Source organism: Mesorhizobium sp. NPDC059025 (assembly GCF_042739655.1).
In the GTDB taxonomy this organism is placed as follows: domain Bacteria; phylum Pseudomonadota; class Alphaproteobacteria; order Rhizobiales; family Rhizobiaceae; genus Mesorhizobium.
Window position 1 is genome coordinate 509,820 of the sequence record NZ_JBHYIM010000003.1, and the last position, 56,081, is coordinate 565,900.

Sequence of the window (56,081 nt, forward strand, 5' to 3'; positions counted from 1 at the left end):
TTCCGATCGGTGCCGCTGCTCATCCAGCTTGTGCTGGGCAATGCCTTGCAGTCCATCGCGAAGCTGGGCTGGCCACCCTTCACCACGTCCTGCGTGGTGCTGTCGCTTTACACCGCAGCCTACTGCACCGAGATCGTTCGCGGCGGTATCGACGCAGTGCCGGTCAACACACGCCGCGCGGCGCGTTCGCTCGGCATGACCTGGTGGCAGGACATGCGCTACATCGTGGCGCCGCTCGCCACGCGTGTATCGTTGCCGTCGTGGATCGGGCTGACGCTTGGCGTGATGAAGGATTCCGCGCTCGTGCTCTGGCTCGGCCTCATCGAACTGCTGCGGGCCTCGCAGATTCTTGTAACCCGCCTGCAGGAGCCGCTGTTCATCCTGCTCCTGTGCGGCGCTATCTATTTCGTCATCAGCCTGCCCATTGCCCGGTTTGGCAGGTATCTCGAAGAACGCTGGTCACCCAATGATTGAGATCGAAAACGTCCACAAATCCTTCGGCACGCTGGAGGTCCTGAAAGGCATCGACCTGACAGTCCGGAAAGGCGAGGTCGTCACCGTCATCGGCGGCTCCGGTTCGGGCAAGTCGACCCTGCTCACCTGCATCAACGGGCTCGAAACGATTGCATCAGGCAGGGTGATCATCGACGGTACCGATGTCCACGCCAAGAGCACGGACCTCAACAAGCTCCGGCAAAAGGTGGGCATCGTCTTCCAGCAATGGAATGCGTTCCCGCATCTGACCGTGCTGGAAAACGTCATGCTGGCGCCGCGCAAGGTGCTTGGCCTGTCGAAGGAGCGGGCCGAGGAAATCGCGGTGAAGCAATTGACCCATGTCGGTCTCGCCGAGAAGCTTTCGGTCTATCCAAGCCGCATGTCGGGCGGCCAGCAGCAGCGCATGGCGATTGCGCGTGCGCTCGCCATGTCTCCCACATACATGTTGTTCGACGAAGTGACGTCGGCACTCGACCCGATGCTGGTGGGCGAAGTACTGGATACGCTCAGGATGCTCGCTTCCGAAGGCATGACGATGATCTGCGTGACCCATGAGATGAAGTTTGCCCGCGAGGTCTCCGATCGCGTCGCTTTCTTCCATCAGGGGATCATGGCCGAAATTGCGCCGCCGGAGCAGCTGTTCGACGCGCCGCAGCATGCCGAGACGAAGAAGTTCCTCGCGGCAACGCATTGAAAGTAAAATGGAAAAGCAGGTCGACGTCATCGTCATAGGGGCAGGGATCGTCGGGCTCTCGGCGGCAATCGCCGCACAGGGGCGTGGACTGAGTGTCACCGTGCTGGACCGCGAGGGCCCAGCCGCCGGTGCCTCCGCCGGCAACGCAGGCGCTTTTGCCTTCACGGACATCCTGCCGCTCGCCTCGCCTGGTATCCTGAAGAAAGCGCCGAAATGGCTGCTTGATCCACTCGGGCCTTTGTCGGTGCCGCCGGCCTACGCCGTGCAGATCGCGCCCTGGATGTTCCGCTTCTGGCGTGCCTGTTCGCCCAGGCGCGTGGCTCACTCGACCGCCGCCCAGACGGCGCTGATGGATCTGTCGAGGGCCGAGCTGGAACCCTTCCTAACGCAGACAGATACGTTGCCCATGCTGCGCAAGGAAGGCAATCTCCAAGTCTACGAGGGTGAGGCAGAGTTCAAAGCTTCGCTGCCCGGCTGGGCGGCACGGGAAGAACACGGCATCGAGTTCCTGCACCTCAGCAAGACTGAGATCGAGGAGATCCAGCCTGGATTGGCGTCGCGCTTCACCCACGGCACCTTCACGCCTGGCTGGTATTCCATCGCCGATCCCCGACTGTACACGCTTGCGCTGGCCGAATCTTTCCGCAACACGGGTGGCATCATAGAACGCGCCGAAGTCAGCGCATTGCGTCCGACCGAGCGCGGGGTCGAGGTTGTGACCGCGGATGGAGGCGTACGGCGTGCCCGCAAGGTCGTGCTTTCAGCCGGCGCATTTTCCCACCGCATCGCGGCCACCATCGGCGAAACCATTCCGCTGGAGACCGAGCGTGGCTACAACACCACCTTGCCACAGGATGCCTTCGACCTTCGCACCCAGGTAACGTTTGGCGGTCACGGCTTCGTCGTCACCCGCTTGTCCACCGGCATTCGCGTCGGCGGTGCGGTGGAACTCGGCGGACTGAAGCTGCCGCCGAATTTCCGCCGCTCCGAGGCCATGCTGAAGAAGGCACAGGCGTTCCTGCCCGGCCTGAACTCGCAGGGTGGGGTACAGTGGATGGGCTTTCGCCCCTCCTTGCCGGACAGCCTGCCAGCGATCGGCGCTGCGCGGGCGACACCGCATATCGTTCACGCCTTCGGTCACGGCCATCTTGGCTTGACGCAGTCGGCGGGCACGGCGCGTATCGTTGCCGATCTCTTGACCGGGCAACGGCCCGCCATCGACATTACATCGTTCTCGCCGCAACGCTTTTGACCAAGGTCCCGCCCATGGCAACCCACACATTCTCCTGTATCGACGGACACACCTGCGGAAACCCGGTTCGCCTCGTTTCCGGCGGCGGACCGCGCCTCGAAGGCGCGAACATGTTGGAAAAGCGTGCGCATTTCCTGCGCGAATTCGACTGGATCCGCACCGGGCTGATGTTTGAGCCGCGCGGGCATGACATGATGTCCGGCTCGATCCTCTATCCTCCAACGCGGCCCGATTGCGACGTTGCCGTGCTGTTCATCGAGACCTCCGGCTGCCTGCCTATGTGCGGCCACGGCACCATCGGCACCATTACGATGGGCATCGAAAACGGCCTGATCATGCCGCGCGAGCCCGGCAAGCTTTCCATCGATGCGCCTGCCGGCAAGGTCGACATCACCTATCGCCAGGAAGGGCGTTTCGTCGAGGAAGTGCGGCTCACCAATGTCCCCGGCTTCCTCTATGCCGAGGGTCTGACAGCGGAAGTCGAAGGGCTGGGCGAGATCGTTGTCGACGTTGCCTATGGCGGCAATTTCTATGCCATCGTCGAGCCGCAGAAGAATTTCCGCGACATGGCCGACCATACGGCAGGCGAACTTGTCGGCTGGTCGCCGAAGCTGCGCGCCGCGCTCAATGCGAAGTACGAGTTCGTGCATCCGCTGCATCCCGAGATCAAAGGCCTCAGCCACATCCAGTGGACCGGCAAGCCGACGCAGGAAGGCGCGCATGCCCGCAACGCCGTCTTCTATGGCGAGAAGGCGATCGACCGCTCGCCCTGCGGCACCGGCACCTCGGCCCGCATGGCGCAGCTTGCGGCCAAGGGCAAGCTGAGGGTCGGTGACGAGTTCGTGCATGAATCGATCATCGGTTCGCTCTTCAACGGCCGAGTGGAGGCGGCAACGAAGGTTGCGGATCGCGACGCGATCATCCCTTCGATCGCGGGCTGGGCACGCATGACCGGCATCAACACCATTTTCATCGACGACCGGGATCCTTTCGCGCACGGGTTCGTCGTCAAGTGAACGAGATCTCTCTCGCCCGATCGATCCTTGGCGGTACGGCACAAGGTCCCGTCATCGCGACACAGGAAGCCTTGAGCTTTTGGGGAGGGGTCGATCCAGCTACCGCGCGTGTGATCGACGTGCACCATTCTATGCATGGGATTTGCCTGACTGGTGCCATCCTGATGATGCCATCGAGCCGCGGTTCCTGCACCGGTTCCGGCGTACTGCTGGACCTGGTGCTGAATGGACGCGCGCCGGCGGCACTCATCTTTTCGGAAGCCGAGGATGTGCTGACCCTTGGGGCGCTGATCGCATCGGAGCTGTTCGGCAAGCCGCTCCCCGTGCTGAGACTGGCGCCGCAGGCCTTTGCCGCGCTGGCCAGTGCGAAGACCGCGCGGATAAGCGATACAGCGATCGAAGCCGAGGGCCTGAGCCTATCGGTCAGTCCGCCAGCCAGCAGCGCGCTTGACCTCACGGAAGCCGATCGCGCCATGATAGAGGGGCGGGACGGCATCGCGGTGCAACAGGCCATGCGCATCATCGGCGCCATGGCCGTGCAGCAGGGCGCGCGAAGCCTGGTGGACGTGACGCAGGCGCATATCGATGGTTGCATTTATGCAAGCCCCGCCAATCTGACCTTCGCCGAAAAAATGGCGGAGCTCGGCGCTCGGGTTCGGGTCCCGACGACGATGAATGCCATCTCGGTGGATCGCGCCAACTGGCAGGCACAAGGGGTCGCGCACGATTTCGGCGATCCCGCCGCGCGTCTCGCCGATGCCTATGTGCGCATGGGCTGCAGGCCGACATTCACCTGTTCGCCTTATCTGCTCGACAGCGCGCCGAAGGGCGGCGAAACCGTCGCCTGGGCAGAGTCCAACGCGGTGATCTTCGCCAATTCCGTGCTCGGTGCCCGCACAGCCAAGCATCCCGATTTCCTCGACCTGTGCATTGCCCTGACTGGTCGTGCCCCGCTTTCAGGTGTCTATCTCGATCAACACCGCAAGGCGCGGCGTATCATCGACGTGGAGGTCCCGGGTGGCGCCGATGATGCGTTCTGGCCGCTGGTCGGCTATCTTGCCGGCCATGCCGCGCCGGATCGGATCCCGCTGCTGCGCGGGCTTGGCGCGGCTCGACCGTCGCGCGACGATCTCAAGGCCCTGTGCGCGGCGTTCGGAACCACTTCAGCGGCCCCCATGCTGCATGTCGAAGGGGTGACGCCTGAAGCCGACGGTGCTGGTGCAGCCGACGCCGACCAGGCCGTCATCACGCGTGCAGACCTGGCCGCAGCATGGAAAAACCTCAATGCGGGACCGGAAGAGGTCGAACTCGTCGCCATCGGCAGCCCGCACGCCTCGCTGGAGGAATGCCGCGCGCTTGCAGCCGTGCTCGACGGACGCAAACGCCATCCGGATGCGGCGGTCATCGTTACCGCGGGCAATGCGGTCATAGCCGATGCCCGCACTGAGGGCACGCTGGCGCGGCTTGAACAATGCGGCGTGCAGGTGGTTCCAGACCTGTGCTGGTGCTCGATCTCGGAGCCGGTGTTCCCCACGCATACACGCGCCGTGATGACCAATTCCGGCAAGTACGCCCACTATGGCCCCGGCCTGTCCGGCCGTGCAGTACGTCTCGGCAGCCTTGCCGACTGCGTGACCGCAGCACTTACCGGGCGTGTGCCGGTGCGCTTGCCCGCCTGGCTTTCCTGAGGAGTTCCCGATGCGCAGTACAAAAACCATCCACGTGATTTCGGCGCATGCCGAAGGCGAGGTGGGCGACGTGATCGTCGGTGGCGTCACACCGCCGCCGGGCGACACGATCTGGGAGCAGAGCCGCTGGATCGCCCGCGACAACACCTTGCGCAATTTCGTCCTGAACGAGCCGCGCGGCGGCGTTTTCCGGCACGTCAATCTGCTGGTGCCGCCAAAACATCCGGAGGCGGATGCCGCCTTCATCATCATGGAGCCGGAAGACACGCCGCCCATGTCGGGTTCGAATTCGATCTGCGTTTCGACGGTGCTGCTGGACAGCGGCATTCTGCCGATGCGGGAGCCGGTGACGGAGATCACACTGGAGGCGCCTGGTGGGCTGGTGCGTGTGCGGGCGGAATGCCGCGACGGCAAGGCCGAGCGCATCTTCGTGCGCAACCTGCCGAGTTTTGCCGATCGCCTGGATGCAAAACTGGAAGTCGAAGGGCTCGGGACGCTCACGGTCGACACCGCTTATGGCGGGGACTCATTCGTCATCGTGGATGCGGCGGCGATGGGCTTTGCCCTAAAGCCGGACGAAACGCTTGATATCGCGCAGCTCGGCGTGCGCATCACCAACGCGGCCAACGCCGCTCTCGGTTTCAACCATCCGGAAAATCCGGACTGGAAACACTTCTCATTCTGCCTGTTCGCCGGCGCCGTCGAGCGCACTGCTGAAGGTTTGCGCGCCGGTGCCGCCGTGGCGATCCAGCCCGGCAAGGTTGACCGTTCACCGACAGGAACTGCCTTGTCGGCGCGCATGGCCGTGTTGCATGCGCGCGGACAGATGGGGCTGGAAGATCGTTTGACCGCCGTTTCCGTGATTGGCTCGACTTTCACGGGCCGTATCGTCGGCACCACGACCGTGGGTGGGCGTCCGGCGGTGCTGCCTGAAATCTCGGGCCGTGCCTGGATCACCGGCACGCACCAGCACATGCTCGATCCGGACGATCCGTGGCCTGAAGGCTACAGGCTCGCCGACACCTGGCCGAAGAAGAGGTAGCGGGTTCGGCATGACCGATCGGCAGCAACATGTCGAGACAAGAGCCGGGCGGTCCTTCGAGGTCGGCCGGCCACCGTCCGTGGCAGCCATCTACCTGGAGTTCTTGCCGTCGGTTCTGTCGTCGCGATCTTCTGGAAAGAACGGCTGCGTGCGGACCCAGAGCTCCAGTGTTGTCTCGTCGCCCAGGGTCGCCGACCGGTGCGGGAGGTGCGATTGAAAATGCACCGAGTCTCCCTTGTTCAGGATATGGCGCTCGCCGTCCACCTCGAGCAGGATGCTTCCTTCCAGCACATACACGAAATCCTCGCCTTCGTTGTGCATGAACTCGGACATGTGCCCCGGCGGGCGGCGTACCAGGGAAGGGTGCAGTTTGGCGCCGGGGAACCTGCTTCCCAGAAGTTCGTAGGTGCGCCTGACATCGCCGATGCTGAAGGCTTCGCGCTGACCCTGACGGGAGACGGCGCCGGATTGGCGCGAAGCGGGCACGAAGGTGTCGATGCTCGTGCCAAGCGCTTCGGCGATGTTGCAGAGCGACGACAGCGACGGCGTCGACATGCCGCGTTCGATCTGGGACAGGAAGCCGATCGACAACCCGACACGCTCCGACACCTGTTGCAGCGTCATGTCGATGGCGCGGCGGCGATTGCGGATTTTCTTGCCTAGGGAGGATTGCGTGGCCTGGTCGTCCAACTCGGTCTGCCTGGCCTTTGGTTGCGAAGACATATTCAAATTCACCGTGCCCTTGGATCGCCGATGGCGACTATGCGGCACGCCTTCCGTGGAGTCGATCTGAGGCTCGGCGCATACACGACCATTTCAGCCTCGCATACATGCTTTCATACTACAAAAATTTCACAATAGCTTAAATTTCTTTTGCTGGCGTTTAATTTTTGTGCCAGACATCGGGCGGGAATTGATAGCTGGTGCTCAATGGGAGGAGCGTATGCGCATTCGTAGAAGGTCGATGCCGCTTTGGGCTGTGATGGCGTTGGCAGGCGCCCTTTCAGCAGGGCAGGCGCAGGAGCCGCAAAAAGGCGGCACGCTGCACATTCTGGCCACCGGAGAGCCGGATCACATGGACCCGGCACTCGCCGGCATGGTTCCGACCAACAATCTCATGCGTGCCATTTCGCGCCAGTTGATCAGCTATGAGGCGTCCACGGATCAGAACCTCGCGATCAAGCCGGCAGGCGACCTGGCCACGGACGTGCCGCAGCCGACCGACAATGGTCTCACCTACACCTTCAAGCTGCGTCAGGGCGCCAAGTGGAACGCGCCGTCAGGTGCTCGCCAGATCACCTCGGCGGATGTCGAGCGCGGCTTCAAGCGCTTGTGCAACCCGCATCTGCAGGCGGCGACACTCACTTACTTCACTGCGCTTATCTCGGGCCTCACCGAATTCTGTGATGGTTTCGCCAAGGTCGAGCCTACGGCAGAGGCCATGAAGAAATACATCGAGGAAAACGACGTCACCGGTATCGAAACGCCGGACGAGCAAACGGTCGTCTTCAAACTCAAGGAACGGGCAGGCGATTTCATCTACATGCTGTCGCTGCCGATGCCGGCTCCTGTGCCGCTCGAGACGCTCGACCATATTCCTGACAGCCCGGACTACCGCACCCATTTTATCGGCAGCGGTCCCTATACGATCGGCGACTATACGCCTGATACCAGCCTCAAATTGATCCGCAATCCCGCCTGGAATGCCGAAAGCGATCCGCTTCGAAAGGCCTATGTCGACGAGATCGAGATCACCATGGGCCTGCAGCCCGATGCCATCATGCAGCAGTTGCAGTCGGGCGACGCCGACCTTGCCTATGATATCAATGTTCCGACTGCGATCCTGGCCACATTTGTTGCCAACAACGACGAAAAGCTGACTGCCATGTCGGCCGGCAACACCAACTTCCTGTTCATCAATACGGTGTCGAGCAACAACAATGGCGCCTTGAAGAACCTGAAGGTCCGGCAGGCGCTGGCTTATGCCGTCGATAAGGCCGCGATCGCCCAGCAGTGGGGTGGATCGACGGTTGCTGAACCGGTCGGTGGTATTTTCGGCCTCGGCGTGCTCGGCCATCACAAGTTCGAGCTCTACCCGTCCCCGGACTCCAAAGGCGATCCCGAGAAGGCAAAGGCACTGCTCGCCGAAGCCGGTTTCCCGGACGGCATCACGCTGAAGATGCCCTATCGCAACAAGGACATGGAGGCGACCACCGCGGCCACGATCCAGGCCAGCATGGCGCGCGCCGGTATCAAGCTGGAGCTCAGCCCCGTCACTGCGGCCGACTACTACTCCAAGTTCATGACCAACCCCGTCACCACCAAGGATGGTACATGGGATATTGCGCCCGTGGGCTGGACACCGGATTGGGTCGGAGGTGCCGCGCGTTCGGTGTTCCAGCCGCAGTTCACGTTCAACGGCACGCACCAGACCTATAATTATACCGACTACAACAACCCCAAAGCCAACGAGATTGCCGCTCGGGCAATCAACGCCACGACACCGGAAGAGACTGGCAAACTGTGGGCGGAGGTTGATGAGCTGGTGATGGCAGACGTGCCGGTCATTCCGCTGATCGCCAACAAGAACCCTCGCTACCGCAGCGAGGCGGTGAAGAACTACCTGCCTTACGCACTCGGCGTGGAAGGCGACTGGACCAACATCTGGCTCGAACGCTGAGCCGTTGAAAGGACAGCCGGCGCCTGCTGTGGCGCCGGCATTACCCAGCGCGCTGAAAGGTGGAATGTGGCACTTCTGGAAGCCAGGGGATTGACGGTCGACATCCCGACCGAGGATGGCATCGTTCATGCCGTCCGCAACGTTTCGTTTTCGGTCAAACAAGGTTCTCTTTTCGGCATTGCCGGTGAGTCCGGCTCCGGCAAGAGCGTGCTGACCCAGGCAATCGTCGGTCTGTTGCGCAATGCCGACATTACGGGAGAGGCCCTGTTCGAGGGGCGCAATCTGATCGGACTTCCACAGGAGGAAGTGCGCCGCCTGCGCGGCGGACGCATTGGCATGATCTTCCAGGATCCGCTTTCCAGCCTGCATCCCTATTACACGATCGGCGCCCAGATCGCCGAAGCCCTGCATGTGCATGAAAAGATCGCGCGTCGTGAGGCACGGGGGCGGGTCATCGACATCCTGGGCAAGGTTGGCATTCCCTCTCCGGGGGACCGCCTTGAGGACTATCCGCATCAGTTCTCCGGCGGCATGCGCCAGCGCGTCATGATCGCCATGGCGCTGATCCTGAAACCTTCGCTGGTGATCGCGGATGAGCCGACGACCGCGCTTGACGTGACCGTTCAGGCCCAGATCGTTGCGCTGCTCGATGCCATGCGCAAGGAACTGGGCACGACGGTGATCCTGATCACGCATGACCTTGGCCTGCTGTCGAGCGTCGCGGACGATGTCATGGTCATGTATGCCGGGCATCGCATGGAATATGGCAAGGGTAGCGCCGTATTCCGCTCTCCCGCGCATCCCTACACTGCCGGTCTGCTCAGATCGTCGCCCGCGAACTATTCACCGGGCGCGGAGTTGGTCCCGATCAAGGGGCGGCCGCCCAGCCTGCTCGCCATGCCCGCCGGCTGCGTTTTTGCGCCGCGCTGCAGCGATGTTCTGGAGAAATGTTCCTCGCAACGGCCGCCGCTGCGTATCTTCAGCGACGGCATAGAGGCTTTGTGCTGGCAAGAGCAGGGGATGTCTCGTGCACCTGCGGTCGAACAGTCGGCCGTCGCCGCCCGCAGCCGCGACAGAGCCGCGGAGCCAGTTGTCGTGGCCAGTGACGTGCATCTGACCTATCAGGTCGGCAGCTTTTTCGGTAAGCGCCGGACATTGGATGTGCTCAAAGGCATAGATCTCACCGTTGCCAAAGGTGAGACGGTCGGGTTGGTCGGGGAGAGCGGTTGCGGCAAATCGACCTTCGCGCGGGTCGTTGCCGGACTGACAAGGGCGACCGGTGGTTCGGTGAAGCTGCTGGGGCAGGATATCGGCGCCCTGGACCCGGCCCGCTGGCGCGAGATGCGCAAGCACGTGCAGCTTGTCTTTCAGGACCCTTTCGGTTCACTCAATCCGCGCCGCCGCGTCGGTGCCATCATCGGCGATCCGTTTCGCCTGCATGGCGTTGCCCAGGGCGAAGAGCGCAAGCAGAAGGTTCGGCACCTGATGGAGGTGGTCGGCCTCAATCCCGAACACTACAACCGGTTCCCGTCGGAATTCTCCGGCGGCCAAAGGCAGCGTATCGGCATCGCCAGGGCGTTGGCACTCAATCCCTCGCTGATCATCTGCGACGAGCCGGTCTCGGCCCTCGATGTATCCGTGCAGGCGCAGGTCCTTAACCTTCTGCGCCGGCTGCAGAGCGAGCTCGATCTGACCTATCTGTTCATTTCGCACGACCTGTCGGTGGTACGCCATGTTTGCGACCGCATCGCCGTCATGCAGGGCGGACGCATCGTGGAGTTGGCCGACGCCGAGACGCTGTTTTCCGATCCCCGGCATCCCTACACGCAGAAGCTGCTTGCAGCTTCGCATGTTCCGCCGGCGCTCACAGGCACGCTGGATCGCAGCCTTCTCGAAACACGGGCGATTGCATGACGAGCGAGATGGCATCCACGATTGCGGCGCCGGAAAACGAGATCGTTCAGCGCGGCTCGCTCGAGTTGACTCTTCGACGATTGCGGCGCGACGGCGCGAGCATGATCGCCCTGGCGGTTATCATTGCTGTGGTTCTGCTGGCGGTTCTGGCCCCCGCGATCGCCACCTTGACCGGCCATTCTCCAATCGAACAATTCCGCGACATCGGCCTGACACCAATGGGCATTCCAGTTGGGCCTGGTGCCGACTTTTGGCTCGGCAGCGACCAACTCGGCCGCGACGTGCTGGTGCGGCTTGCCTATGGTGCGCGCGTTTCGCTGCTTGTCGGTGTTCTGGCCTCACTGGCTGCATCGACAGTCGCCGTTATCGTCGGCGTTAGTGCGGGCTACTTCGGCGGCTGGGTCGACACGTGCCTGAGCCGGCTGACCGACCTCGTCATGAGCGTGCCCTTTCTGTTGTGTGCCCTGGCGCTGGTGTCGGCTTTCGGACCAAGCCTGTTGCTGAGTGTCGTCGTCATCGTCTTTTTCAGCTGGGCACCGATGGCACGTGTCATCCGCAGTCAGGTAATTTCACTGAGCCGTCAGGATTTCGTCCAGGCAAGCCGGTCGCTCGGCGCCGGCCCGCTCTCCATCATGACCGTCGATATCCTGCCCAATCTGTCGGTGCCGATCATCGTCTACACGACCATGCAGATCCCAAACTCGATCGTCTTCGAGGCGACTCTGTCTTTCCTGGGCATGGGTATCGTGCCGCCGACGGCGAGTTGGGGTGGCATGCTGGCGGACGCATCCTCCAATTCGCTTTACCTGATCGCCTGGTGGATGGTGTTCGTGCCGGGCACGGCGCTGCTTCTGACCACGCTGGCGTTCAACATTCTGGGGGACGGCTTGCGCGATGCGCTTGATCCGAAAAGTGTCCGCAGCGTGCGCCGGTTTTCGGGAAAGAGCCGGGGAGGACAGAAACGATGATCCGGTTTCTGGCTCGTCGCCTGCTGTTCGGCGCAGGCGTTCTGGTAGCGCTCAGCGCTTTCGTTTTCTTCCTGTTTTTTGTCGCGCCCGGTGATCCAGCACGCATGATCGCCGGCGACAAGGCAACGGAGGCGCAGATTCAGCTGGTGCGCAAGAATCTTGGTCTCGATCGGCCGATCATCGAGCAGTATGGCCGCTTCGTCGCCAAGGCTGCGACCGGCGACCTCGGCTTTTCCTATCGAAACCAGCAACCGGTGGCGCAGATCATCCTGCGCCGTATCCCGGCGACGCTGTCGCTGGTGGCCGGTGCTGTCCTGCTCTGGCTGGCTATCGGTATTCCAATCGGCATCAGCTCGGCCCGCAATGTCGGCAGCCTGCGTGACCGCTTTGGTCAGGCCTTCATCCTTGTGGGTCTGAGCTTCCCGACCTTCGTGCTGGGCATGATGTCTCTATACTTCCTCTATTTCTTGCCCAAGCAATCCGGTTTCACGCTCTTTCCTGCTGGCGGCTACAAGGCTCTGACATCAAATGCGGCAATCTGGGCGTGGCATCTGGTTCTGCCGTGGACGACGCTCGCGCTGACCATGGCGGCCATCTATGCGCGACTGACGCGCGGCCAGATGCTGGAAGTCATGGGCGAGGACTATATCCGTACAGCCCGTGCCAAGGGTGTCAGCGAGCGCGCGGTGGTCTGGCGGCACGGCATGCGCGCGGCACTGACCCCGCTGGCGACCCAGCTCGGCGCCGACATCGCGCTTCTGCTTGGTGGCGCCATCGTCATCGAACAGGTCTATGGCCTGCAGGGGGTGGGCGCCCTTGCGGTACAGGCGGTCAACAATCAGGACCGCCCCATCATCATCGGCGTGGTGTTGCTGGGTGGCGTCTTCATTGTCGTGGCCAACATCATCGTCGACCTGCTCTACGTTCTTCTTGATCCACGTGTCCGCTGAGATTTAGCCATGTCTGCCATCGAATACACCATTCCCGGAATGCTCGTGTGCGATCACCGACTGTCGGTTCCGCTCGATTGGTCGAGGCCTGAGGGGGCGACCATCGAAGTGTTTGCCCGGGAAATCGTCGACCCGGTTCGCCGTTCGGAAAACCTGCCTGTGCTGTGTTTCCTGCAGGGTGGTCCCGGAGGTAAGTCGCCGCGCCCGACGCGCGGCTCGCCGTCGTGGCTGGCCGAAGCACTGAAGACACATCGCATCGTGCTGCCGGATCAGCGCGGCACGGGGCGTTCGACACCCGTGGAAGCTGCCACCATGACTGGCTTCGACGATGGCGAAGCGGCCGCCGACTACCTCGCCTGTTTCCGTGCCGACTCGATCGTCGCCGACTGCGAGCACATCCGGAAGACGCTTTTCGGTAACAGACGCTGGGAGACGCTCGGGCAGAGTTTCGGCGGTTTCATCACCATGACCTATCTCAGCCAGGCTCCCGAAGGGCTGTCGGCCTGCTACGTCGCCGGTGGGCTCCCAGGCCTCGACCCGTCGGCCGATGCCGTCTACCGCCGGACCTACCCGCGCGTCGCCGCCAAGAACGCTGCGTATTTCCGGCGCTATCCGGGCGATGTTGCGCAACTGGCTGCGATCGCCGACTTCATTTCGGGCAACGATGTTCGCTTGCCGGACGGCGACCGTCTCAGTGTCAGGCGGCTGCAGAGCATAGGCCTCGATCTCGGCATGGGGCCTGGATATGAGAACATCCACTGGCTGCTCGATGAGGCCTTTGCAGGTTCGGACAGGAAAAGGCTGACGGACGTCTTCCTGTCCAGCGTCATGAACCTGACCGCGTTTCGGGGCAATCCGCTTTTCGCCGCGCTGCATGAGGCGGCCTACATCCAGGGCAAGGGATCGACCAACTGGTCGGCCGAGCGGCTGCGTGCGGACTTCCCGGAATTTGCCGAAGACAGGCGTCCGCTGCTTTTCACCGGCGAGATGATCTATCCCTGGATGTTCGACGACATCGCCGGACTGCGACCTTTCAAGGCCGGTGCAGACGTGCTTGCGCAACGCCGGCAGCACAGCGCGCTCTACAACACGGTGCGGCTTGCGGACAATGACGTCCCGGTTTCGGCGGTCATCTACCATGACGACATGTTCGTCGATGCCGAGCTTTCTCTGCAGACTGCGGCTCGTGTCGGCAATCTGGATTTCTGGATCACCAACGAGTTCGAACACGATGGCATCCGGCAGGGCGGGGCGGTGTTCCGCCGTCTGATCGAATTGGTGCGCGACAAGGGCGGCCCGCTCGCCACCGCATAGGAATTGAAGACCGCATGACCATGAAGAAGATGACCGGTCTTGCGCGCTTGCGCGCCTGGATGACCAATGCCGGGTTGGACGGCCTGATCGTGCCGCGCGCGGACGCCCATCAAAGCGAGGTCACGGCGGCACATGACGATTGTCTTGCCCACATCTCCGGTTTCACCGGGTCGGCGGGGCTGGCTCTTGTCCTGAGTGATCAGGCGCTGATCTTTGTCGACGGGCGCTATCAGATTCAGGCGCGCCAGGAGGTGGATCCGGCCGACTTCGAAATCCACCATCTGCGCGACAATCCGGTCGACCAGTGGTTGAAGGCGCAGGCCAGACCAGGCTGGCGTATCGGCATTGACGCCATGAAAGTCGCGTTGGCGCTGTATGATCGGCTGGAAACGGCGCTCGCCGGAAGATCCGCGTTGCTCGTGCCGCTTGAACGAGATCCATTCGAAGCCGTTTGGGACGATCGGCCATTGCCACCGCTCGGAAGCATCCGCGCCGTGCCAACCGAATCCACGGGCGAAAGTTCGACCGAGAAACGCCGGCGCATTGCCGGGAAGCTGCGTGAAATGGGCGCCGACTGGCTGATCGAAACGCAGCCGGACAACATCGCCTGGTTGCTCAATGTGCGCGGTTCGGATGTCGAAATGAACCCGGTGCCGCATTCCTTCCTTGCCCTTGGCGCGGACGGGACGACCGAATGGTTTGTCGATGCACGCAAGCTGGGCAACGACCATAAGGCGTTCGAGATCACCGGAGTGGGACTGACGCGACCCGAGGATTTTCTTGAGCGGGTTGCCAGGCTGTCGACCGGCAAAGTCGTCGCCATCGATGCGGATTTCACCCCCCATGCCGTACGCGCACGCGCTGGCGATGGCAAAATCCTTACCCGCATGAGCCCGATCACACCTGCGAAGGCGGACAAGACCGCGGCTGAACTCGAAGGCTATCGCGCCTGTCACATCGAGGACGCTGTCGCCGCGACCGATTTCCTGGCCTGGTTGACGGCACACGCACCGGAGCGACTGGGAGCGGCCGACCCGCTGACAGAGCTGGAAGCCGAGACAAAGCTGCTGGCATTCCGCGGCGAACGCCCCGGTTTTCTCGAGCCGAGCTTCCGCACCATCTCCGCCGCAGGCGCAAACGCCGCCATGTGCCACTACAAAGCTCAGCCGGCCACCAACGCCGTCATCGACGACAGGGCGCCTTATCTGATCGATTCGGGCGGGCAGTATCGGACCGGCACGACGGACCTGACCCGCACGGTGATGCTGGGTTCGGCAAGCGCGGAGATGCGCATCGCCTATACGGCGGTGCTGAAGGGCTTTCTGTCGCTCCTGTCGGCACGTTTTCCAACTGGCACGCAAGGTCACCAGCTCGATGCCTTCGCACGCCGCGCCCTATGGGACGTCGGCCTCGACTATGATCACGGCACGGGTCACGGTGTCGGTCACAATCTCCTCGTGCACGAGTACCCGCACCGGTTCGACAAGAAACCGAACCTGCATGGCCTGACGCCTGGCAACATCATGACGATCGAACCAGGCTATTACAAAGAGGGCGCTTTCGGCATGCGCATCGAGAACCAGGTCGAAGTGATCGCCGATGGCGCAGGCTTCTGTCGCTTTTCCTCGCTCACCCTTGTGCCGATCGATCTGGTGATGGCGAATCTAGACGAATTGAGCATTGTGGAAATCCACCAGATCGACGCTTATCACGCGCATGTCAGGTCGGTTCTGGAGCCGCTGGTGCGAGCGCAGACACTGCCATTCCTGATCGAACAGACATGCCCGATCGTCGAGCGGTCGCAATCGCCTCATCTCGTGCGCTCTGACACGGGCGCAGCTGTCATTGCCTTACGATAGGAGCCAGCCGATATGTCTTTCTCCGTCCGCCCCACCTCGATTTCCGACGCCGAACGGCATGAGCGTCTGCGGAAATTGCGGGAGCAAATGGATATAAACCGCGTATCGGCTGTCCTGCTGGGAGCCGGCGAAAGCCTTCGCTATTTCACCGGTCTTGTCTGGCACCAGAGCGAGAGATTGCTTGGTGCGCTGGTGACGCCGACTGCTCTCATCTACATCGTTCCAGCCTTCGAGCGCAGCCGGGTCGAAACACTGCCGCACCTGGCAGGAGATATCGCGACGTGGGACGAAGAGGAAAGCCCGGCCGCACTGGTCGCCTCGCTCGCCGGGCTCAAGGGTCAGATCGCGCTCGACGATGCTTTGCCGCTCTTCATCTATTATGCCTTGGCAAGAAGCCTGGGCGTCGACCGCCTTGTCGATGGAGCGCATCTGATACGCAAGCTGCGGCTTTACAAATCGGCGTCGGAAATCGGGTTGATCCAATATGCCATGGAGTTGACGCTTGAGGTGCACAAGCGGGCTCATGCAATCATGAAGCCCGGAATCCGTGCCTCGGAGGTCGCCCGCTACATCGACGAACAACATAAGGCACTGGGCGCCTCCGGCGGTTCCACCTTCTGCATTGTTTCGTTCGGCCCCGCCACTTCGCTTCCCCACGGTGCCGATGGTGACCAGATCCTGGAGAAGGGCCAGGCGATCCTCGTCGATACAGGGGCACGCATCGATGGTTATCATTCCGACCTGACACGCAGCTACATGATCGACGAACCGGACACCCTGTATTCGCGTATGTGGCAAGCCGAACGCGAAGCACAACAGGCGGTGTTCGAGGCCGCTCAGCCTGGTGCGCCCTGCCACCGTCTTGATGACGCGGCGCGGGCAGTTCTGTTGCGCCACGGCCTCGGCCCGGATTACCGGCTGCCCGGCCTTCCCCACAGAGCCGGGCACGGTCTGGGGCTCGAAATCCATGAGGAGCCCTACATCGTTCGCGGCAACGAAACACCGCTTCGTTCAGGGATGTGTTTTTCCAACGAGCCGATGATCGTCGTGCCCGAGCGCTTCGGAATTCGGCTGGAGGACCACATCCACATGACCGAGGACGGGCCGCAATGGTTTACGAGGCCTGCGAAAGGTCCGACCGAGCCGTTTGGGTGAGGAATTCTTCAAAGCCGTTGGGTGTGGGGCGGGCCGGCCATACAGTCGGCGAATCACGCTGTCATGCGCCCAAGCGGAGCCTGAGCGCATATCCAGCTGTTTTCGTCATATATCCTCTTAATCAGCAGTCGCCGTTGAAAAAGCAGTCGTCACGGCGCTCGCGGTAGCGGCGGTCATAGTAGGGATCGTAGCGACGTGGTTCGACAACCGGTGGTCCAAACGGGTCATCGGAATAACGACGCACCACCCGACGACCAGGTGAACCTTCGCCGAACACTGCGCGGCAGCCGCCATCAACCCAGATGGTGCCTGAACCGCGATCATACCCCCAGGTGCGGTTGCGGATGCAAGGGCTATCCGATTTCTGCCGCACGATGACGGCGGAACGGAAATCGGCCTGGCATTCATTGTACTGATCACCGTCGGACGAACACGTCACCGTGCGTCCGGCATTGGCCGGCAAGGTGGAAATCCCCATGAGGGCAGCAAAACCAATCAGGGAAGCGGCAGCTATCTTGATCACAGCGCGATCTCTTTTTCCGTATGTGTTCATTCTATAAAATGTCCTGGGCCGTACAAGGTGGCGCAGGGTAATGACGCGGCGATTATCCCAATCGGATTCTGGCATTTTTCGATCGGCGGAATTCACGAATGCACCGCCAAATGTAACGGATTGCGAGATGCCACTTTATCAACGCAGTATTGCCGCTACATTGCGGGCACATTTCAATCCAATGGTTTCGAGGTAATGCTCGCCCGCCTGTTTGTGATTTTCGGTGGCCTTTTCGTGCTGGCGCTGCTTGCGGCGCTGGTGGTGCCGCCATTCGTCGACTGGACGGGCTATCGGGCCGATTTCGAGCGCGAGGCGAGCACCATTCTCGGCCGCAAGGTGACGGTGAAAGGTAGCGCCACCGCGCGACTTCTGCCGTTTCCGTCCGTAACGTTTACCGATGTTTCGGTGGCTGGCGGTGCAGGTGGTGAACCTGCGATGACCGTCGAGACTTTCTCGATGGATGCCGAACTCGCGCCGTTCCTGCGTGGCGAAGTGCTGATTTTCGACATGCGTCTGGTGAGGCCGAAGGCGATCATCAGTGTTGCAGCGGACGGCAAGGTAGACTGGACGGCCAGGCCGTCTTCGCCCTTCGATCCGGCCCAAGTGGCAATCGAGAAACTGACGGTGACCGACGGAGCGGTGGAACTGCGCCAGGAGGCAAGCGGGCGCCTCACCATGTTGTCGAACATCAACGCCACGGTGTCGGCGAAATCTCTGGCCGGCCCCTGGCGCGCCGAAGGTGCGTTGAAGGCTGACGGTATTGCGACGCGTCTCTCGCTGACAACCGGAAAAGCCGACGGCGCTGGCAAGATCGCACTTCGGATCAAGGCCGAGCCGGATGGCTATCCGCTGTCGGTAGAAGCCGACGGCAACGCTGGCGTCGAGAACGGGCAGGCGCTTTATTCCGGCCAGTTCAAGCTTTTGGGCGACAATGGTGCTCAGGCACGCCCGGCGAAGACTGATGGTGGACCCACAGGCGCCAAGGCGCCACCCACCTATCGGCTGAACGGCAAGTTCCAGCTCGATCATCGTAAGCTCGCGATCGACGAATTCCGCCTCGAGACCGGCCCCCTGGACAATCCCTATACTGCCGACGGCAAGGCGTCGGTCGACCTTGGTGCGGATCCACGCTTCGCCATCGAGGCCAGCGGTGCCCAGGTGCAGTTCGAGGAAACGCCTGGCAAGGAAGGGACGGCGGCATTGCCGCAACGCATTGCGGCACTTGAGCGGGTGCTCCTGGCGCTGCCGAAGCCGGCAATGCCGGGCTCCGTCGAAGTGAAGCTGCCGGCAATGGTCGCGGGCGACACGACCATCCGTGATGTCGTTGTATCCGCCGAGCCAGCTACCGGCGGTTGGGCGGTGAAATCGCTGGCGGCGACCCTGCCCGGTCGCACCACGCTGGAAGCCAACGGACGGCTCGATGTCGATGGCGAAGTGCGTTTCACCGGTTCGTTGTTGCTTGCCGTCGCGCAGCCTTCCGGTTTCGCGGCGTGGCTGTCGCAGGATGTCGATGAAGCGATCCGGCGGCTGCCGACCGCAGGTTTCAGTGCAAGAGTCGATCTGACCGATGTCCGGCAGAAATTCGACGACCTCGAACTCGTACTCGGGAAGGCAAGTTTTCACGGCAGTCTCGATGCCTCCCAGCCTGCCGAAGGCAAACCGACCGTGGTGACGAGATTGGAAGGGGGCGCGCTCGACGTCGAAGGGTTGACCGCCTTTGCTGCACTTTTCATGTCGGACAAGGGAATAAACCGTTTCGCAGACGCCGATCTCGATGCCGCGATCAAAGCTGGGCCAGTCGATGCCTGGGGTTTTTCGGCCGAGACGCTTGATACGGCCATGCGACTGCGGACCGGCATGCTGGAAATCGACAAGCTGTCGATCGGCGGGCTGGCGGGGGCGTCGATCAGCGCGACAGGCCGTATGAAGGATTTTCCGAAAGGACCGACCGGCAGTCTGGATGCTTCGCTGCTGGCACCCGACCTTGCGCCATTGATCGATGCCGCGGCCAAACGCTTTCCCGACAGCCGGCTGCTGACAGCACTTTCCGCACGCGGAAAAGCCTATCCTGGTCTGTACCGCGATACACGCCTCGACGTGGTGACGAGCACTGCTGACAATGGTGACGGCACCACGGGGCTGGCGTTGTCGGGCAAGGGAACGACCGGCGGTTCGGCGCTGTCGGTTTCGCTGTCGGCGCATGGTCAGCCAGGTGAGATGGCAAAAGCGCCATTCTCGCTGACTTTCGATGCCAAGAACCCGGATGCCGCCGCACTTCTCGCCTTGTATGGTCTGCCCGCGCTGCCGCTCGGGATGGTCGGTGAGGCGACAACCGACATCACCGCCAGAGGCACGCTCGTCGAAGGTGTCGCGACCGCCTTCAATCTCTGGGGTCCCGATCTGCGTGCACGCTTCGACGGTACGGTGACCGATACGCCACAAGGACTGGCAGCCAAGGGCAAGGTGGCACTCGATACGGCCGATATCGAACCCTGGCTGATGACGACGGGCGTCGCGCTGCCCGGCATGGGGTTCGGCGCTTCCGTGGCGCTTGCCGCCGAAGCCGACTATCGCAACAGCCGGCTCGCTATTTCCGGTCTCAAGGGAAGTGCAGCCGGCACTGCTTTGTCCGGTGATGTCGCTGCCGAATTCGATGCCGCCAAGCCGCATCTGAGTGGACAGCTGGCATTGGACACACTCGACCTCCATCCACTGGCGGCAATGTTGTTTGGCAATGATGCGCTGTCTGGCGACGGTACGAATTGGCCGAAGACGCCGTTTGCTGCCAAGCCGATGTTGACGATGACCGCCGATCTGGACCTGGCTGTGGTCAAACTGCTGGCCGGTCCACTGATAACGGCGGACGACGCGATGCTGTCGCTGAAACTCGTCGATGAGGGGCTGGGCATCTCGAAGCTGAAGGCGAAGGTGTTCGGTGGCGAAATCACCGGTCTGTTCGATCTGAAGAACAATGATGGCACCGGGTTGCTCAGCGGTCAGGCGACGCTGGCCGGCACGGACCTCTCCAGGCTTCTGCCCGCATCCGGCCTGTCAGGTGCGGGTACTTTTATCGCGAGCGCGACCACCAGCGGCAAGTCCATCGATGCAATGGTGTCTTCGCTTGCCGGCTCGGGTACGGCTTCGCTGAGAGGTGTAACGGTTGCCAATCTCAATGCCGATGCGCTGCCCGCACTGCTGGCGAAAGCCGATGGCGTCGGTCGGGACATCGATGCACCGCGCACGGCCGCTTTCGCCCCCGGCATCGCCGGGCAGGGCTCCTTTGTCGCACGGGACGCCGACATAGCCTTTACACTGGCTGCCGGCGTGCTGCGTGCGCCGCCGATGAATTTCGAGACGCCGACGTCTTCCCTGTCGGCGGAGGTTTCCGCTGACCTGGCGGCAGGCACGGTCGCGGCACGGGGCACGGTCACCTACAAGGCCGGCGACGAGGCTCTGATCGGTTCGGATCCGGCGTTGAACTACAGCGTAGACGGCCCGATCGAGGCTCCGGTTCGCAGCTTCGACAGCGCGCCGCTGGCGCAGTTCCTCACTCAGCGGGCGCTGGAGAAAGAGCAGCAACGGGTCGAAGCCATGCAGGCGGTGTTGCTGGAAAAGCAACGGCTGCGGCGCGAGGCCCGCTACTATGCCGATCTGCAGGAACAGCGGGATCGTGCGGAAGAAGAAAAACGCCGTATTGAGGAAGAGAAACGGAAGTCGGAGGAAGAGGCGCGGCTGAAGGCGGAAAACGAGGCCAAGGCTGCCGCGGAAGCAAGGGCCAAAGTCGAAGCCGAAGAGAAGGCAAGGACCGAAAAGGCTGCTGCGGAAGCTGCCGAGGCAGAGCGGCGCAAGGCCGAAGCAGCGATTCGTGCGGCACAAGAGGAAAAAGCAAAGCTGGATGCTGAACGCCAGGCAACGCCGCCGACGCCTGCTGTCCCGAGCGCACCGGCGGGCAAACTCCAGCCGTTTTCAATCCAGGATTTCCTCAAAACGCTGCAATAGGTTGTTGGGCAGTCTGACCTTGAGGGTTTGACGTAGATGCTTGAAGGGATCCGGCATGAACGAGAGCGCCGCGACGGTGCGATTGGCCGGCAAGGATGACGTCGCTGCCTTCAGGCACATACGGCTGGAGGCGCTTCGGCTGGAGCCGGCAGCCTTCGCCAGCCGGGTCGAGGACTGGGAGGTGCTGCCGGACGAAGAGTGGCTGCGGCGGCTAATGAGCGGCACTGTCTTCATCGCATTTCGCGATGGTGAACCGGTCGGCCTGATGGGACTGCTGCGCGAGCAATCGGCTAAAACGCGCCATCGCGCCACGATCGTCATGGTCTACGCGCGGATGGGCGAGCGCGGTACCGGGACGGCCAAGGCTTTGCTGGACGCGTTGGCGAGGCATGCGCAGGATGCCGGTATCCTGCAACTGGAACTGACGGTCAGTGTCGAGAACCCGGCAGCGCAACGCTTCTATGCACGCGAAGGCTTTATCGAAATCGGCCGCCTGCCTGCCGGATTGATCCATGAGGGCCGTGAGATCGATGAACTTATGATGGCCAAACGCATCGGCTGATGATGATGTGTTGCCTCTGCTGACCGCTCTACGGAGCGCTTTCGCCCGAACCACGCTTCAGCCAATCCAGCACGTAAAGCCGTAGCGCCGAGGACAGGTTGGCCTCGCGCGGGCGCTGTTCATCGATCTCGGCCACGAGTGCCGCGAGGGTGAGCCCGCGGTTTTCGGCGATTGCGGCAAGCTCGTCGGAGAAGGGCTTCTCCAGTGAGTAGGACGTGCGGTGGCCACGTATGGTGACGGAGCGTTTTTCGACCAGACTCACGCGCGCTCAGTTCTTGTCTGGCGCCGGGAAGTCGGTGGTCGTCTCGCGGCGATGCCCGTCAATGAGACGCTCGGCGTTTTCCGCCTGCAATTTGTCGCGCTGCTTTTCACTCTTGCTGCGGCCGTGCAAGGCACGGTTCTGTTCTGCAACAGCGGCGCGCTGTTCGCGCACCTTGCCCTTCCTGAACTGGCGGAGATTGACGATCTCGGCCATGGCGATCGGACTACTTCTTGCGGAAAGCGTCGAGCGAGACGACTTCGGCGCCCTTGCCGGAGGCAGGCTCGTCGGCTGCTGGCTTCTCGGGCTCGGCAGCAGCTTTCTTCTTCGATTCGGATTTCTTTTCGGGAGCAAGTGCGACCGGCTCAACCGCCGGCTTTTCTTCGACCTCTTCGGCCGTCTCGGTCCGGACATCGAATTCGAGTTCGAAATTTACCGACGGATCGTAGAAGCCGCGCACGGCAGAGAATGGGATTTCCAGCTTTTCCGGAATGTCGGAGAAGGACAGGCCAACTTCGAAGCCGGCTTCGGTAACCTTCAGATCCCAGTACTGGAACTGGATGACGATGGTCATCTGCTCGGGATACCGTTCGCGCAGGCGCGATGAAATGCGCACGCCCGGCGCGCCGGTCAGGAAGGTGATGAAGAAGTGGTGGTTGCCCGGAAGGCCGGTGCGTGCGACCTCGGCCAGCACCTTGCGCATGACGCCGCGCAAAGCCTCCTGGGCCAGGATGTCGTAGCGAATGTGGTCGTCGGCCATATGCCTGGGCGGTTCCGTTGAATCGTCCGCATAGCTGTAATCAAGCTTGGCGGGCTCGTAAACCGCATATAGACGGCACCGGCACGGTGGCCAACACCAAAGCCGTCTTTGGCTGACGCTTTCGCGACGTCGTGTCGTCAGGCCAGCGCGGCCTCGCGCTGGCGTGAAGCCGCCTGGCGAGCGCCATAGGCGCGCAGGAACGCTCTTACGCCATGCGTAGCCGACTGCAGAACTTCTTCCTGGCTTGGTTGAATGCCCATCATGAATTCGATCTGCAACTCGGCATTGATCAGACCGACGAAATGACGGGCGGTCACGTCCGGATCGTCGATAGCGAGATGACCAGCGAAAGCGAGACGCGCAAAACGCGCGGCAAGCGCAGGCAAGGTTGTACCAGGACCATTCTCGCGCCACTCGGCAAACAGTTCAGGATAACGCTCGCCTTCGGTCTGGATCAGCTTACGCAGGAATTTGCCGTCGCGGCTGCAGATGCAATTGCGGTTCATGCGCACGGCATAGCCGATCAGATCCGCCTCGAGATCCTTGGGCTGATCGGGGAAGGTGGCCAGGGTGGCGAAAATGCCGGCATTGCAGCGCTCGGTGAGTTCGTGCACCACCGCGATGAACAACTTCTCCTTGTCCCCGTGGTGATTGTAGACGGTCTGGCGCGAGACTCCCGCTTCCGCAGCAATCAGGTCGATGTTGGCGCCAGCGAAACCTTCGCGGCAGAAAACCGACATGGCAGCATCCACGATCGCAACCCTTTTGGCTTCGTGGCCGCGCGGCGGGAAATTGTCAGCAGCAATCGTCTGGCTCATAAAAATCTATATAGCTATGATTGACAATTTAGACAAGGGTGTCTAATTTTCTGGACTATAAGGTTTGGAGATGCCGCATTTTCCATGTCGGCATCTCAGGGGATGGAACGTCCTTGGGTTCGGCGCCGCATCGCTGCCGCAACCGGATTTGAAAGAGCTAAATCATGAACGCGCATTTTCTCCGCACCGCGGTGCTGCTCGGCCTTATGTCCGCCGTCGGTGCCTTTGCCGTCGACATGTATCTGCCGGCGCTGCCTTCGATTGGTGCCGATCTCAATGCCGGCACATCGGCCGTGCAGATGAGCCTTTTGATCTTCTTCCTGTCGATGGGTTTCGGCCAGATCGTGGTTGGCCCATTGTCGGACATGTTCGGCCGCAAGCCGCCGCTTTATGTCGGGCTTGCGTTGTTCATCATCGGCGGAGTCGGCTCGGCGATGGCGCCAAACATCGAATGGCTGATCGCGTTCCGCTTCCTGCAAGGACTGGGCGCCAGCGCTGGCATGGCAATTCCACGTGCTGTCGTGCGCGACATGCACACCGGCAACGAGGCGGCTAAGCTGATGTCGCTGCTGATGCTGGTGTTTTCGGTGTCGCCCATCCTGGCGCCGCTTTCCGGCAGCCTGATCATCGAGACCCTTGGCTGGCGCGCGGTGTTCTGGGTTCTGACCGGCGCTGCCGTGATCGCCATCGTGCTTCTGGCCACGGCGCAGAAGGAAACGCGTCCGGTCGAGGACCGGGTCGGTTCCTCCTTTGGCTCGGCGCTGAAAGGCTACTGGTTCCTGCTCAATGACCGCAATTTCCTCGGGCTGACGGCAATCGGCGGCTTCGGGATCGCCTCTTTCTTCGTCTACCTGGCGAGTTCGTCCTTCATCCTGATCGACCACTATGGCCTTTCGCCTTCGCTCTACAGCGTGTTCTTCTCGATCAATGCCGTTGCCTTCATCGGCATGTCGCAGATGACAGGGCTGCTGGCCGATCGTTTCGGACTGAAGCGTGTCGTGAAGGTAGCTGTCGTCGGCTATGCCACAGCCATGGTGGTGCTGCTTGCGGTGATGGCCTCCGGTGTCGATCGCCTTGACGTGATGGCAAGCCTGCTCTTCGTCGGGTACGGGTTCCTTGGCCTCGTCATACCGACCACCTCGGTGCTGGCCATGGAAGAGCATGGTACCATTGCGGGTACGGCCTCGGCGCTGATGGGCACTCTGCATTTCGCCATCGGCGCAGTGGCAATGGGAATTGCAGGGTTGTTCTTCGACGGAACGCCGTTGCCAATGGTGGCGGGCATCACGCTGGCCGCCGTCATTGCCTTTGCGCTGACGCAGGTCACGCTCGGCCGCAACCGCCAGCCCGTCGAGGCGCCGGCGGAATAAGAGTCTCTCCCAAGGCTACCGAAAGGCCGGGCTTTTTGCCCGGCCTTTCTTGCATCTATGTTGGCTGGATCAGAGGGTGATTTAGCTTGATCAGGTAAGAATCTGAATTCAATAAGAAAATAAGCGAGTTTCAGGAGCTGGCAGGAAGCGGGACGCCGCCCGTGCAACGCGGATGGACAGTTCTCAGGCGGTTCTCTATCGTCGCCATATATTCGATAGAGCTAATGGACTGGTGGCGGGGCGCCTCGAGGAAGTTGCTCCATGAACGAGACGACACCCGCCGCCTACATTCTCGGCCATTCGGCATCGGAAATCCGCCGCCTCGTGCTGCAGGCCGAGATCCTCAAGCCGATCACTGCACGTCTGCTGCGTGAAGCCGGAATCGTGCCAGGCATGCGGGTTCTCGATGTGGGTTGCGGCGCCGGCGACGTCGCGATGCTCGCATGCGAGATGGTCGGGCCTGCCGGCTTGGTGGTCGGTATAGACCGGAGCGCCGATGCCATTGCGGTGGCGCAGCAGCGGGCAGCAGGGTACCCGCAAGCTGTTTTCGAGGCCGAAGCGGTCGAGGATTTTGTCGACGAGGCCGGTTTCGACCTGGTCATCGGCCGCTATGTCCTTGTCCATCAGACAGATCCGGTGGCGCTTGTCCGCCGCGTGACCGAACTTGTCCGCCCTGGTGGTATCGTCGCATTCCACGAAGTCAGCCACCGGCATCCGTTCGCGTCGTTGCCTGCCGTGCCTTTGTGGGAACAGGTCGGCGATTGGCTGTTCACACTGTTCCATATGGCGGCGCCGCACCATGATGCCGCCGACAAGCTCTTCGGCATCTACACGGAGGCCGGCTTGCCTGCCCCCTCTCTCTTCAGTGAGACGCCGGTGGCGGGCGGACCGGATGCACCACACCACGCCTGGATAGCGGAAACCATTCGATCCCTTTTGCCCAAGCTGGTTCAATTAGGCCTCGCCACCGAGGCGATTGTCGATATCGATACGCTGGAGGCGAGGCTGCGGGAAGCGACGGTGGCGGTACAGGGTCAGATCATTGCGCATGCCCAGGTCTGTGCCTGGGCGCGTCGCGCAGGCTAGCCCAGCTGCCTGCGGGAACCTTTTTGCTGTCATGCTATCCTCTTGTTTACCCGTGTCTTGTAGATATCGACCGGCATTTGACGCGGGTCACAGGCGCGGGCGAATATCTTGAAATTCATTCCTTCGGCACTGCTGCTCCTGTTTGCAGCCAGCTTCTTCAGCGTATGGCTGCTCGACCGCCGCCGTCGGCATCTCTTGCTTTTTTCGCTGGCGTTTCTCGCGGTCAGCGCCGGCACGGTGGTGCAGTTCGCGCTGTGGCCGTCGGACATCGGCCTGAACAACCTGGCCTGCGCGGTCCTATACACCGCTGGCCCGCTGCTCCTGGCGGAAGGTGTGCTCGTGCGCTCGGGCGATCGCATGCCCGTTGGCGAACATGCCGCCTGGATGGTGTCGGCCGTTGGCCTGCTCGGCTATTTCTACTATGTCGAGGACAACCTGCAGATACGCGCCTGCCTGCTCAATCTCTGCATGGCGGGCATCGTGCTGAGCGCGGCCTGGAAGCTGCGGCGTCTGGTGCGCGGCAGCACCATCGACAAGGCGCTGTTGTGGATGCTGTCGGGGCTTTCGCTGACTTTCGTGTTGCGCACGCTGCTCACCGGTGGATCGGTGCCCATCAATGATGTCGCCGCCTTCTTCGACTCGCCGTTCTGGTTGTGGGCACAGTTCGCCATGTCGGTGTTGGGTGTGGCAATGGGACTTGGCCTACTGGTGGTGGTATGCGCCGATGTGGTGCTGGGCCTGAAGGCCGAGCGGGACAGTGATCTTTTGACCAGCCTGCTCAACCGTCGCGGCCTTGAAGCGCGGGCTGTACAGGTTCTGTCCGGCGCAGCCAACAGCGTCGTCAGTGTGGTTGCCTGCGACATCGACCGCTTCAAATCGATCAATGATCGCTTCGGTCACGCCGCCGGCGACATTGTCCTTTCAGCCGTTGCCGGAATGATCAGGCGTTGCGTGAGGGCGCAGGATCTGGTTGCGCGCATCGGCGGCGAGGAGTTCGTCATCCTGCTCAGAAACTGCGCGCTCGACGACGCTTACGTGCTGACCGAACAATTGAGGCATGAGATAGCGGGAAGTGAACTAGCAAACTTGCCAGCTGGCTTCAAGGTGACCTGCAGCTTCGGCATTGTTGAATGCCAGCAGGGCGAGCCGCTCTGGGATGCGATCGCTCGCGCCGACAAGATGCTCTATGCCGCCAAGCACGCGGGGCGTGATCGGACGGTCACCGACAGACAGGAACTGTCGGCCGCAGCCTAGTGGCGGTGGCGTCGGATAACGCAATCAGCTTTCCCTAGGATCGGATGCATAGAGCCTCACCAGGCGCTCGACTGCTCGGACTGCAATGGTTTCGGCGTCTTCCGCGGGCTCGTAGGCATTGTGCAGCGCCAGAATCTGGCGATCGCCGATCAGCAGGCCGTAGAGCGTCCGGTAGGCGTCGAGGAGATCGGGGGTGCGGATGACGCCTTTTCGGTCGAGTGCTTCGATCGCCGCCATGATTTTCGGCGCGGAGCGTTCCTTGCCGGCAGTTATCAGTATCCTGGACAGATCGCCGCTGGCGTCGCTGAGCGCTGCCCGGTTGATGGCAAGCGATGCCTGCGAGGTCAGCAGTTTCAGCAATTGGGTGGAGATCAGCTTTAGCCGATCGAGCGGCGAGGCTTCGACATCACTTTCCTGCAGGGTAGTGTTCAGCTGCGAAGCCTGTCGTTCGACGAGAGCGGCCAGGATGGCGTCACGGTTTTCGAACAGCACGTAAAGCGTGTCCTTCGAACATCTGGCGACGCGGGCGAGGGCCGTGGTGGTGACCGCCTCAAGTCCTCCCGTGGCGAGGAGTTCCAGCGCGGCATCCAGGATGTCGTCGCGTCTATTGGCGGGCATTTTAGCAGGCAATTGCAGGTCTCCGTAGCTTGCATGTTTGAGTACCATGCGGTACTGAATGCTACAAGTACTGATTGGTACTCAAGCTGAACGGGGAAATCATGAGCACGATGCGGGAAAATCGAACGCTTACGGCTGTGGCGCTGGGACTGTCAGGCGTCGCGCTGCTGCTTGCCGGCGCAATTGCCGGGTTTTTCTATGCCTATACGAGTTCCGTCATGCGCGGCCTGGATGCGGTGGCGCCGGCGCATGCCGTGGTCGCCATGCAGGGCATCAATGCGACGGTTCGCAATGCGGTGTTTGCCCCGGCCTTTTTCGGCACACCGATTGCCGCCACGCTGGCCGCGGTCGCGCTGCTCGGGGCAGGGTGGCGAGCGGCGGCGCTTGCCATGCTGGCTGCTGCCGCAAGTTATCTGTTTGGCGCCTTCCTGCCGACCTTCGCCGTCAACGTGCCGATGAATGAAGCGCTGGCGATCGCGGCCGTGCCGGACGATGCGGCCGAGGCCGCGAAGCTCTGGCGTACCTATTCTGTCGATTGGACCTGGTGGAACACCTTGCGCACAGGTTTCAGCCTGCTGTGTCTGGCGCTGGTCGGGCTCGCCCTTTTCCTAGCGGGTCGTTCTGCGAATCGAGCTCTTCGAAGATGAACGCAAGGCGCTCTTCGACCGATGTCCGCGGTAATGTGATGAGTTCGTAACCATAGCGCGGATAGGTGTCGACCAGAGCTTCGAAGGTGCGCTCAGCCTCATCGAGGTCCTGGCTGCGTTCGGCATCCTGCGTAAAGATCTCGGGCCATGGCGGTGCGATGAAAACACGGCGGTTGTAGCGGAAATGTCCGGCCGCCTTTTCCATATGTGCCGGTACCGGCAGGCCGCTCAGGCTGAGATAGGCGAGCGTGTCCGGTACGCCGCGGTCGAAGAACACCGGCCCCGACAGGCGGGCGGCGGTGTGGTGGGAGCGTAGCTCCCAGGCCAGCATCAGTTCGGCGAACAGGGTCCTGTCGTTCCAGGGCAACGCTGATCCTCCGACCGTCATCTGGTCCTGGATGATGTTGCGGCCTGCCTCAGGCGCCGTGGCGTAGCCTTTTGCCGCCAGCGCCTCGATGAGCGTGGTCTTGCCAGAGCCCGGGCCGCCTGTCAGCACGAAGAATTGGTCGGTATGGTTCTGCAAGGCTGTCTCCATGGATGCCTTCGACGAGCCCGGTCGGGCTGTCGTCCTGGTTTCGGGAATTTGGGAAGGGCGCGTCGCGTGGATCCGGGATACCGGCTGGGCGAGGCGAATGGATGTCGGGGGAGAAGTGGAGGCTTCTGTTGCCAGGTGCCTCCGGACCCCGCCTAGAGGTGCGAACCGCTAGGGCTTGATTTGAAGCGTTCGCGCCGCATTAAGCAGCGAGACGAGCTTCCGCATAGTTGTCGTTGGCAACTATAAGTTTAGCCCGATAACGGTGGTACAATGCCGGGTACAGCAATCTGTCTTTCAACGCCCGTCGAACCCATTTCACCCCCATCATAAGCCGTCGCGCGGGGACGGATTATGGTGGAGGTGGCGGTATCGAAACCGCGTCCGGATCGCCTATTGCACAGTCGGTTTAGCACCATAGTCCTGTTGCCAGGACACCTCCAATATACGGACCGGCTCGCTGGGTTTCAATAGCAAGAGGAACGAAAACAGAGCCTTGCACAGAAGATCAGCGATGGCTTTGAACTGACGGATGATCGATCGTGAGATACGTACATCAGAATCTGCTTTACGTACCTCAAAACTCCATGCTAGGTCGACGCCGGGAGTGAGGAATGCGTCCAACGGTTCATGATGTGGCCGGGGAGGCGGGTGTCAGTCTGGCAACCGTCGACCGCGTGCTGAACAGGCGTTCAGGCGTGCGCGCCGAGACGGTGGCGCGCGTCAATGCAGCCATTCTCAGGCTTGGCTATGTACGCGATATCTCAGCCGCCAACCTTGCCAAGCAACGCGTCTACAACCTGCTTTTCATCGTTCCCGAGGGATCGAACAGTTTCATGCTCGGGCTGGAACAGGAGCTCAGCCAGGCCAAGCTCTATTCGGTTCTCGACCGCACCCATCTCGATATTCGCAAGGTGAAGACTTTCGATGCCGACGCGCTGGCGGCCGCGCTGGACAGAATCGACACGGCACAGGTGTCGGGTGTCGCCCTGGTCGCGACCGAATCCGAACGTGTGCGTAGAGCCCTGGCGCGGTTAAGAGAGGCTGGCATTCCGGTAGTCACCCTCGTCTCCGATGTCTCCGATGTCTATCGGGACCACTATGTCGGCATCGACAACATTGCCGCCGGTCGAACCGCGGCAAGCCTTGTCGGTCGTTTCTGTGGTCGCCGGTCCGGCAAGGTGGCATTGGTCGCCGGCTCGATGCTGGTGAAAGACCATGCCGAGCGTCGCGCTGCCTTCCAACAGGCGATTGGTGAAGCATTTCCGGGGCTTGAATGCCTGCCGGTGCTTGAGGGGCGGGACGATGCCGCAGTGACGCGGACATTGCTGGCCGAACTTCTTGACCGCGAGCACGATGTCGTTGGCCTCTACAGCATTGGCGCCGGCAACCGCGGCGTCATCGACGTGCTGACGTCGAGAACAGAGTATCGCGGGATCACGGTGGTTGCGCATGAACTCACCGGTCACTCGAAGCAGGCGCTGCGCGACGGCATCTTCGACGCGGTCATCAATCAGGACGCCGGTCATGAAGTGCGCAGCGCGATCCGGCTGTTGAAGGCCCGGATCGACGATACGCCCGTCATCGCCAACCAGGAAGCCATCCGGATCGAAATCTACATCCGGGACAATCTGCCATGAGTCCGAGATGAACGAAGCTGTCCTCCCACGGCTTCGCGAGACGAATGGGCATACGACCTACAAGGAGTTTCAAGAGTGAGCACAGGATTTTTCGGCGATATCGGCAAGGTGAAGTACGAAGGTCCGGATTCGACCAATCCGCTCGGCTATCGTTTCTACAACAAGGATGAGATCGTTCTGGGCAAGCGCATGGAGGAACACCTGCGCTTCGCCGTCGCCTATTGGCACTCTTTCGCCTGGCCGGGCGGTGATCCTTTCGGCGGCCAGACCTTCGAGCGCCCCTGGTTCGGCGATACCATGGAGGCGGCCAGGCTGAAAGCCGATGTGGCCTTTGAGATGTTCTCCACTCTCGGCGTGCCTTACTATTGCTTCCATGATGCCGACGTGCGGCCGGAAGGCGGGAGTTTCGCCGAGAGCGCAGCGCGACTAGACGCGGTGGCGGATATCTTTGCGGCAAAGCAGCAGGAGACCGGAGTCAAGCTGCTCTGGGGCACGGCCAATCTGTTCTCGCACCGCCGCTATATGGCTGGCGCCGCCACCAATCCGGATCCGGATGTGTTCTACTACGCCGCCGCCACGGTGAAGAAATGCATCGACGTCACCAAGCGGCTCGGTGGCGAGAATTATGTGCTTTGGGGTGGCCGAGAGGGCTATGAAACGCTGCTCAACACGGACATGAAGCGCGAGCGCGAACAGGCTGGCCGCTTCCTGTCGATGGTCGTCGATTACAGCCATCGCATTGGCTTCAAAGGCACTATTCTGATCGAGCCGAAGCCGCAGGAGCCGACCAAGCACCAGTACGACTACGACGTCGCCACCGTCTACGGCTTCCTCAAGGACTTCGGCCTGGAGAAGGAGGTCAAGCTCAACATAGAGCAGGGCCACGCCATTCTGGCCGGTCATTCCTTTGAGCATGAGCTGGCGCTCGCCGACGCGCTCGGCATCTTCGGCTCCATCGACATGAACCGCAACGACTACCAGTCGGGCTGGGACACGGACCAGTTCCCCAACAATGTGCCCGAGATGGCGCTTGCCTATTATCAGGTGCTGAAGGCCGGCGGTTTCACCACGGGCGGCACCAACTTCGACGCCAAGCTGAGGCGCCAGTCGCTCGATCCACAGGATCTGCTGATCGCTCACATCGGAGGCATTGACTGCTGCGCGCGTGGCCTGAAGGCCGCAGCGCGCATGATCGAGGACAAGGCGTTGTCTGATCCGCTCGAGCAGCGTTACGCCGGCTGGGCAAGCGCCGATGCAAAAAAGGTGCTCTCCGGCGGAACAACGCTCGAGGATATCGCTGCCAGGGTCGTCGCCGACGGCATCGAACCGGAGCCGCGCTCGGGGCGGCAGGAATATCTGGAAAATATCGTCAACCGCTATGTGTAGGTGCAGCCCACACGCGGTTGCCTGAATTGGGAGGAGATCGATGAAGACCATCAAGGGACCGGCCATTTTCCTGGCGCAGTTCGCCGGGGATGCCGCGCCGTTCAATTCGTTCGACGCCATCTGCAAATGGGCGGCTTCCCTCGGATACAAGGGGGTACAGATCCCGACCTGGGATGCGCGCCTGTTCGACCTGAAGAAAGCGTCGGATTCAAGGGGATATGCCGATGAAGTGAAGGGCGTGGCTGCCAGCCACGGGCTGGAGATCACGGAACTCTCCACGCATCTGCAGGGGCAGCTCGTGGCCGTCCATCCGGCCTACGATGCCGCCTTCGACGGTTTCGCCGCGCCGGAAGTCCGCGGCAATCCTGGTGCGCGAACGGAATGGGCAGTCGATCAGGTCAAGCGGGCGATCCGGGCTTCGAAACATCTTGGCCTGAAGGCACACGCAACATTCTCGGGCGCGCTTGCCTGGCCCTATGTCTATCCATGGCCGCAGCGTCCAGCCGGCCTGGTCGAAGCTGCCTTCGATGAGCTGGCGAAGCGCTGGAGACCGCTGCTCGACTATGCCGACGAGCATGGCGTCGACCTCTGCTACGAGATCCATCCGGGCGAAGACCTGCATGATGGCGTCAGCTACGAGATGTTCCTCGAGCGGGTGAACAACCATGCCCGCGCCAACCTGCTCTACGATCCGTCGCATTTCGTGCTGCAGCAGCTCGACTATCTCGACTACATCGACATCTATCACGAGCGCATCAAGGCCTTCCATGTGAAGGATGCCGAGTTCAACCCAACCGGTCGTCAAGGCGTCTATGGCGGCTTCCAGAGCTGGGTCGACCGGGCCGGGCGCTTTCGCTCGCTGGGTGACGGCCAGGTCGATTTCGGCGGCATCTTCTCCAAGCTTACCGCCTATGATTTTGATTCCTGGGCGGTGCTGGAATGGGAATGCGCGCTGAAGCACCCCGAAGATGGTGCGCGCGAAGGCGCTGAATTCATCAAGCATCACATCATCCGCGTCACCGAGCATGCGTTCGACGACTTTGCCGGGGCCGGCACTGACGACGCCGCTAACCGCAAGATGCTCGGACTGGATAGGAGCTGATCATGGCAATCGAAGGCAGCAAACAGGAGACGCAGAGCGGTCGCATCCGGCTCGGCATGGTCGGTGGTGGGCAGGGCGCTTTCATCGGCGCTGTCCATCGCATCGCCGCCCGCATCGATGATCAGTTCGATCTCGTCGCCGGCGCGCTCTCTTCTGATCCGGCACGCGCGAAGACCTCGGCGCTCGATCTGGGCATCGCGGCGGACCGTGCCTACGGTTCATTCGCGGAGATGGCCAAGGCGGAAGCTACCCGGCCGGACGGCATCGAAGCAGTCTCGATCGTTACGCCGAACCATATGCATGCACCGGCCGCGAAGGCGTTCCTGGAGGCGGGCATCCACGTGATCTGCGACAAGCCGATCACCACCACCGTCGCCGAGGCGCAGGGACTGGTCGATCTGGTCGAGAAGACCGGCAAGGTCTTCGTGCTGACCCACAATTACACCGGCTATCCGATGATCCGGCAGGCGCGTGCCATGGTCGCTGCCGGCGAACTGGGTGACATCCGGCTGGTGCAGGTGGAATACCCGCAGGACTGGCTGACCGAGCGTGCGGAACTCGCAGGTTCCAAGCAGGCGGAGTGGCGCACCGATCCCAAACGCTCCGGTGCCGGTGGCGCGATCGGCGACATCGGCACTCATGCCTATAATCTCGCTGCCTTCGTCACCGGCCTGGAGACGGAAGAGCTGCTGGCGCAGCTGACGGCTTTCGTGCCTGGCCGGCTGCTCGACGACGATGTCCAGATCCTGCTCCGCTACAAGGGCGGGGCGCGTGGCATGCTGTGGGCAAGCCAGGTCGCCGTCGGCCACGAGAACGGGCTGAAACTGCGCGTCTACGGCACCAAGGGCGGCTTCGAATGGGTTCAGGCCGATCCGAACTATCTCTGGTTCACCCGGTTCGGCCAGCCAAAACAGCTTTTCACCCGTGGCGGCAATGGCGCATGGGCAGAGGCGGTGCGGGTGACGCGCGTTCCGGGCGGGCATCCCGAAGGCTATCTTGAGGGCTTCGCAACGATCTATGCCGAAGCTGCACACGCCATCCGCGCGGCTCGCGCAGGCGGCAAGCCAGACGCCGATGTGATCTATCCGACCGTCGAGGATGGCCTGAAAGGCATGCAGTTCATCGAAGCTGCCGTCGCTTCGTCGAAAGGCGGCAATGTGTGGACGAAGGTGGGATGAGCCCGGCATCTTCACTGGCACCAGCCGATGGCACAGCTCCGCTGCTCACCATTGCAGGACTCTCGAAGTCTTTTGGTCCGGTGCAGGTGCTGAAGGGAATCGATCTCACCGTCGAGGTCGGTCAGGTGCATGCGATTATCGGCGAGAACGGTGCCGGCAAATCGACCTTGATGAAGATCCTGTCCGGCCATCTGCAGCCGACGGAAGGCGAGATCAGGATCGACGGTCAGCCGGTGGTGTTCTCCGGGCCGGTCGATGCCGAGCACCGCGGCATCGTTCTCGTCCACCAGGAAATCCTGCTGGCGCCAGACCTGACTGTCGCTCAGAACGTTTATCTCGGACGTGAGATCGCCAAAGGCCTCGTGCTCGACGACAAGGCCATGAACGACCGCGCGCGAAAAGCAATCCGTGAACTCGGTGGCGATATCGACCCGACCATGACGGTGGGGCGCCTGTCGATTGCACAGCGTCAACTGGTGCAGATCGCACGCTCGCTGCTGGTGCCGCACCGTCTCGTCATCTTCGACGAGCCGACTGCGTCTCTGACACCGGTGGAGACGGAGGCGCTGCTCAAGGTCATTGCCGATATCCGCGCCAAGGGCACGGCCGTCCTCTACATCTCGCACCGTCTGCCGGAGGTGAAGCAAATCGCCAACAAGGTGACCGTGCTGCGCGATGGTCGGCTGGTCACGACGCGCGATGCGGCTGAAGTCGAACCCGTCGACATGGCCAGGCTGATGGTCGGGCGCGACGTGGCCAAGCTTTATCCGGATCGGGCGACCGTGGCGGCGCGTGAGGTCGTACTCGAGGTCGAGGATATGTCCGTGCCAGGCTATGCCGGGCACGCTTCCTTCCAATTGCGTAAAGGCGAGATATTGGGATTTGCCGGTCTCGTCGGTGCCGGGCGCACGGAGCTGATGGAGGGCATGGTTGGCTTGCGGCCGGCGCACGGAATGGTTCGCCTTGCCGGAAGGCCGGTCAGTTTTGCCAATGTGCATGACAGCCTGAAGGCCGGCATTGCCTACCTTTCCGAAGACCGCAAGGGCAAGGGCCTGTTGCTCGCCAAGGATCTCAGGGTCAATCTCACTCTGGCTTCACTCGGGCGTTTCGTGCGTTGGGGGCAGGTGGACCGTGCATGGGAGCGCGAGGCGCTCGACAAGGCAATTTCCGAATTCGACATCCGGACCGGCAGCAAGGATCTGCTCGCTGGGCAACTGTCCGGCGGCAACCAGCAGAAGCTGCTGCTTGCCAAGATGATGCTGCTGGACCCGTCAATCGTCATCATCGACGAGCCGACGCGCGGCATCGACATCGGCACCAAGCAGCAGATCTACAAATTCATTGCCGGGCTGGCGGCGGAAGGCCGGTCCATCATCGTGGTTTCATCCGAGATGCCGGAGCTGATCGGCCTGTGCGACCGCATTCTGGTGATGCGGACCGGCCATATCGTCGGCGAGGTGGCCGGCGATCACATGAACGAAAACGAGATCGTCGTGCTGGCAACCGGCGTGCAAACGGGAGAGGCCGCCTGATGCGCGGCATGCTTTGGGCGGGAGAAGAATGACCGAAACGGCAGCAGCAACGGCAAAAGCGAAACGGTCCTGGAAGGACGTGGACCTGCGGGCAGTGGCACCCTTCGTGGCATTGGCACTTCTGCTCGTGCTTGGCGCCTTCGCCAATCCGAATTTCATCAGCGTCGACAATCTGCTCAATGTGCTGACACGCAGCGCCTTCATCGCGATCATCGCAGTGGGAGCGACCTTCGTCATCTCGGCGGGCGGGCTGGACCTGTCGGTCGGTTCGATGGTGGCCTTCGTGGCGAGCCTTACCATCCTGTTCATGAACAGTGGTGCGGTCAGCGATCCGATGATGACGATCGTGGCAGCGGCGTTGCTTGCGCTTGCGATTGGCGCGGCCTGCGGACTGGCCAATGGCCTGATCACCACGGTCGGGCGAATCGAGCCGTTCATCGCAACGCTCGGCACGATGGGCATTTATCGCGGGCTGACCACATGGCTGTCGCAAGGCGGTGCCATCACGCTCCGCAATCCTGAAGTGCAGTCGCTTTATCGGCCGGTCTATTTCGGCGAGATTTTCGGCGTGCCGTTCCCGATCTATGTGATCGTCATTACCGCAGCCGTCGGCGCTTTCGTACTCTATCGCACCCGTTATGGCCGCCATGTTGTCGCGGTCGGCTCCAATGAGGACGTGGCGCATTACTCCGGCATCCCGGTGAGCCGCGTGCGCACGCTCACCTATGTGATCCAGGGGCTGTGCGTGGCTGTGGCCTGCCTGATCTACATTCCCCGCCTTGGTTCCACGTCCGCGACCACCGGCCTGATGTGGGAACTGCAGGCGATCACCGCGGTGGTGGTTGGCGGCACGGCGTTGCGCGGCGGGGTAGCGCGCATCTGGGGCACGATCTGCGGCGCCTTCATCCTGGAGATCGTCGGCAACATCATGCTGCTTTCGAACTTTGTCAGCGAATACCTGCTCGGGGCCATCCAGGGCGCGATCATCATCATCGCCATGCTCGTCCAACGCTCACTGGTGAGGAAAACCTGAAACGGGGCCGGGTCCTCGGGTCGCCCGGCCACTGACCGACCAGACCTGCAAGCATAGGGAGGAAACAATGCAAAAACGACTAATCGGAGTGGCAGCGGTCGCCATGGTGGCGCTGATGAGCGTTGCCCAGGCGCAGGACAAGAAGACGATCGGCGTCTCGATCCCGGCGGCCGACCATGGCTGGACTGCCGGCGTGGTGTTTCATGCCGAACGTGTCGCCAAGAAGCTGATGGAAGAGCATCCGGGGCTGAACGTCATCGTCAAGACTTCGCCGGACGCCGCCAGCCAGGCGAACGCCGTGCAGGATCTGGAGACACAGGGCATCGATGCGCTGGTGATCCTGCCGTCGGACCCGGATCCGCTGGTCAACGCCATCAAGGAAGTGAAAGACAAGGGCAAGTTCGTGGCGCTTGTCGACCGCGCTCCATCGAGCAACGACAACTCCGTACGCGACCTCTATGTCGCCGGCAACAATCCGGCACTCGGTGAAGTGGCCGGCAAATACATTGCCGAAAAGACGCCGGAGGCAGAAGTCGTCATCATCCGCGGTCTGCCGATCCCGATCGACCAGCAGCGCCAGGACGGTTTCGACAAGGGTATCGCCGGCTCGAAGGTCAAGGTTCTGGACCGCCAGTTCGGCAACTGGAACCGCGACGACGCCTTCAAGGTCATGCAGGACTACCTGACCAAATATCCGAAGATCGATGTGGTCTGGTGCCAGGACGACGACATGGCGGTCGGCGTGCTGCAGGCCATTGAGCAGGCCAAGCGCACCGACATCCAGTATGTCGTGGCCGGCGCCGGCTCGAAGGACATGATCAAGAAAGTCATGGATGGCGACAAGATGATCCCGGTCGATGTGCTCTATCCGCCGGCCATGGTCGGCACCGCGATGGAACTGACCGCGGCAGCGTTGATCGATCAGGTGCCGGTCAGCGGCAACTACATCCTCGATGCGACGCTGATCACCCCGGAGAATGCCAAGAACTTCTATTTCCCGGATTCGCCATTTTGAGCGAAAGCAGTCGCTCATAGCGAGGCGGGGGCAGGAGGCGGTCCAGCTAATTTAGCTGGGCCGTCTTTGTGTCCTTAAATCAGCTTTCGTAACGTAAAAAGGCAAGCATTCCAGCGTGATGCTATGTCAAACCCTGTCTGCAAGGCTTGACTTGCGACAAACTGCAACCGAAGGTTTGCCTCGGTGTGGAGAATCCGGTTTTGGCCGGTCGTTGTCTCACCGGACAGACGTGGCTCCGATGAGGGGAATTCCTGATGAGCGATTATCTTGCAGACGTGAAGAAGTATGACGCCGGTGCCAGTGCCGATGTCGTCGACAAGATCGTGAAGCACCTGGGCATCGCGCTCAGGAACCGCGACTCCTCGCTGGTGTCCTGCACCGATCCGGAAGAATTGAAGCGCGTGCGTGACAGCTGGGTCGGCAAGAAGCTCGGCATTGCTGACGCCGCCAAGGCCGACGCCGCGATCGAGAAGACCTGCAAGGCGATGAGCGCGGACAACACCAAGAACCGGGTGACCTTCTACTATCTGGTCGCCAAGGACCTCGGCAAGCTCGGCTCGCTCTGAGCTTTACAGCTTCCTCATTGTTTGACGATACCTCCGGCGCGCTCCCGCGCCGGAATGCTGTGGTTTGGTCTGTCTGGGCAATAGCCTGGCAAGCATTGGCCGGGTATGATCGCGGCCAACGCCAAAACAGCGAATCAGGGCGATAGCGATGCGCCAATATCTCGATCTGCTCAGCCATGTCCTGGAAACCGGCACCGACCGGGGTGATCGCACCGGCACCGGTACGCGCTCGGTGTTCGGCTACCAGATGCGCTACGATCTGGGGCAGGGCTTCCCGGTGCTGACCACCAAGAAGCTGCACCTCAAGTCGATCATCCACGAGTTGCTGTGGTTCCTGGCCGGCGACACCAACATCAAATATCTCAATGACAATGGCGTCTCCATCTGGGACGAGTGGGCCGACGCCAACGGCGATCTCGGTCCGGTTTATGGAAAGCAGTGGCGTTCCTGGCCCGATGCACAAGGCGGTACGATCGACCAGATCGAGAACCTGCTGCGCGAAATCCGCTGCAATCCCTATTCGCGTCGGCTTATCGTTTCGGCATGGAACCCCGCTGAAGTGGAACAGATGGCGCTGCCACCCTGCCATTGCCTGTTCCAGTTCTATGTTTCTGACGGGCGACTGTCCTGCCAGCTCTACCAGCGCTCGGCCGACATCTTCCTCGGTGTGCCGTTCAACATCGCTTCCTATGCGCTGCTGACCATGATGGTGGCCCAGGTGACAGGGCTGAAACTTGGTGACTTCGTGCATACGCTTGGCGATGCGCACATCTATTCGAACCATTTCGAGCAGGCGCGCGAACAGCTTCGCCGCCAGCCGAAGGCGTTGCCGACGATGTGGATCAATCCGGAGGTGAAGGACCTCTTCGCCTTCCGCTTCGAGGATTTCCGCCTGGAAAACTACGTCGCCGATGCGACGATCAAGGCGCCGATCGCCGTGTGATGCCGGTGGACTGAGCGCAGCTTTCCGTCGCAGCTTGTGAGCGGGGTTGCGGGCAGGCAAGGCACAGCACCGCAGCGCCAAACAGGCCAAGGCCGTTTCAACGGATGTTCCGTCGGGTGCATGTCGGAGCCAGACGATGTTGGCGCCACCACTCCGCCTGACGAAATAAAGGTCACGCCCTCCGACGTCGTAGCACCGTCCGCCATCCGTCCCGCATCCGCTATTTGAAGCTGGCGATGGGGAGAAACTTCACGGATGAACCGGTAAAACGGCGATGGTCGGACGGCTCCCTGTCGGGACGAAAACCGTCGACATAGACCTGCACCGCCGCTGTGCGGATGAACGCGGCGGCCGCACGAGGCGGCGCGGCTGAACCAATTGCGCCGGTGATCGTGAGGTCATTCTCAGCGGGCTTGTAGCTCGCCTGCATGGCGGCCGCCGGAGGCTCGGACCGCAAACGGTCGGCTTTTTGACTGGTCTTGATACGGTCCTTCATCTCGGTCGGAGGGATCGCGTCGACTTTGCTCTTTGGAAGGGCAGGGCCTTCGTCGGGATGCCTGACGGTTAGCAAGGCAGCAATGGCGTCTTCGGATCTGACCGTGTCCGGCCGTGGTGCTGCACTCTGCAAGTTCTCCGGTCGCCAACTGGGCACGGGAATGTTCAGGGCGACCCTCTCAGCTGTTAAGCTCCCGGCGGAGGGTAACGCGGTCCGGGCTGAGGCCGCGTCAGAGATTGTGAAGGGTATGGTTTCGGGGCGCGGGCTATTCAGCGTCGGATCGCGACGCTCGGCAAATACCGGCAACGGCACAGATTGCAACGCCAGCGCCGCGACGGTGGCTTCAGGCGTTTCCGGCTTTCGTTCAGCCGGTGCTTCCTGGATCGGAACAACCGGTACGGTCTGGATATTCGCACGCTGAGCGTCCCTGGCGGCCACGATGGCGATACCCTGCCGGACTTGTGCGGCGTCAGCGGGTCTGGCGGGGTTGCGTGGCGTTGGCACGGCGCTGGCGACAGCCTCGGCCTGGCCACTTCCACCCAGCAGCGACGCCAGCAGGCCACGCGGCTTGCGTTGACTGTCGCTGACGCTAGCCAGCTCCACGTTCGGTGCGTCGGCTTCACGACGGGATTTATGGGCGACAAGCGCCTGATCATAGCCGGGTAGCGGCTTGCCGTCTCTCGGCAGATGCAGCGTCTTGCCGTCAGGGAAGATCCTGGCGAGTTCCTGGCGGCTGATACCTGGCCAGTGACGGATATTGCCGACATCTATGTGAAGGAAAGGCGAGCCGGAGGTCGGATAGAAACCGACCCCGCCGCCCTGCATCCTGAGGCTTATGTCGCGCAATTTCTTCAGCGGCACGTCTGGGAGGAAGAAGTCCATTGCCCGGCCAACCATGTGCTGGCTTTCGCGGGCGACGCCCTTCGAACGACTGCGCAGCATCGCGTTCGTCGCGGGCGAGCGGTAGCCGCTGACGACATTGATATAGGCTGTCGAGCCGCTGGTGCGATAGACCTGCCAGACAAGGTCGAGCAGGCGCGGATCCATCCTCGTCGGCTCGTTGCGGCGCCAGTCGCGCAGCATGATGTTGATTTTCTTCAACCCCGCCTGGTCGTAACGCCCGTTACGCTTGTAGACGATCTCTGCCGTCTCACCGGTATGCAGGTGGCGGAGTTTCAGGCTGCGTGTTTCCGCCAACGCGCTGGCGGCGCTTATGCACAGCAATGCCGCCACCAGGGACGACAACCCTATCCAGGCAAGGAAGGAACACCGGACGTTTTTCTGGAAATCGATCACATTCATGCCTTGCACTTGCTGTCCGTTTCGGGCGGCCGGCGGCTTCTTCAGGATTTCCCGTCAATGGTCCGGTATCGTGGCAAAGCACGACATTTCTTTCGGGACAGACGGCGGGTCGTTTGGCTCAGTCGTTACCGAGATGTGTATCATCTTGGTTAAGAAATCCTGATCAGGCCGTGCACGAATCCTGCTTTTGCCACCAGCTCTTTATTGCCTCGGAGGCGTTTCACCGGTCCCAGGGAAAGGCTGTCGGCGTTCTGGTTAAAACCCAACCGGGCTATCCGGGCAGGCGTGGAACAGCCGAGGCGACAGTGTTCGTGCTCCTGATGGTATCATGTATCTATCGAAGCAAAAGATGCGTCCCTGGGAGGCAGCGCCATTCATGAGTACAACTCAACGATCACTGTTCCTGCTGGTAGCGGGAGCCTTCGCGGTCGGCGGCCTGCTGGCCTGGTGGATCAACTGGAAACTTGCCGTCATCGTCGCTGCCAATTGTTTCTTTGCTGTCTACCTGATCCAGGCTCTGAGAAATCTGGATCGGCTGAGCGGAGACCATCTGAAGAAGGTTGTCGCACGCAGCGAGGCTCCCGAGTGGGTGCTGTTTCTCATAACGATGGGGATCGTCGCCACGTCGCTCGTTTCGCTTTTCATGATCATCAATGCCGAGATCAGGCCGTCATCCCCCTGGTTGATATTGGCGCTGCTTTCCGTGCCGCTGGGTTGGGCGACGACGCACGCGATGGCGGCGTCTCGCTACGCGCATCTCTACTGGCGCCGCGACCGTGACGGCAGATCCGGTCAAGGGCTCGAATTCGCCGGCGAAACAAACCCAGATGCTCTGGATTTTGCCTACTTTGCTTTTGTTATCGGCATGGCTGCGCAGACATCCGACGTTACCATTTCCAGTCGACCCATCCGGCGATTTGCCCTGGTGCACTCGATTTTCGCGTATTTCTTCAATGCTGTCCTGGTCGCGGCGGCGGTCAATGTCGTGGTTTCGGCAAATTAGGCGAAGGATGCCGGGCCTCTTCGCTGCCGGCGGCCTAATGCCGCTTCAACCCACTTCGAAATCGCCCGGCTGCGGCGGAGCGATCGGGCTGAACAGTGCGCGGTCTGGCTTCAGGTCGAGCAGGGGCGTTCCATCGAGGCAATCCAAACCCCGTACCAGGACGGTCGAAGCTTCGACGCTGATCAATGTGACGATCGAGGTGCCAATCGGGTTCGGCCTGACCGGCGAACGCAGGGCAAACGTGCCGCGCGCGGAACCATCATTGGCCGGGCTTTGACGGACCAGATCGCGCCGCGACAGATGCAGCCAGTAGAGCACTTCGAGGCGCTCGAACTGTTCAATGCCGGCTAGCGCCTCCCGCCATAGCGGAAAAATCTCGATGCGGCAGATCGGGCCGTCGGCACGACCCTGGCGCGGCGCCATCAGCCGCGAGGCCCATGGTGTGCGGATCGTGCCAATGAAGACAAGGCCGGCGTCCGTCGGCGCGGGGGCGTCGACGGCGATCTCGCCCTGGCGGATTTCGTTCTCGCGCACCAAGTCAGTCGATGCCGACCATGACGTCGGATGCCTTGATGACAGCATAGGCATCCTTGCCGACGGCAAGCCCGAGGTCTGCTACGGCTTCGTTGGTGATGGACGAGGTGACCACTGCGCCGCCGATGTCGATGCGCACATGCGAGGTGGTCGCGCCCTTGGTGATCTCGACGATCTTGCCCTTCAACGTGTTTCGCGCACTGATTTTCATGGGAGACTCCTGTTGATTTTCGTCCGATGCGCGTCGTTGCGCGGACGGTCACCGTAGCCCGCCATGGTCGGCCGTTACAACGTGTTTTCAGTGAAACTCTTTTCCTGAAAAATACGCAGAAGCCTTCCCTTTGTTATGTTCATATGGATATATCGACCCAAGCCATTGGCTGGACGGGTTTGCAAAATCAGGGAGAGCTTCGATGACGAAACATAATGGTTTGGTGCTGATGGCGCTGGCTGCCGGGGCGATGACGCTGGCAGCGCCCGCTGCGCGCGCGGACGAGCAGGTTGTCGTGTTTGCTGCCGCCAGCCTCAAGAATGCGCTGGATGAGGTCAACAAGTCCTGCGAAAAGGATGTCGGCGAGGCTGCCAAGATTTCCTACGCCGCAAGCTCCGCGCTGGCCAAGCAGATCGAGGAGGGAGCGCCGGCGGATGTGTTCATCTCGGCCGACCTCGACTGGATGAAATATCTCTCCGACAAGAAGCTGACCAAGTCCGACACCGAGGTGAAGCTGCTCGGCAACCAGATCGTGCTGGTGGCGCCCAAGGACTCCAAGGCCGAGGTCAAGATCGAGAAAGGGTTTGACCTCGCCAAGGTGATTGGCGACGGCAAGCTTGCCATGGGCGACTTCAAGGCGGTGCCGGCCGGCAAGTACGGCAAGGCGGCACTGGAATCGCTCGGCGCGTGGTCTTCGGTCGAAGGCAAGGTGGCGCAGGCGGAGAATGTCCGCGCCGCGCTCAAGCTGGTGGCCACCGGCGAAGCGGCCGCCGGTATCGTCTATCAGACCGACGCCAATGCCGAGAAGGGCGTCAAGGTCATCGGTGTTTTCCCGGAAGAGACGCATCCTCCCATCGTCTATCCGGTCGCCCAGACGGCGGAATCCAAGGACAAGGATGCGCCGGCATTCCTCAAGTGCCTGCGGTCTGCTAAGGCAGGCGAGCTTTTCAAGGCGCAGGGTTTCACGCTGCTCGCGCCCACCCAGTAAGGTACTGTAAGAGCGCATGAACTGGCTGCTGGACCTCAGCCCTGACGAATGGAATGCGGTCCGGCTGTCCATCAAGGTTGCCACGGTTGCGATGCTGGTCAGTCTGCCGCTAGGCATCGCCGTGGCGCTGCTTCTGGCGCGAGGCAGGTTCTGGGGTAAGACGCTGCTCAACGGCGTCGTGCACCTGCCGCTGATCCTGCCGCCGGTTGTTACCGGCTATCTGTTGCTGCTCGCCTTCGGTCGGCGTGGACCCGCCGGAGTCTTTTTTGCCGACTATTTCGGTCTCGTCTTTTCGTTCCGCTGGACCGGTGCGGCCCTGGCGTGCGGTGTGATGGGGTTTCCACTGATGGTGAGAGCGATCCGCCTTTCCATCGAGGCCGTGGATCGCAAGCTGGAGGCTGCCGCCGGAACGCTGGGTGCCAGTCCGCTCTGGGTGTTCGCCACCATCACGCTTCCACTGATCCTGCCCGGCATGATCGCCGGCGCGATCCTCTCCTTCGCCAAGGCGATGGGTGAATTCGGCGCGACGATCACCTTTGTTTCCAATATCCCCAACGAGACGCAGACGCTGCCTTCGGCGATCTACACCTTCACGCAGGTGCCCGGTGGCGATGAAGGGGCGTTGAGGCTGACACTCATCAGCATCGTCATCTCGATGGCTGCCCTGATCGCCTCCGAAGTTCTGGCGCGCCGCGTCGGTCGGCGGATGGACATCGAATGAGCGTCGCGGTCGATATTGGCCACCGACAAGGCGGCTTTTCGCTCGAGGCGGCCTTTGAAAGTTCGGGTCGCCTGACAGCGTTGTTTGGGCCTTCCGGTTCTGGCAAGACCTCGTTGATCAACGCCATCGCAGGATTGATCCGGCCCGAGCGCGGTCGAATCGCCATCGATGGGCAGGTGTTGGTCGACACCAGCAAAGGCGTTTTCATTCCGAGGCACAAGCGACGCATCGGAATGGTGTTCCAGGACGCGCGCCTCTTCCCACACATGAGCGTGGCCACCAATCTGGGCTACGGCCGTTGGTTCACGCCGGCGGGGGAGCGCTACGGTGATCTGGGTGCCGTTGTCGAGTTGCTTGGGATCGGCCATCTGCTCGACCGCCGGCCGGGCAAACTCTCTGGCGGTGAAAAGCAGCGCGTTGCGATCGGCCGCGCACTGCTCGCCAGCCCGAAACTGCTTCTGATGGACGAGCCGCTCGCCTCGCTGGATGAAGCCCGCAAGGCTGAAATCCTGCCCTACATCGAGAGGCTGCGCGACGAGACGAAAATCCCGATCGTCTATGTCAGTCATTCGGTTGCTGAAGTGGCGCGGCTTGCAAGCGATGTCGTGGTGATGGCTCAAGGCAAGGTCGCTGCCGCAGGTCCGACCACCGAGATCATGCAGCGGCTCGACCTGCTTTCCCATGACGAGCGGGTGGAGGGTGGTGCTGTGCTGGACACACGCGTGCTGCATCATGACGAGCGTTTCGGCATGACAGTACTCGGCTCACCCGCGGGCGAAATCCGTGTTCCTTATGTGCAGGCCGTTGTCGGCCAGCCGATGCGGATTCGCGTTCGTGCGCGCGACGTCATGATAGCGACCGAGCAGCCGCATGGTCTGAGTGCACTCAATGTGCTGGCCGGTCGCATCGCCGCGATCGAGCCAGGCGAGGGGGCCGCGGTGGAGGTCAGGATCGATTGCAACGGGGTGGCTGTGATGGCGCGCATCACGCGGCAGTCGCAGCAAACGCTCTCGCTCGCTCCCGGTCGCGATGTCTTCGCGGTCATCAAGACCGTGAGTTTCGATCAGGCCAATACGGCGACGGCTCCGAAGGGGCAATTCGACGCCTGAAATCTCAGCCTCTTGTCATGCGCTATTCTCTCGTGGAATAACGATGGCAACAACAAGCAGCACATAACGCGGGAGGAAAACGTGCCTTCTCTCAGCCTGCGGATCAATCTCGACCCGGATGGCCGCATCGGCCCTGGCAAAATAGAATTGCTGGAACAGATCGCTGCATTCGGCTCGATCTCGGCGGCAGCGCGGGGCATGGAGATGTCCTACAAGCATGCGTGGGATCTGGTCGAAGACATGAACCGCGTCTTCGGCAAGCCGCTGGTGGCGGCACAGACCGGGGGGCGCAAGGGTGGCGGCGCTCAACTGACGGCGGTGGGACTTGCAGTGGTCAGCCGCTACCGGGCCATCGAACGGGCTGCCACCGCGGCGGCGCAGGCGCACATGGAAGCCCTTCAGGCTGAAATCGACGCGGCATGACTGCCTGCGCAGCTTAGTCCGGTTTGCGCAGCAGGTAGGTGTCCATGATCCAGCCCTTGCGAAGCCGGGCCGCCTCACGGGTCCTGACGATCTCGTCTTCGACGTCGCCCAGGCGGCCATGGATCAGGATTTCGTCGGCCGTACCGAGATAGGCGCCCCAGTGGATGATGGCGTCCTTGTCGGCGACCGACTGGAACGAACACTTGCCATCCAGCATCACCACTGTGGTGCCGGCGTCGTCGGGCAAGCCCTGTTCCGTCAGCCGACGTCCCGTGGTGACCAGGAATGGATCGCCGATCCGGTTCAAGGCCATCTTGTGGCCGGCAGCCAAAGCCTGAATGGCGGTGATGCCGGGGATGACTTCCAGTTCGAAGCTGACATTGTCCCGCCGGCTGACGCGATCCAGGATGCGGAGCGCAGAATCATAGAGAGACGGATCACCCCAGATCAGGAAAGCGCCGCAGCCATCTTCGGCGATTTCCTCAAGCAGCAGGCGCTCGTAGATGCCGGCAATCTCCTCATGCCAGTCGTCAACGGTCGCGTGATAGGACGGCGCCGGCTCGGCCCGCACAGGCACGTCGAACTCGACGCGGCGCGATGCGGAATTGGTGACGAAACGGTCGCAGATGTCGCGCCGCAGCTCTGCAAGTTCGCTCTTCCTTGCACCCTTGTCGGGAATGAACAGCACGTCGGCGCGGTTCAGGCCGTTGATGGCTTGCACCGTCACATGTTCGGGGTTGCCGGCGCCGATGCCGATCACGAGAACCTTGCGCATGGCGCTGTCCTGCCTGATCCCCGCCTGCCTGTCCAGCGTGGTATCCGCGACGATCGAAAAGCTTTGATGCGGCGTTCGAAGCAAGTAGGCTCTGAGCGCCTCTTCAGAAGGGAATCGCTTCGATGGTCCGCATCGCGCTGACGCTCAGCATGGCGCTTGTCGCAGCTCCGGCCCTTGCCAATGATTCCACAGCGGAACTCGGTGCTGGTGGACTGATCCTGTCGCGCAACGACGTCGTCTCGATGGACAGCGAGGATCTTTTCATCTCGCCCGACAGGGTCACGGTCGACTACATCTTCCGCAACACGTCCGACACGGACGTGAGCACCATTGTCGCGTTCCCGCTGCCGGAAATCGAAGCCAATCCCTATGAGATGCCCTCCATACCGGAAGAGAACAGCGACAACTTTCTCGGTTTCGAAGTGACGGTGGATGGCACTGCCGTCAAACCTGAGCTGGAGCAGAAGGCGTTTGCGGTCGGCGTTGATGTCAGCGCTGAACTGAAGGCGCAGAATGTGCCGCTGTATCCCTATGGCAAGGCGGCTCTGGCGGCGCTCGCAAAGCTGCCGCAACCGGTGGCGGATGACTGGCTGTCGCGCGGCGTCATCGTCATGGATCAATATGATGACGGCACGGGCTGGAAAAGCGTGCGCTCACCCTATTGGCAGCTGCGCTCGACTTTCTGGTGGCGCGCAGCCTTTCCAGCAGGCAAACCCGTGCATGTTTCTCATCGTTACAAGCCGAGTGTCGGCGCGACTGCAGGCCTGTCCTTCTTCAATGATGGCAAGTTCGAAGGAGAGTATGACAATTACAAACGCCGCTACTGCATGGATGACTCCTTCGAGGCGGCCGTGCGCAAGGCACAGAAGGACAATACCGACAGCAGTCCGCAGCTTTATGAGAGCCGGATCGCCTATATCCTGACCACCGGCGGCAACTGGGCAACCGGCAGCATCGGCAAGTTCAAGCTTACGGTCGACAAGATCGATGCGCGGTCTCTTGTTTCCTTCTGCGGAACCGGTGTGAAGAAGACCGGACCAACGACCTTCGAGATGACGGCTGAGGATTTCGTGCCGGAGCGCGATATCGACATCCTGCTGCTCGACAGACCCGAAAATGAAAGCGGCAAGTAATGCTGGTATCAATCCATGTCGCGATCGCCGAAAACGGGATCATCGGTCGCGAGGGTGGCTTGCCATGGCGGCTGTCCACCGATCTCAAGCGCTTCAAGGCTGATACGCTGGGCAAACCGGTCGTCATGGGCCGCAAGACCTGGGAGAGTTTCCCCAGGCGCCCGCTACCGGAGCGGCTGAACATAGTCGTCACCCGTGATCCTTCCTACAAGGCAGAGGGGGCTGAAGTCGTAGCGTCCCTGGAGGATGGTCTGGCGCTTGCCCGCATTCGCGGCCGTTGCATGGCTGCCGCTGACGAAATCTGCGTCATTGGCGGTGGTCAGATCTATGCCCAGGCGCTGCCTTTGGCAGATCGGCTGCATGTCACGCATGTGCTGGCTTCGATCGATGGCGATACATCCTTCCCGCCAATCGATCCCGAAACGTGGCGCGTCATCAGTTCCGAAGACATTCCTGCCGGCGAGAAAGACAGCCATGCCACGCGTCATGTTGTCTATGAAAGGTCGGTTCGGGGTTAACCAAGACAAAGCGTCGCGGCAAAACTGCTGCTAAGAACAGCGCATTGAAAGGCGGACGCGTTGAAAGCGCGCTGAGGCATCCCTATAGAAGGACGACAAGGATTTTGCGCCGGCTCCCGGCGTATGAGGGAATCCCAGCGAAAGGACATTCATGCCCTGGAACGACAAAAGTGGCGGAGGAGGCGGCCCCTGGGGAGGCGGCGGTAATAACCAAGGCCCATGGGGGCAAGGTCCGCGCGGACCAAGCGGCCCTCAGGGTACTCCCCCCGATCTCGAAGACATTATCCGCCGCGGCCAGGACCGGTTGCGCAACGCGCTTCCTGGCGGAGGCGGCAGCCCGGCCGTCTATCTTCTGATCGCACTCGTGCTGATCGCCGGCTGGCTGTTCAAGGCCGTCTACACGGTTCAACCGGACGAGGTGGCGGTGGAACTGCGCTTCGGCAAGCCGAAGGAACAGCTTTCCGAGCCCGGCCTGCATTTCCACTGGTGGCCGATCGAAACGGTCGAGACCGCCAAGATTTCCGAGCAACTGGTCAATATCGGCGGTGGTGCCCGCAGCGGCAACACGTCCGGGCTGATGCTGTCGGGCGACCAGAACATCGTCAATGTGCAGTTCTCGGTGGCCTATCAGGTAGCTGACCCGCGTGCCTTCCTGTTCGACGTCGCCGATCCGGACGAAATGCTGCGGCAGGTCGCGGAAAGTGCGATGCGCGAGGCCGTTGGCCGGCGCCCGGCACAGGATATCTTCCGCGACGACCGTCAAGGCATAGCTACCGCCGTGCGTGAGAACATCCAGGCGACGCTCGACAGCTACAGGGCGGGTCTCAAGATCAATGCGGTGTCGATTGAGGATGCCGCTCCACCGCGCGAAGTGGCTGAGGCCTTTGACGAAGTGCAGCGGGCCGAGCAGGATGAGGACCGTTTCGTTGAAGAGGCGAACCAGTACTCCAACCAGAAACTAGGTCAGGCTCGTGGTCAGGCGGCACAGGTTCGCGAAGAAGCGGCAGCCTACAAGAACCGTGTCGTGCAGGAGGCGCAGGGTGAAGCGCAGCGCTTCATCTCGATCTACGACGAATACGCCAAGGCGCCCGACGTAACGCGCCGGCGCATGTATCTGGAAACGATGGAGAAAGTGCTGAGAGACTCCAGCAAGGTGATCGTCGAGCCGAACGCCAACGGTCAGAGTGTTGTGCCCTACCTGCCTCTGCCGGCACTGCAGCCGAAGACCTCGGGAGGTAATCAGTAATGGCCAATCGTCTTCCCGCGATCATCGTCGCCATCGCCGTCCTGTTGTTCCTGCTCTATTCGTCGGTTTTCGTGGTCAACGCCCGCCAGCAGGCGCTCGTTCTGCGCTTCGGCGAGATCATCGACGTCAAGAGCGAACCCGGCATCTACTTCAAGGCGCCATTCCCGTTCTTCGATGCCGATACTGTGCAGCTCATCGAAAAGCGCGTTCTGCGTTTTGACCTCGACAACATCCGTGTCCAGGTTTCGGGTGGCAAATTCTATGAGGTCGATGCCTTCATCGCCTATCGCATCTCCAACCCCCGTGTTTTCCGTTCGGCGGTCTCCGGCCAGATCGAACTGGCCGAGCAGCGGTTGAAGACGCGTCTCGATGCGGCGCTGCGCCGGGTTTACGGCCAGCGTGCTTTTGAAGCCGCACTTTCCGAAGAGCGCGGCATCATGATGCGTGAAGTGCGCGACCAGCTGCGTCCGGACGCAACGTCGCTCGGTCTCGAGATCGACGACGTGCGTATCCGCCGCACCGATCTGACGGCCGAAGTCTCGCAGCAGACCTACGACCGCATGAAGGCGGAGCGTCTGGCGGAGGCCGAGCGGCTGCGCGCGCGCGGTAACGAAGCCGCGCAACGCATCAAGGCGCGTGCCGATCGCGAAGTGGTCGAGATCGTCGCCGAGGCCAACAAGGAATCGGAAATCCTGCGTGGTGAGGGCGATGCGGAGCGCAGCGCGATCTTCGCCAACGCCTACAACCGGGATACAGCATTCTTCGATTTTTACCGTTCGATGAATGCCTATGGCACGGCGCTGGATAACACCGGCACGACCATGCTGCTGTCGCCGAATTCGGAGTTCTTCCGCTACTTCCGGGATCCGGCAGGGGGAGCTGCTCCGACCGCACCCAAGCCTGCGCAATAAACCGTGCAGGATTTCTTTGCCGCCATGGGCTTGGTCCTCGTCGTCGAGGGCCTCGTCTATGGCGGTTTTCCACGTCTGGCCAAGCGACTTGCAACCGATGTCCTTGCAATGCCGGAAGGTGTGTTGCGGATCGGCGGGCTGGCAGCAATCGCCGCCGGTGTCGGCATCGTCTGGCTGGTACGGGGTTGAAGGATGCGGCTCCACTTGGGGATTTGTCGTCACCGGGTGGTCAGGGCCGCAAACGTGCCTTATTTCTTTCCACACTGACGATATGTCGTTGAAAGCGTTCTTGCTGACTTGCCGGGAGGCCCTGATGAAGTCCCAATCCATCCTGCGTGCAGCAAGCAAGACGCTTGCCGCCGCCACTGCGGCGCTGATGCTTGGCGCGGCTGCTGTTCCACCCGCCATTGCACAGACCCAGGCTCCGGCCAAAACGCAGGCGGCGCCTGCGGCCAATGGCCCGGCTTCGGTCGCTGATCTTGCCGAAGGATTGCTTGGTGCAGTCGTCAATATTTCGACGTCGCAGACGGTGAAGGGCAGCGAAGGTCCCGGCGCCGTGCCGATGCCGCAGTTGCCTGAAGGCTCGCCTTTCCAGGACTTCTTCGACGACTTCTTCAAGGATCGCGGCGGCCAGAAGGGCGGCGGCGCGCAGAAGGTGCAGTCGCTGGGTTCCGGCTTCGTCGTCGATGCCGTTGAGGGCATCGTGGTCACGAACAACCACGTCATAGCGGATGCCGACGACATCGAGGTGAATTTTTCCGACGGGGTGACGCTGAAAGCGAAACTGGTCGGCACCGACACCAAGACCGATATCGCCGTGCTGAAGGTGGATCCCAAGGGCCACAAGCTTACAGCCGTGAAATTCGGCGATTCCAACAAGATGCGCATCGGCGACTGGGTCATGGCGATCGGCAATCCGTTCGGCCTTGGTGGCACTGTAACCGTCGGCATCGTTTCGGCACGCAACCGCGATATCAATTCCGGTCCCTATGACGATTTCATCCAGACCGACGCGGCCATCAACCGCGGCAATTCTGGCGGTCCGCTGTTCAACATGAACGGCGAGGTCATTGGCATCAACACGGCGATCATTTCGCCGTCCGGCGGTTCGATCGGCATCGGCTTCTCGATCCCGTCCCAGCTTGCCGCGGGTGTTGTCGACCAGTTGCGCCAGTTCGGTGAAACGCGGCGTGGCTGGCTGGGCGTGCGCATCCAGCCCGTTACGAAGGACATCGCCGAGAGCCTTGGCATGGCTGAGCCGAAGGGCGCACTGGTGGCCGGCATCATCAAGGGCGGACCGGTCGACAATGGTTCGATCCAGGCCGGTGATGTCATCACCAAGTTTGACGGCAAGGATATCGAGGAAACGCGTGACCTGCCACGCGTTGTCGCAGAGAGCCCGGTCGGCAAGGCCGTCGACGTCATCATCATCCGCAAGGGCAAGGAGCAGACCGTCAAGGTCACGCTCGGCCGCCTTGAGGACGGCGAGAAGCTGGCTGACGCCGAAGGCAAGGGCGAGCCCGGCAAGGACGGCAAGGCTGCGCCGGTGGCCACAGCCACGGTGCTTGGCATGTCGATTGGCGAACTGAACGACGACACACGCGGCAAGTTCGGCATCGCCGCAGATGTTTCCGGCGTTGTCGTCACGGAGGTCGCCAAGGATTCGGCCGCGGCCGAGCGCGGCATCCAGCCGGGCGAGGTGATCACCGAGATCGGACAGGAATCGGTGTCGACTCCCAAGGATGTCGTCGATCGCATCGCCTCGCTTAAGCAACAGGGTCGCAAGAACGCGCTGTTGATGCTTGCGTCCAAAACCGGCGAATTGCGCTTTGTGACCGTGCGGATGGATTGATTCCGGAAATCGCTGGAAGTCACTGATCCAGAATTGAAAAGGGCGGCTACTCAGCCGCCCTTTTGTTCTTCCCAATCCTTGCGCGTCAGGCTGTAGAAGGTGTGGGGGCGCAGATGCGGATGGCTTTCGGGGACACCCGGATGATCGAAATCGCGCGAAGGATCTGCTGTCATGCCGATCCGTTCCATCACTGCCGTGGAGCGGCGGTTATCGCGAACCGCAAAGGAAACGATCTCATCGGGGCCAAGCGTTTCGAAGCCGAACGCCAGCCACGCCCGGGCTGCTTCAGAGACATAACCTTTGCCCCAGAATTCCGAAGCCAGGCGCCAGCCGATCTCGAGGGTGCCCGCGGGCAGGAAGGGCAGGTGTTCCGTGCCGGTCAGGCCGACGAAGCCTATGCATTCAGCGGTCGCAGCGATCTCTGCCGCAGCGAAGCCGAAGCCCCTGCGCGCGATATCGGCATGCATCTCGCCGATTTTCAAGTCCGTCTCGGCGCGGGTTCGGCGGAAAGGGAAGAACTCCATCACCCGTTCGTCGCTGTTGATGCGGAAGAACAGTTCGCGATCACGATCTTCCCAGTTACGCAGGATCAGTCTTGTCGTGTGGATCGGCTTCATTCGACGAAGTCCTCGCGACGGTAACCCTGCAGGTAGAGCAGGGCGGTAAGGTCACCATGGTCGATGCGAACCTTGGCCTCGGTGGCAACCGACGGCTTGGCATGAAGCGCAACACCTGTACCGGAAAGCCGGATCATGTCGAGGTCATTGGCGCCGTCGCCGACAGCGATGGCATCCGCAGGTGTAAGGCCGAGCGTGGCCGAAATATCGTGGAGCGCTTCCGCCTTGGCAGCACGGCCCAGAATCGGGTCGGCGACTTCGCCGGTCAGTCGGCCGTTGGCTTCGAGCAGCCGGTTGGCGCGGTTTTCGTGAAAGCCGAGCATGGCGGCGACGCGGTTGGTGAAAACATCGAAGCCGCCGGAGACCAGCGCCGTATAGGCACCGGCCTTACGCATTGTCTGCACGAGCGCGCGGCCGCCGGACGCCAGCGTCAGGCGGCTGGCGATGATGCGATCGACCACGGCCGTGTCGAGATTCTTGAGCAGCGCGACACGCTCACGCAGCGCCGGCTCGAAAGCGATTTCGCCGTTCATGGAGCGCGCGGTGATCTCCGCGACCTTTTCCTTCAAGCCGACTTCGTCTGCCAGTTCGTCGATGCATTCCTGGTCGATCATGGTGGAATCCATGTCGGCGATCAGGATCTTCTTGCGGCGCAAGGTTTCGTCCTGAACGGCGATGTCAATGGGCTCGGAAGCCAGAAGCGCACGCAGGGTCGCCATGGCTTCGTCATGTCCGATGCCCGCCGGCAACACGAGATCGCATGCGATCGTTTCGCCCAGCCAGCGTGTTGCGCTTGCACCGACTGCCTGAGAGGCCTTATTCGCAAGGGCCGGCGTGAGTGCGCCGCCGGCTGGACTGGAGACGAGCGTGGCGACAAACGGCATGAAGGAGACCCAGCAAAAGACGGCCGACGAGGGCCGCGTTAAGGACGCGATCCTGATAGCCGGCCCGACTGCCAGCGGCAAGTCGGCGTTGGCGCTGGAGATCGCCGAGCGGACCGGCGGCGTCATCGTCAACACCGATTCCATGCAGGGTTATTCGATCCTGGACGTGTTGACGGCACGCCCTGGGCCTGAGGATCTGGCGCGCGCTCCTCATTTTCTCTATGGCCACATTCATCCTTCGATCCCGTATTCAACCGGGGCTTGGCTGCGCGACGTGGTCGAACTGATCGAAAAGAAGGCTCTCGCCGACCGGCGGCCGATTTTCGTCGGTGGTACCGGCCTCTATTTCAGAGCGCTCGCCGAGGGAATTTCGGACATGCCGGAGATTCCGCCGCATATACGCGAGCGCTGGCGCCACGAGTTGGTGGAGCGCGGCGCGCCGCGTCTGCATCGCGAATTGATGTTGCGGGATTCGGCGATGGCCATGCAGCTACGACCGAACGACGGCCAGCGCATAGCGCGTGCGTTGGAGGTGCTGGATGCCTCGGGCCGTTCGATCCTGTCCTGGCAAGGCCAGCGCGGCGAGCCGCTGATCGATCGTGGCAGCGCGCATTGCTTCGTCATCGAGCCGGATCGCGAAATCCTGAGGGAGCGCATCAGTCGACGTTTCGATACGATGATCGAACACGGCGCGCTGGAAGAGGTCCGCCAGATCCTGGCGCTTGACCTTGATCCGGCGCTCCCCGCCATGAAGGCGATTGGCGTTCGTGAACTGCAGGCAGTTCTGGATGGGGGCATGGATGCCGGCACAGCTATGGAACGTGCCAAGATCGCGACAGGGCAATATGCCAAGCGCCAGTCCACATGGTTCCGTAACCAGTTCGGGGGCGAATGGCAAAGATTGTTGCCAAATGAAACCATGCGGGACGCGGTGTGGTCGGCGATCAAAAAGGAAATTGAATAGACTTTTTAGTATTAACTCTGCACTCGCAAGGATTGTACAAGTTAACTGTGACGTAAGCCTGTGCGTGCCATAAAGCTCTCGTGTCGCTATGGGCTGGGTTGGCATGCGATTTCATAAGGCCGAACACGCCTTTTTTGTCTTTATCTTCGTGATCCTTGCTGCTGGCATGGTGACGCTGCATGCCTATGGTTTGCTCGATACCACCGCTGCCCAGATCGACGACGTTGCTGAGGCTCGCCAGAACATCAGCTACCTTGGCACCTTGCTGTTTGCAGTTGGCGTTCTTCTGGCGACCGCTTTTTTCTTTGGCGTGTTCTTCATCTACCCTTTGATCCGTGACCAGGTGCGTGAGGAGGGCAAGCTGAGGGCGATGACGGCGACACTCAGTGCACGCTCGGAGACGCTGGAGCATGCCGCCCTGACAGATGGCCTTACCGGCATGCAGAACCGACGCTTTTTTGATGATGCACTGCGTGAATACATCGCCGAGTTCCATCGCATCGGGAAACCGGTC

At 61.7% G+C, this 56,081-nt stretch carries 55 protein-coding genes and 1 other RNA gene (2 of these 56 cut by a window edge); 41 read left to right on the forward strand and 15 right to left on the reverse strand.

Annotated features, from left to right (window positions below; translation table 11 throughout):
* The 6 genes in view from ACFWYE_RS10360 to ACFWYE_RS10385 are tightly spaced (at most 14 nt apart) and all read left to right on the forward strand, a layout consistent with a single transcriptional unit that may run on beyond the window.
* A protein-coding gene (locus ACFWYE_RS10360) for an amino acid ABC transporter permease (RefSeq protein WP_129414276.1) crosses the window boundary here: on the forward strand, window positions 1-474 show its 3' portion. The gene continues 180 nt to the left of window position 1, outside the view; the window shows 474 of its 654 coding nt (coding positions 181-654); its start codon lies beyond the left edge, outside the window; its stop codon occupies window positions 472-474.
* On the forward strand, window positions 467-1,189 hold the full coding sequence (locus ACFWYE_RS10365; RefSeq protein ID WP_379068681.1) for an amino acid ABC transporter ATP-binding protein: 723 nt from the start codon (window positions 467-469) through the stop codon (window positions 1,187-1,189). The genes ACFWYE_RS10360 and ACFWYE_RS10365 overlap by 8 nt, the downstream gene beginning before the upstream one ends.
* Window positions 1,190-1,196: 7 nt before the next feature.
* Window positions 1,197-2,441, forward strand: coding sequence for an NAD(P)/FAD-dependent oxidoreductase (locus tag ACFWYE_RS10370; RefSeq protein ID WP_379111160.1), 1,245 nt, complete (start codon window positions 1,197-1,199; stop codon window positions 2,439-2,441).
* A gap of 14 nt (window positions 2,442-2,455) precedes the next feature.
* A complete protein-coding gene (locus tag ACFWYE_RS10375) occupies window positions 2,456-3,457 on the forward strand; it encodes a 4-hydroxyproline epimerase (RefSeq protein WP_379111162.1) in 1,002 nt (333 codons plus the stop codon).
* Window positions 3,454-5,145 carry an aconitase X gene (locus tag ACFWYE_RS10380; RefSeq protein ID WP_379111163.1) on the forward strand — a complete coding sequence of 564 codons (1,692 nt, stop codon included), beginning with the start codon at window positions 3,454-3,456 and terminating at the stop codon, window positions 5,143-5,145. Before ACFWYE_RS10375 ends, ACFWYE_RS10380 begins: the two co-directional genes overlap by 4 nt.
* 10 nt (window positions 5,146-5,155) lie before the next feature.
* The gene (locus ACFWYE_RS10385; protein ID WP_379111165.1) at window positions 5,156-6,187 is read left to right on the forward strand and encodes a proline racemase family protein; all 1,032 of its coding nucleotides are present in this window, start codon (window positions 5,156-5,158) and stop codon (window positions 6,185-6,187) included.
* A 90-nt stretch (window positions 6,188-6,277) separates the two neighbouring features.
* On the opposite strand, the gene ACFWYE_RS10390 is transcribed toward ACFWYE_RS10385, so the two are convergent.
* Window positions 6,278-6,877, reverse strand: coding sequence for a helix-turn-helix domain-containing protein (locus ACFWYE_RS10390; RefSeq protein WP_379111167.1), 600 nt, complete (start codon window positions 6,875-6,877; stop codon window positions 6,278-6,280).
* A gap of 253 nt (window positions 6,878-7,130) precedes the next feature.
* On the opposite strand from ACFWYE_RS10390, the gene ACFWYE_RS10395 reads away from it, so the two are divergent.
* From ACFWYE_RS10395 to ACFWYE_RS10425, 7 genes are all read left to right on the forward strand, one after another.
* On the forward strand, window positions 7,131-8,867 hold the full coding sequence (locus ACFWYE_RS10395; protein WP_379111169.1) for an ABC transporter substrate-binding protein: 1,737 nt from the start codon (window positions 7,131-7,133) through the stop codon (window positions 8,865-8,867).
* Between the two features lie 66 nt (window positions 8,868-8,933).
* A complete protein-coding gene (locus ACFWYE_RS10400) occupies window positions 8,934-10,781 on the forward strand; it encodes a dipeptide ABC transporter ATP-binding protein (protein ID WP_379111171.1) in 1,848 nt (615 codons plus the stop codon).
* Window positions 10,778-11,749: an ABC transporter permease gene (locus tag ACFWYE_RS10405; RefSeq protein ID WP_379111172.1), complete on the forward strand. Its 972-nt coding sequence runs from the start codon at window positions 10,778-10,780 to the stop codon at window positions 11,747-11,749. The genes ACFWYE_RS10400 and ACFWYE_RS10405 overlap by 4 nt, the downstream gene beginning before the upstream one ends.
* Entirely contained in the window at window positions 11,746-12,699 is a 954-nt protein-coding gene (locus tag ACFWYE_RS10410; RefSeq protein WP_379111174.1) for an ABC transporter permease, read from the forward strand. Before ACFWYE_RS10405 ends, ACFWYE_RS10410 begins: the two co-directional genes overlap by 4 nt.
* Window positions 12,700-12,708: 9 nt before the next feature.
* A complete protein-coding gene (locus ACFWYE_RS10415) occupies window positions 12,709-14,013 on the forward strand; it encodes an alpha/beta fold hydrolase (protein WP_379111176.1) in 1,305 nt (434 codons plus the stop codon).
* Between the two features lie 14 nt (window positions 14,014-14,027).
* Window positions 14,028-15,872 (forward strand): aminopeptidase P family protein, encoded by a 1,845-nt coding sequence (locus tag ACFWYE_RS10420; protein ID WP_379111178.1) that lies wholly within the window; start codon window positions 14,028-14,030, stop codon window positions 15,870-15,872.
* A 12-nt stretch (window positions 15,873-15,884) separates the two neighbouring features.
* On the forward strand, window positions 15,885-17,027 hold the full coding sequence (locus ACFWYE_RS10425) for a M24 family metallopeptidase (protein WP_379111180.1): 1,143 nt from the start codon (window positions 15,885-15,887) through the stop codon (window positions 17,025-17,027).
* A 121-nt stretch (window positions 17,028-17,148) separates the two neighbouring features.
* Here ACFWYE_RS10425 and ACFWYE_RS10430 read toward each other — a convergent pair whose 3' ends face one another.
* On the reverse strand, window positions 17,149-17,676 hold the full coding sequence (locus ACFWYE_RS10430) for a DUF3011 domain-containing protein (protein WP_379111182.1): 528 nt from the start codon (window positions 17,674-17,676) through the stop codon (window positions 17,149-17,151).
* A gap of 99 nt (window positions 17,677-17,775) precedes the next feature.
* Here ACFWYE_RS10430 and ACFWYE_RS10435 point away from each other — a divergent pair, with 99 nt between their 5' ends.
* A complete protein-coding gene (locus ACFWYE_RS10435) occupies window positions 17,776-21,579 on the forward strand; it encodes an AsmA-like C-terminal region-containing protein (RefSeq protein WP_379111184.1) in 3,804 nt (1,267 codons plus the stop codon).
* A 55-nt stretch (window positions 21,580-21,634) separates the two neighbouring features.
* Window positions 21,635-22,141 carry a GNAT family N-acetyltransferase gene (locus tag ACFWYE_RS10440; RefSeq protein WP_379111186.1) on the forward strand — a complete coding sequence of 169 codons (507 nt, stop codon included), beginning with the start codon at window positions 21,635-21,637 and terminating at the stop codon, window positions 22,139-22,141.
* 28 nt (window positions 22,142-22,169) lie between these two features.
* Here the strand turns inward: ACFWYE_RS10440 and ACFWYE_RS10445 are convergent, their stop codons facing one another.
* From ACFWYE_RS10445 to ACFWYE_RS10460, 4 genes are all read right to left on the reverse strand, one after another.
* Complete coding sequence (locus ACFWYE_RS10445; protein WP_379111188.1) at window positions 22,170-22,403, reverse strand: ribbon-helix-helix domain-containing protein; 234 nt, start codon at window positions 22,401-22,403, stop codon at window positions 22,170-22,172.
* A gap of 6 nt (window positions 22,404-22,409) precedes the next feature.
* Entirely contained in the window at window positions 22,410-22,616 is a 207-nt protein-coding gene (locus ACFWYE_RS10450) for a DUF4169 family protein (protein ID WP_379111190.1), read from the reverse strand.
* Between the two features lie 10 nt (window positions 22,617-22,626).
* Window positions 22,627-23,160, reverse strand: a complete 534-nt coding sequence (locus tag ACFWYE_RS10455) for an SspB family protein (protein ID WP_379111191.1) — start codon at window positions 23,158-23,160, stop codon at window positions 22,627-22,629.
* Between the two features lie 137 nt (window positions 23,161-23,297).
* Window positions 23,298-23,978, reverse strand: a complete 681-nt coding sequence (locus ACFWYE_RS10460) for a TetR/AcrR family transcriptional regulator (RefSeq protein WP_379111193.1) — start codon at window positions 23,976-23,978, stop codon at window positions 23,298-23,300.
* 164 nt (window positions 23,979-24,142) lie between these two features.
* On the opposite strand from ACFWYE_RS10460, the gene ACFWYE_RS10465 reads away from it, so the two are divergent.
* The 3 genes from ACFWYE_RS10465 (at window position 24,143) to ACFWYE_RS10475 (ending at window position 27,688) form a co-directional block, all read left to right on the forward strand.
* Entirely contained in the window at window positions 24,143-25,348 is a 1,206-nt protein-coding gene (locus ACFWYE_RS10465) for a multidrug effflux MFS transporter (RefSeq protein ID WP_379111195.1), read from the forward strand.
* Between the two features lie 261 nt (window positions 25,349-25,609).
* Window positions 25,610-26,434, forward strand: a complete 825-nt coding sequence (locus ACFWYE_RS10470) for a class I SAM-dependent methyltransferase (RefSeq protein WP_379111197.1) — start codon at window positions 25,610-25,612, stop codon at window positions 26,432-26,434.
* Window positions 26,435-26,542: 108 nt separating this feature from the next.
* The gene (locus ACFWYE_RS10475; RefSeq protein ID WP_379111199.1) at window positions 26,543-27,688 is read left to right on the forward strand and encodes a diguanylate cyclase domain-containing protein; all 1,146 of its coding nucleotides are present in this window, start codon (window positions 26,543-26,545) and stop codon (window positions 27,686-27,688) included.
* Between the two features lie 24 nt (window positions 27,689-27,712).
* On the opposite strand, the gene ACFWYE_RS10480 is transcribed toward ACFWYE_RS10475, so the two are convergent.
* Window positions 27,713-28,318: a TetR/AcrR family transcriptional regulator gene (locus ACFWYE_RS10480; RefSeq protein ID WP_379111201.1), complete on the reverse strand. Its 606-nt coding sequence runs from the start codon at window positions 28,316-28,318 to the stop codon at window positions 27,713-27,715.
* An 89-nt stretch (window positions 28,319-28,407) separates the two neighbouring features.
* Between ACFWYE_RS10480 and ACFWYE_RS10485 the strand changes: the two genes are divergently transcribed.
* A complete protein-coding gene (locus ACFWYE_RS10485) occupies window positions 28,408-28,953 on the forward strand; it encodes a DUF1772 domain-containing protein (protein WP_379111203.1) in 546 nt (181 codons plus the stop codon).
* Here the strand turns inward: ACFWYE_RS10485 and ACFWYE_RS10490 are convergent.
* Together ACFWYE_RS10490 and ssrA are read right to left on the reverse strand one after the other, a co-directional pair.
* Window positions 28,874-29,488: an AAA family ATPase gene (locus tag ACFWYE_RS10490; RefSeq protein WP_379111205.1), complete on the reverse strand. Its 615-nt coding sequence runs from the start codon at window positions 29,486-29,488 to the stop codon at window positions 28,874-28,876. The genes ACFWYE_RS10485 and ACFWYE_RS10490 overlap by 80 nt on opposite strands.
* Window positions 29,489-29,602: 114 nt before the next feature.
* Window positions 29,603-29,960: a transfer-messenger RNA gene (ssrA, locus tag ACFWYE_RS10495) on the reverse strand.
* A 139-nt stretch (window positions 29,961-30,099) separates the two neighbouring features.
* Here ssrA and ACFWYE_RS10500 point away from each other — a divergent pair.
* From ACFWYE_RS10500 to ACFWYE_RS10540, 9 genes are all read left to right on the forward strand, one after another.
* A complete protein-coding gene (locus tag ACFWYE_RS10500) occupies window positions 30,100-31,125 on the forward strand; it encodes a LacI family DNA-binding transcriptional regulator (protein ID WP_379068756.1) in 1,026 nt (341 codons plus the stop codon).
* A gap of 75 nt (window positions 31,126-31,200) precedes the next feature.
* On the forward strand, window positions 31,201-32,511 hold the full coding sequence (gene xylA / locus ACFWYE_RS10505) for a xylose isomerase (protein WP_379111207.1): 1,311 nt from the start codon (window positions 31,201-31,203) through the stop codon (window positions 32,509-32,511).
* Window positions 32,512-32,551: 40 nt separating this feature from the next.
* Window positions 32,552-33,613: a sugar phosphate isomerase/epimerase family protein gene (locus tag ACFWYE_RS10510; protein WP_379111209.1), complete on the forward strand. Its 1,062-nt coding sequence runs from the start codon at window positions 32,552-32,554 to the stop codon at window positions 33,611-33,613.
* Window positions 33,614-33,615: 2 nt separating this feature from the next.
* Window positions 33,616-34,791 carry a Gfo/Idh/MocA family protein gene (locus ACFWYE_RS10515; RefSeq protein WP_379111211.1) on the forward strand — a complete coding sequence of 392 codons (1,176 nt, stop codon included), beginning with the start codon at window positions 33,616-33,618 and terminating at the stop codon, window positions 34,789-34,791.
* Window positions 34,788-36,323 (forward strand): sugar ABC transporter ATP-binding protein, encoded by a 1,536-nt coding sequence (locus ACFWYE_RS10520; protein WP_379111213.1) that lies wholly within the window; start codon window positions 34,788-34,790, stop codon window positions 36,321-36,323. Before ACFWYE_RS10515 ends, ACFWYE_RS10520 begins: the two co-directional genes overlap by 4 nt.
* Before the next feature lie 28 nt (window positions 36,324-36,351).
* Window positions 36,352-37,356 (forward strand): ABC transporter permease, encoded by a 1,005-nt coding sequence (locus tag ACFWYE_RS10525; RefSeq protein ID WP_379111215.1) that lies wholly within the window; start codon window positions 36,352-36,354, stop codon window positions 37,354-37,356.
* Window positions 37,357-37,423: 67 nt separating this feature from the next.
* Complete coding sequence (locus tag ACFWYE_RS10530) at window positions 37,424-38,371, forward strand: substrate-binding domain-containing protein (protein ID WP_379068770.1); 948 nt, start codon at window positions 37,424-37,426, stop codon at window positions 38,369-38,371.
* 254 nt (window positions 38,372-38,625) lie between these two features.
* Window positions 38,626-38,937 (forward strand): DUF2853 family protein, encoded by a 312-nt coding sequence (locus ACFWYE_RS10535; protein ID WP_144378177.1) that lies wholly within the window; start codon window positions 38,626-38,628, stop codon window positions 38,935-38,937.
* 148 nt (window positions 38,938-39,085) lie between these two features.
* The gene (locus ACFWYE_RS10540) at window positions 39,086-39,880 is read left to right on the forward strand and encodes a thymidylate synthase (RefSeq protein WP_379111217.1); all 795 of its coding nucleotides are present in this window, start codon (window positions 39,086-39,088) and stop codon (window positions 39,878-39,880) included.
* A 220-nt stretch (window positions 39,881-40,100) separates the two neighbouring features.
* Here ACFWYE_RS10540 and ACFWYE_RS10545 read toward each other — a convergent pair whose 3' ends face one another.
* The gene (locus tag ACFWYE_RS10545) at window positions 40,101-41,678 is read right to left on the reverse strand and encodes a DUF882 domain-containing protein (protein WP_379111219.1); all 1,578 of its coding nucleotides are present in this window, start codon (window positions 41,676-41,678) and stop codon (window positions 40,101-40,103) included.
* 376 nt (window positions 41,679-42,054) lie between these two features.
* Here ACFWYE_RS10545 and ACFWYE_RS10550 point away from each other — a divergent pair, with 376 nt between their 5' ends.
* The gene (locus ACFWYE_RS10550) at window positions 42,055-42,681 is read left to right on the forward strand and encodes a DUF1345 domain-containing protein (protein WP_379111221.1); all 627 of its coding nucleotides are present in this window, start codon (window positions 42,055-42,057) and stop codon (window positions 42,679-42,681) included.
* A 45-nt stretch (window positions 42,682-42,726) separates the two neighbouring features.
* Here the strand turns inward: ACFWYE_RS10550 and tsaA are convergent, their stop codons facing one another.
* Window positions 42,727-43,218 (reverse strand): tRNA (N6-threonylcarbamoyladenosine(37)-N6)-methyltransferase TrmO, encoded by a 492-nt coding sequence (gene tsaA / locus ACFWYE_RS10555; protein WP_379111223.1) that lies wholly within the window; start codon window positions 43,216-43,218, stop codon window positions 42,727-42,729.
* Window position 43,219: 1 nt separating this feature from the next.
* On the reverse strand, window positions 43,220-43,426 hold the full coding sequence (locus ACFWYE_RS10560; protein WP_101935060.1) for a molybdopterin-binding protein: 207 nt from the start codon (window positions 43,424-43,426) through the stop codon (window positions 43,220-43,222).
* Window positions 43,427-43,628: 202 nt separating this feature from the next.
* On the opposite strand from ACFWYE_RS10560, the gene modA reads away from it, so the two are divergent.
* The 4 genes from modA to ACFWYE_RS10580 all read left to right on the forward strand — a co-directional run bounded on the left by modA (window position 43,629) and on the right by ACFWYE_RS10580 (window position 46,667).
* A complete protein-coding gene (gene modA, locus ACFWYE_RS10565) occupies window positions 43,629-44,414 on the forward strand; it encodes a molybdate ABC transporter substrate-binding protein (protein WP_379111225.1) in 786 nt (261 codons plus the stop codon).
* Window positions 44,415-44,430: 16 nt separating this feature from the next.
* Window positions 44,431-45,135, forward strand: coding sequence for a molybdate ABC transporter permease subunit (modB, locus tag ACFWYE_RS10570; RefSeq protein WP_379068789.1), 705 nt, complete (start codon window positions 44,431-44,433; stop codon window positions 45,133-45,135).
* Complete coding sequence (modC, locus tag ACFWYE_RS10575; protein WP_379111227.1) at window positions 45,132-46,244, forward strand: molybdenum ABC transporter ATP-binding protein; 1,113 nt, start codon at window positions 45,132-45,134, stop codon at window positions 46,242-46,244. The genes modB and modC overlap by 4 nt, the downstream gene beginning before the upstream one ends.
* Before the next feature lie 81 nt (window positions 46,245-46,325).
* The gene (locus ACFWYE_RS10580; RefSeq protein ID WP_054308175.1) at window positions 46,326-46,667 is read left to right on the forward strand and encodes a winged helix-turn-helix domain-containing protein; all 342 of its coding nucleotides are present in this window, start codon (window positions 46,326-46,328) and stop codon (window positions 46,665-46,667) included.
* Between the two features lie 13 nt (window positions 46,668-46,680).
* On the opposite strand, the gene cobF is transcribed toward ACFWYE_RS10580, so the two are convergent.
* Window positions 46,681-47,442, reverse strand: coding sequence for a precorrin-6A synthase (deacetylating) (gene cobF, locus ACFWYE_RS10585; protein ID WP_379111229.1), 762 nt, complete (start codon window positions 47,440-47,442; stop codon window positions 46,681-46,683).
* 122 nt (window positions 47,443-47,564) lie between these two features.
* On the opposite strand from cobF, the gene ACFWYE_RS10590 reads away from it, so the two are divergent.
* The 6 genes from ACFWYE_RS10590 to ACFWYE_RS10615 all read left to right on the forward strand — a co-directional run bounded on the left by ACFWYE_RS10590 (window position 47,565) and on the right by ACFWYE_RS10615 (window position 53,102).
* Window positions 47,565-48,575, forward strand: coding sequence for a DUF4424 domain-containing protein (locus ACFWYE_RS10590; protein ID WP_379111231.1), 1,011 nt, complete (start codon window positions 47,565-47,567; stop codon window positions 48,573-48,575).
* Entirely contained in the window at window positions 48,575-49,093 is a 519-nt protein-coding gene (locus ACFWYE_RS10595; RefSeq protein WP_379111233.1) for a dihydrofolate reductase, read from the forward strand. Before ACFWYE_RS10590 ends, ACFWYE_RS10595 begins: the two co-directional genes overlap by 1 nt.
* 151 nt (window positions 49,094-49,244) lie before the next feature.
* Entirely contained in the window at window positions 49,245-50,339 is a 1,095-nt protein-coding gene (hflK, locus tag ACFWYE_RS10600) for an FtsH protease activity modulator HflK (RefSeq protein WP_379111235.1), read from the forward strand.
* The gene (hflC, locus tag ACFWYE_RS10605; protein ID WP_379068803.1) at window positions 50,339-51,250 is read left to right on the forward strand and encodes a protease modulator HflC; all 912 of its coding nucleotides are present in this window, start codon (window positions 50,339-50,341) and stop codon (window positions 51,248-51,250) included. The genes hflK and hflC overlap by 1 nt, the downstream gene beginning before the upstream one ends.
* A gap of 3 nt (window positions 51,251-51,253) precedes the next feature.
* Window positions 51,254-51,439 carry a DUF2065 domain-containing protein gene (locus ACFWYE_RS10610; RefSeq protein ID WP_129414318.1) on the forward strand — a complete coding sequence of 62 codons (186 nt, stop codon included), beginning with the start codon at window positions 51,254-51,256 and terminating at the stop codon, window positions 51,437-51,439.
* A gap of 124 nt (window positions 51,440-51,563) precedes the next feature.
* Window positions 51,564-53,102: a DegQ family serine endoprotease gene (locus ACFWYE_RS10615; RefSeq protein ID WP_379111237.1), complete on the forward strand. Its 1,539-nt coding sequence runs from the start codon at window positions 51,564-51,566 to the stop codon at window positions 53,100-53,102.
* A gap of 50 nt (window positions 53,103-53,152) precedes the next feature.
* On the opposite strand, the gene ACFWYE_RS10620 is transcribed toward ACFWYE_RS10615, so the two are convergent.
* Window positions 53,153-53,719, reverse strand: a complete 567-nt coding sequence (locus ACFWYE_RS10620; protein ID WP_379111239.1) for a GNAT family N-acetyltransferase — start codon at window positions 53,717-53,719, stop codon at window positions 53,153-53,155.
* Window positions 53,716-54,603, reverse strand: a complete 888-nt coding sequence (gene serB / locus ACFWYE_RS10625) for a phosphoserine phosphatase SerB (protein ID WP_379111241.1) — start codon at window positions 54,601-54,603, stop codon at window positions 53,716-53,718. The genes ACFWYE_RS10620 and serB overlap by 4 nt, the downstream gene beginning before the upstream one ends.
* Here serB and miaA point away from each other — a divergent pair.
* Window positions 54,602-55,567, forward strand: a complete 966-nt coding sequence (miaA, locus tag ACFWYE_RS10630; protein WP_379111416.1) for a tRNA (adenosine(37)-N6)-dimethylallyltransferase MiaA — start codon at window positions 54,602-54,604, stop codon at window positions 55,565-55,567. The two genes, serB and miaA, sit on opposite strands and share 2 nt — an antisense overlap.
* Window positions 55,568-55,670: 103 nt before the next feature.
* Window positions 55,671-56,081 carry the 5' portion of a GGDEF domain-containing protein gene (locus ACFWYE_RS10635; protein WP_129414323.1) on the forward strand. It continues 387 nt past the right edge of the window, so only the first 411 of its 798 coding nucleotides appear in the window; it begins with the start codon at window positions 55,671-55,673; its stop codon lies off the right edge, out of view.

What these genes read in the sequence shown, in the direction of transcription:
- ACFWYE_RS10420 (WP_379111178.1), top strand. Translation starts at nt 14,028, where the DNA reads ATGACCATGAAGAAGATGACCGGTCTTGCGCGCTTGCGCGCCTGGATG.
- ACFWYE_RS10490 (WP_379111205.1), bottom strand. Translation starts at nt 29,488, where the DNA reads ATGGAGACAGCCTTGCAGAACCATACCGACCAATTCTTCGTGCTGACA.
- ACFWYE_RS10550 (WP_379111221.1), top strand. Translation starts at nt 42,055, where the DNA reads ATGAGTACAACTCAACGATCACTGTTCCTGCTGGTAGCGGGAGCCTTC.
- ACFWYE_RS10560 (WP_101935060.1), bottom strand. Translation starts at nt 43,426, where the DNA reads ATGAAAATCAGTGCGCGAAACACGTTGAAGGGCAAGATCGTCGAGATC.
- serB (WP_379111241.1), bottom strand. Translation starts at nt 54,603, where the DNA reads ATGCCGTTTGTCGCCACGCTCGTCTCCAGTCCAGCCGGCGGCGCACTC.
- ACFWYE_RS10395 (WP_379111169.1), top strand. Translation starts at nt 7,131, where the DNA reads ATGCGCATTCGTAGAAGGTCGATGCCGCTTTGGGCTGTGATGGCGTTG.
- ACFWYE_RS10595 (WP_379111233.1), top strand. Translation starts at nt 48,575, where the DNA reads ATGCTGGTATCAATCCATGTCGCGATCGCCGAAAACGGGATCATCGGT.
- ACFWYE_RS10525 (WP_379111215.1), top strand. Translation starts at nt 36,352, where the DNA reads ATGACCGAAACGGCAGCAGCAACGGCAAAAGCGAAACGGTCCTGGAAG.
- ACFWYE_RS10455 (WP_379111191.1), bottom strand. Translation starts at nt 23,160, where the DNA reads ATGGCCGACGACCACATTCGCTACGACATCCTGGCCCAGGAGGCTTTG.
- ACFWYE_RS10425 (WP_379111180.1), top strand. Translation starts at nt 15,885, where the DNA reads ATGTCTTTCTCCGTCCGCCCCACCTCGATTTCCGACGCCGAACGGCAT.
- ACFWYE_RS10590 (WP_379111231.1), top strand. Translation starts at nt 47,565, where the DNA reads ATGGTCCGCATCGCGCTGACGCTCAGCATGGCGCTTGTCGCAGCTCCG.
- ACFWYE_RS10460 (WP_379111193.1), bottom strand. Translation starts at nt 23,978, where the DNA reads ATGAGCCAGACGATTGCTGCTGACAATTTCCCGCCGCGCGGCCACGAA.
- ACFWYE_RS10365 (WP_379068681.1), top strand. Translation starts at nt 467, where the DNA reads ATGATTGAGATCGAAAACGTCCACAAATCCTTCGGCACGCTGGAGGTC.
- ACFWYE_RS10530 (WP_379068770.1), top strand. Translation starts at nt 37,424, where the DNA reads ATGCAAAAACGACTAATCGGAGTGGCAGCGGTCGCCATGGTGGCGCTG.
- ACFWYE_RS10535 (WP_144378177.1), top strand. Translation starts at nt 38,626, where the DNA reads ATGAGCGATTATCTTGCAGACGTGAAGAAGTATGACGCCGGTGCCAGT.
- ACFWYE_RS10615 (WP_379111237.1), top strand. Translation starts at nt 51,564, where the DNA reads ATGAAGTCCCAATCCATCCTGCGTGCAGCAAGCAAGACGCTTGCCGCC.
- ACFWYE_RS10370 (WP_379111160.1), top strand. Translation starts at nt 1,197, where the DNA reads ATGGAAAAGCAGGTCGACGTCATCGTCATAGGGGCAGGGATCGTCGGG.
- ACFWYE_RS10410 (WP_379111174.1), top strand. Translation starts at nt 11,746, where the DNA reads ATGATCCGGTTTCTGGCTCGTCGCCTGCTGTTCGGCGCAGGCGTTCTG.
- ACFWYE_RS10545 (WP_379111219.1), bottom strand. Translation starts at nt 41,678, where the DNA reads ATGAATGTGATCGATTTCCAGAAAAACGTCCGGTGTTCCTTCCTTGCC.
- ACFWYE_RS10385 (WP_379111165.1), top strand. Translation starts at nt 5,156, where the DNA reads ATGCGCAGTACAAAAACCATCCACGTGATTTCGGCGCATGCCGAAGGC.
- ACFWYE_RS10435 (WP_379111184.1), top strand. Translation starts at nt 17,776, where the DNA reads ATGCTCGCCCGCCTGTTTGTGATTTTCGGTGGCCTTTTCGTGCTGGCG.
- ACFWYE_RS10500 (WP_379068756.1), top strand. Translation starts at nt 30,100, where the DNA reads ATGCGTCCAACGGTTCATGATGTGGCCGGGGAGGCGGGTGTCAGTCTG.
- hflK (WP_379111235.1), top strand. Translation starts at nt 49,245, where the DNA reads ATGCCCTGGAACGACAAAAGTGGCGGAGGAGGCGGCCCCTGGGGAGGC.
- ACFWYE_RS10520 (WP_379111213.1), top strand. Translation starts at nt 34,788, where the DNA reads ATGAGCCCGGCATCTTCACTGGCACCAGCCGATGGCACAGCTCCGCTG.
- miaA (WP_379111416.1), top strand. Translation starts at nt 54,602, where the DNA reads ATGAAGGAGACCCAGCAAAAGACGGCCGACGAGGGCCGCGTTAAGGAC.
- ACFWYE_RS10375 (WP_379111162.1), top strand. Translation starts at nt 2,456, where the DNA reads ATGGCAACCCACACATTCTCCTGTATCGACGGACACACCTGCGGAAAC.
- ACFWYE_RS10620 (WP_379111239.1), bottom strand. Translation starts at nt 53,719, where the DNA reads ATGAAGCCGATCCACACGACAAGACTGATCCTGCGTAACTGGGAAGAT.
- ACFWYE_RS10415 (WP_379111176.1), top strand. Translation starts at nt 12,709, where the DNA reads ATGTCTGCCATCGAATACACCATTCCCGGAATGCTCGTGTGCGATCAC.
- cobF (WP_379111229.1), bottom strand. Translation starts at nt 47,442, where the DNA reads ATGCGCAAGGTTCTCGTGATCGGCATCGGCGCCGGCAACCCCGAACAT.
- ACFWYE_RS10405 (WP_379111172.1), top strand. Translation starts at nt 10,778, where the DNA reads ATGACGAGCGAGATGGCATCCACGATTGCGGCGCCGGAAAACGAGATC.
- ACFWYE_RS10540 (WP_379111217.1), top strand. Translation starts at nt 39,086, where the DNA reads ATGCGCCAATATCTCGATCTGCTCAGCCATGTCCTGGAAACCGGCACC.
- ACFWYE_RS10470 (WP_379111197.1), top strand. Translation starts at nt 25,610, where the DNA reads ATGAACGAGACGACACCCGCCGCCTACATTCTCGGCCATTCGGCATCG.
- ACFWYE_RS10515 (WP_379111211.1), top strand. Translation starts at nt 33,616, where the DNA reads ATGGCAATCGAAGGCAGCAAACAGGAGACGCAGAGCGGTCGCATCCGG.
- ACFWYE_RS10485 (WP_379111203.1), top strand. Translation starts at nt 28,408, where the DNA reads ATGAGCACGATGCGGGAAAATCGAACGCTTACGGCTGTGGCGCTGGGA.
- modB (WP_379068789.1), top strand. Translation starts at nt 44,431, where the DNA reads ATGAACTGGCTGCTGGACCTCAGCCCTGACGAATGGAATGCGGTCCGG.
- ACFWYE_RS10510 (WP_379111209.1), top strand. Translation starts at nt 32,552, where the DNA reads ATGAAGACCATCAAGGGACCGGCCATTTTCCTGGCGCAGTTCGCCGGG.
- hflC (WP_379068803.1), top strand. Translation starts at nt 50,339, where the DNA reads ATGGCCAATCGTCTTCCCGCGATCATCGTCGCCATCGCCGTCCTGTTG.
- ACFWYE_RS10465 (WP_379111195.1), top strand. Translation starts at nt 24,143, where the DNA reads ATGAACGCGCATTTTCTCCGCACCGCGGTGCTGCTCGGCCTTATGTCC.
- ACFWYE_RS10450 (WP_379111190.1), bottom strand. Translation starts at nt 22,616, where the DNA reads ATGGCCGAGATCGTCAATCTCCGCCAGTTCAGGAAGGGCAAGGTGCGC.
- modC (WP_379111227.1), top strand. Translation starts at nt 45,132, where the DNA reads ATGAGCGTCGCGGTCGATATTGGCCACCGACAAGGCGGCTTTTCGCTC.
- modA (WP_379111225.1), top strand. Translation starts at nt 43,629, where the DNA reads ATGACGAAACATAATGGTTTGGTGCTGATGGCGCTGGCTGCCGGGGCG.
- ACFWYE_RS10440 (WP_379111186.1), top strand. Translation starts at nt 21,635, where the DNA reads ATGAACGAGAGCGCCGCGACGGTGCGATTGGCCGGCAAGGATGACGTC.